This is a genomic window from Candidatus Zixiibacteriota bacterium (genome assembly GCA_019038695.1).
Classification (GTDB): domain Bacteria; phylum Zixibacteria; class MSB-5A5; order GN15; family FEB-12; genus B120-G9.
On record JAHOYZ010000006.1, the window covers coordinates 1 to 57,671 of the forward strand.

The window sequence follows — 57,671 nt, forward strand, 5'->3', positions numbered from 1 at the left end:
AAAGCAGCATGAATAATATGGATACACACTTTTACACACAACTCTTGACATTACCTCGAACTGAGCCGAACCAAAATTCACTTGACTCATAGAGGGGAAACAGTTATCATAACGTTGACAACGTAGTTGGCTTATAATGCGAGCCCATGTACCTCAGAGCGATACCGGACAACTTGACACAACACGAATCAGACGCCATTAGATTCAAGTCTGGCATCTAACGCAAGTTCGCATGATGAAGGACGATTGTCAGAGTTCTATCCTTACTCCAATTGGTAAGGATAATCCTCTGAATTCGGTTCAGAATGACGCAAGTATGGACTATTAGACTATTCACACAGAACGCGAAGGAGTAACATGATGAAAACGCTATTGGTTGTAATCCTCATTGCGGTTGCCGTCAGTGCCTGGGCACAGGATCCTCCGGCAAGACCTGACGTGGGAACTAACGGAACCAACTGGTCTCCCCCGGTCCCAGCCCCGACATCCGGCATCTCCACGACTGATTTGAATACATTGACACCAAATGATCTGGTGGATGCACTGATCGGTTCCGGACCTGACGCACCCACAATTTCCAACATAACCTACAACGGAGCCAACGTAGCTGCCGGCACGTTTACAGGCGGCACAGGGATTATTGGATTCGAGAATGGCATCATTCTGAGCAGTGGCAATGTCGCATCTGTAGCGGGGCCAAACCTCGTTGATGATGTAACAACTGACAACGGGCTTTCGGGAGATGCGGATCTTGACAATCTGATTCCAGGCTATCAGACATACGATGCAACGATACTTGAGTTCGATTTTGAGTGTGAGAACCTTCAGGTGATTTCGTTCAGTTATGTCTTTGCATCCGACGAGTATAACGAATACGTTAATTCTGATTACAATGATGTGTTCGGTTTTTTCCTCAACGGAGTCAATATCGCTCTACTTCCCGGCGGTTCGACGCCAGTTGCGATCAACAATGTGAACTGTGGCGATCCATATGCCCCACCTGGTGGAACCAACTGCAACTACTACATCAATAACGATTTGGACGATGGTGGGGGTACGATTGACACCGAAATGGATGGAATGACAGTAGTGCTGGTGGCAACAGCTGCTGTTAATCCCGGTGTGAATCACATCAAACTGGCAATCGCTGATGCCGGCGACCATGTTCTTGACTCGGACATACTTTTGAAGGGTGAGAGCTTCTTATGTGTCACTCCTAGTGATGCGATTCCAACCCTAACAGAGTGGGGAATAATTATCTTCAGCGTCTTGCTGCTCGGGTGGATGGCCCTTGTGGTTATCCGCCGGGGACGAGCCGCAAACGTCCGGACCTGATCAATACAGCTGTCTGTCGGCAGCCATAGCAGGATCGAAAAACATGAAGAGGAACATCGCTACCCCACCCGGAGCCAATGGCGTCGGGTGGGGAATACCACCCTACACCTGCTACCTCAGAACCGAGGATGTCAAGCAGAACTCTCAGTCTTTGCAATGTCGATAAATGCGGTTGCGTTTGTAGTCGATTGTAATCTTGTGTTGGAACAAGAACCCCGCGCCCAAAATCCCCTCAAACTCGATTCCGCGCAGGCCCTTTTTCAGATTCGTATAATCCGAAACGACTACCGGGACATCCAGACTGACGATCTTGTCTGACAATGACACCCGCTTCAATATCCCCCGCCGCTCCTTATCCGGGTTCATCCCCAGCATGCGAGCGAGGTCGGGCGACACAAATACCTGTGACGCGCAATAGTCCAGAATCATCGGCACCTTTATCGAGTCATTGAGAGTTACATCCACGAGTATCAGGTGGCGTTTGTTGCGAAAAGAAACCATATCCAGAGAGTCTTTACGTAACGAAACAGGTTCAGACATTTGGAGATCAAGTTCACGATGAGGATAGTCAACCGTCACATAGAAGCGCTGCAAGAGATCATAGCCGATCAACCCATCCGGTCTGCCCCATTTGTCATCGGGGATGAAAGCCGCCATGTCGATAGCGGTGGCATCAAGATTGTATAGCCGTTCACCGGCCATCTCCAATGAACGAAACGACACTGACCACGCTTCGCTTGAGCCCATCGCCCCCGCCACTGGTCGTTGCGGTTGCCCACTACCGACTTTGAGGCCGTTCTTTTTTGCAAACTCACGATCAATGTAGATGCGGTCTGCTCCGGTATCGACGCCGAACTTACCTTTGAACCGACCATCGATTGTGACATCAATCTCCACCAGTCCGCGCATAGGATCAAATGGCACCACGCCCGCCTCGGCGAAGGTACACAGAATAAAAAACAAAACTGTCAGACCAATCGTTTTCATAGATCAATTATCGGCAGAAACCGACGAGTTGGATTGAACAATTATTGAGCCGATTAAGACAACAGTATTCCTCGACGGCGCACAAATGCAATTGCCGCCCCGATCATGAGGATAATCGTCCCCCCCCATACCAAATTGATAATCGGTTCGCGCGAGACATCCAGAATCAACTCTCCCGTAGTTTCAACGTCAGTCAGTCCGGGGATGTTAACTGAGATCGCCCCCTCGTCGGCCATGATTTGATCGAGAAGCACTTCGTGCTGTTCTTCGGTGGGCAACGTGGCCACAACAAATTCTCGTTCGCTTCCAGCCTCAGTCATCTTCATAACCACTGCGGGGTGAATCGTATCCGCCTTATTGTCGCGCGCCACTTCAATTGACGCCGTTACTTGCATGGCCCCTTCCTCTCCGTGACCACCAACATCGAACGTCAGGAACGTAAGCATCATGCCATCCAGAGTGACGGGATGGTCACGCTGTAGATACAATCCCTGGTTCTCATCACCGGTTGTCACTTGCTGAGGAGCGTAATAGAGATCGTAGCCGAGCGTTCTATGAATATAGGGCCGTTTCATAATACCGTTGAGGCGCTTGGTATAGTAGAGCTGAGGTCGAGCCTCGTATTCGTTCGAGCCATCCTGAAGGGTCAGGAGCAGTTCATTGCGTGGAAAAGTGATATCGTTCGCCATACCATTATAGGTCACACTCACATCGAACGCCTCACCCGGCTCTCCCTTGATCAGGACAAGCCGTTCACTGGTAACGAACGCCGATGAACCCAGAATACCAAAGATCATTATGCCGAAACCAAGATGCACTGTCGCACCACCAGCCTTCCGCCAATTGCGGGCGAGTTTTGGGATAAGCACCACGACACTGGAGGCTACCGAAGCGGCTCCGGTGGCAAAGAGAAGAACAAAAAGTGGTTTGTGAATGTCCATTGCCAGACAAACACAAATTGCGATGACAAAGCTCAGCAGTGACGGGAGCAAAGAACGCAACAGCCCCGGCACCAACGCCGAAAGCAACAGAACCGCCAACACCATAGTACCGACCACAGCAGATACGACTTCCATCTCCCCCGCCCAAAGGTGCGCTCCGGTCGACAGTATGGCAGCAGCAACGATTGTAAATATTACTTTTGGTCGCCATGATGGAAGCACCAACGGATTGTGCCGGATAAAAGGTGTCAAAGTCAGCATTAGTGCCAATACAATACCCAGTGGGAGCGCAAAATCATTATAAGTCGCTATGTCGGCTGCTCTCGGAACAACCCCGACAGCCTGGGTCAGGAGCGGCAACGACGACCAGAAAAGAACCATCAGGGCAAAGAACAGCATCAGCAGCATTCCAGCCATCAGATGAAACTGCCGGCCAAAGAAATTGTAGTCCAGAGGCACATGCTTCATCGATCCAAAACGAATCACCAGCAAGAACATAGTCAGTATCGAGAAACATAAGATGAAAGCCACCAGGTAGGCATTGGTACCGAGATCGACAAAACTGTGCACGGAAAAATCAGATAGCACCCCGCTACGAGTAAGGAATGTCCCATACAAAACCGTCAGAAAAAGCAATGCGGTCAGGGTCAGGTTGGTCCTTCGCAAGGCACCGGTTCGTCGCTCAAGAATCAGACCGTGAATCAATGCCAGCGAAACAAACCACGGTATGAGCGATGAATTTTCCACCGGATCCCACGCCCAATACCCCCCCCATCCAAGCGTCTCATAAGCCCAGTATGCTCCCAATATATTACCAGCGGCCAGCATTAGACCGGAGAACGCCACCCAGGGGAAAACGTGCTTGACCCAGTCAGAATAATCGTGTCGAATGAGCGCTGCCAGAGCAATTGCAAAAGGAATCGCTGCGGTGGCGTAACCGATGAACATGATCGGCGGATGGATTACCATCCATGGGTCTTGAAGTAACGGGTTCAGCCCTGCTCCCTCAAGAGGTACGCCATCCATCAGTGCAAATGGCGATAGACGCACCATAATCACAAGCAAAAATAGATTGATTCCGGAATAGATCACCATAGCCCAGTTTGCGAATCGACCCCCATGACGCATGACGATGTAGCCAAACAGAGCCATCAACAACACCCATAACAAATACGTACCTTCTTGCCCTCCCCAGAAAGCGGAGATCAGATAGAAAAACTCCAGCGTGGAGTCGGTATATTCATAGACGTATTTGACCACAAAGCGATGACTGAGAATCAGATAGTACAACCAGACCGAGGCCAGCACCGTGAACAACGTAAAAGCGTGGTAGAAAAGACGAGTGATATTACGAATGGAATTCCGTCCGCGAGCCAGCATGACGAATCCAACGCCCGCCATGATATTGGCTATCAGTGCCAGAACTATAAGTGTCTGTCCAGGAGTATCGAGCGACATATTTATATTCCTGACGATTCTGTAGTATCCATGTGCCTATCTATATCCTGATATTCGTCGCCAACATCACCCTGATACTTGGAAGGGCATTTCACCAGCATCTGCTCTGCCACAAAAGAACTACTTTGCGGCTTCCCCTTCAGAACGACCGAAGTCGCCTGATCGAAATTCCCGGGGACAACTCCATAATAATGGACCTCCAACCGGTCAGCACCAATTGGGTCGTCAGCCTCGGCGTCATAGATCGCGAACTCAAGCCGAGACTGTTCAGAATTATGGTTCACAGTGGCAAAATCAATCTTGCCCATCACTTGCACAGTGCGGCTGGCCGTGCGAGCCTCCTCAAGAGATACATACTGAATCGTGGTCTTCAGAAAAGCGGAAGTTCCCCATGCAAGGAAAACTACTACCACTAATATACCCGCTATATACTTCCCGTTCACTTAATCCTCTTCTCAATCTTCTTCATACGACCATCAAGCTTCAACAAATACAGGAACAGACCGCACCATACAATCAGAGTTACCGTAAGAGCAACGTAGTTGCCATCCATCATCTAATCCTCTTCTAACAGCCGTCGTTTCGCAAGACTATAGCGCATAACCAGGTGGTATATCCACAAAAAGAGAGCCGTAAAGGCTGCCAGTGATGTGAAAAACACAATCCTGACTGCCGGTCCCATCGTAAAAGACAAGTCCGCATCTACTATCGAATCCTCAGGATGAAGTGAAGGAACCACACGCGGCAGAACAAAAACCAGGAACGGCACTGTCAGGAAAGCAAAAATCGCGTACACGGCAGACAGCGCCGCGCGTCTTTCTTCCAAAGGAACCGCACCACGCAGTGCGAAATAGGCTCCGTATATCAGTAACAACAGAAAAATAGATGTCTCCCGGGGGTCCCAATTCCAAAACGATCCCCAGGCCAGTCTGGCAAACACAGAGCCGGTAATTGTCGCCAATAGACAAAACACAAAACCCAGCCGTGCAGCTTCGACCGCCTTGTCATCGTCATACAAGCTACGCGTCCGGAGATACCGGATCGAATACACCATCGACATGGCAAAAGCGAGCACACATATCCAGGCCATTGGAACATGATAATAGAATATACGCGATGCGTCGCCAATACTGCCCTGAGGAGCAGGCAACACGAAACTGCTGATAATAACTCCCGTCATCATCACAAACACTATCAGTTTCCACCACCAGCTACTTGGCATTATGCAACCTATACTCAGGCATTTCGGACATCTTTACCGATACTAAGGAAACATCATTTGCACATTTGGTCAACTATTGTCACTCGCTAATCTTTCCACACAAATCGAAACAACATCACCGACCCGGCCACCATCACAACTGCAAAGGCAAACAGGAATTGCAACTCCGGTAATAACTCCATAAGCGTCGCGCCTTCAAACAACTTTTGGGTAACCCGGACCAGAATCAATAGGAGCGGTACTAACACCGGAAACGACAAAACCGCAAACAAGGTTCCCTTGACTGCTGCCCTTGAAATAATTGCAGCCACCAACGTCGTCGCGGCGCAAAGCCCGACCACACCCAGCAACAACACCACCAGGAAACCCACCCAATGGGACAGAGAAGCATCAGTGAAGATAAAGAACAAGGGAGTTATCACGACCGTCATCAGTAACAAGAGAAGAAAGTTAAACAATAGTTTGCCGATCAGGACCGGTTCGGGCGGAGCGGTGAGACGTAGTGCCAGAGCGGTACCTGCCTCTTCTTCGCGCACAAAACTTAGCGCCAGACCAGACATAGCCGAGAAAAACATTACGATCCAAAACAATGCCCCGAGCAGATGAGGTGGCAGGCTACTCTGTCCCAATGAAAAAGAGACCACTGCCAGGGTGGTGACGCCAAACATCAGGATCGAATTAACTGCGTAACGGCTACGCAGTTCGAGCCGAATGTCTTTGGCCAGAATCGCCAGTGACTTAGCCACCCAGCCGGCATTCGCTTTGTCCAAGCGCGTACTCCTCCCGCTCATTGGTCGCCACGACCAGGGCACATCGTGCCTTTATCTCCTCAATGAAACTCAGGATGATCTTCTTCCCATCTTCATCAAGATTGGCCGTTGGTTCATCCAGAAACAGAAAAGTCGGCTCTCCCAGAAACGCGGCCGCATATTTCAATCGCTGCGCCATCCCGGATGAATATTCCGCCAGAAGATCATGACCACGCCCGGCCAACCCCATCCGGTCAAGGATGGCATTGATCTGTTTCCCGGTCGGTGAAAGACCCCTCATAGCAGCGAAAAACTTGATATTCTCCTCACCGGTCAACTCCCCGTACAGCTGTAAGTAAGGCGCCACTAGAGCGGAGGAAAACTGAATCTCTGACTCGGTCATAGGCCGATCATCATCGAAGAAAACGACTTTACCTTTGGTTGGGCGATGCTGCCCCAGGAGACACATCAGAAGAGTGGACTTACCCGCACCGTTGGGACCTGTTACGGCCAGAGAATCACCCGCAGTCAACTCGAAATTGATATTGGAGACGACCTTGCGCGGTCCAAATCGTTTTGATAAGTCACTAACGGATAGCCGATACATATTGTTAATCTGATAGATTAGCCGAGCAAATCAAAGCAAAAACGTTGGCGAAAAAAGCTGCCCAGTCAAATCTGGGTTGGTGAAGACCTGTCACAAGAAAGCTCCCCGATAATCAGGGAGCTTCATATGAGATATGTATCAAATCTACGTCAAACCGATGCTCATTTACCTTCCGAGGCCGCACCTTTCTTGATTCGGAACACCCGTTTTACCGGAATCGTGTACCTACTCTCTGAATCATCATCAATAGCAAACGTCAACGACAGTTCAAACTGACTGGGGACCTTGTCTTCGTGTACGATTATTCTTCCCTCAGCAGTCTCACCGGCCTTGACCACCGATGGCAATTCGACATCGAAGTAGTCCACAGCCCAATCAATAGGTGTAATTTGATAGTCCTGGTCGCCTCGATTTTCAATCAGAAACTTCGCCTTCCGGCGCGGCTTAATAGTGAACTGAGAGACATCTACTCGTTGCGGCTGAATAAAAAGTGGTAGATCCAATTCCGGATCGGTAATCAAGTGAGAAATTATCTTCAGGTAAATCTTCTCTTCGGAGATGTTTGTCTCGAGATACGGCCGTTTGGTGAGATATCCCCGGTAGCTCTTCGTAGACAGAAATATGTCAAGGCGCGTACTATCACCCGGCGCCAGCACAGAATCCTGTAACGGTGCCTTAGTACAGCCACATCCGGGAACGACTTTCAGAATCCTGAGTGTATCGTCACCGACTGATTTGATCCAAAACGTATGACTGACTGTGGCTTTCTGGCAGACCTTGCCCCAGTTAAAAACAGGGTTTGGAATTTCAATCATCGGTCCGGCCTGAGCAACACCACCCAGTCCAATCAGACACATAGTGAATATTGCAACAATCAACAGTCTCATTTGGCATTCTCCTCGTTGGCTACAATAAGTGCTCCTACTGAACCAAATCGGCAGTAGGTCCAGACAACTTTGGCCTGTATTCGTAGCATTATACTCTCATAAAGGGGAAGTTGATTCATTTGTTTAGACAGTACGTAAGTCGTGTTCCGGTTACGATATAGACCCAAACAACCGTTCCCAACGCACTTTCTGGAAGAAATGCACGACATTGAACACGAAAAGCCGTGGAACTGACAGCGGATCGGTCACTGATACTTCAGGTGACGGATGCACAGAGTCATTCCACGACCAATGCACAATCATCGCCTCACCCAGAATCAACTCACGGGGAACGGGACCCCACCAGCGGGAATCGTGGGAATTATCACGGTTGTCGCCCATCATGAAATACCGCTCAGCCGGCACAACGTACGGACCGAAATTGTCACGGCTGTCCGTCCCACCGGGTCGGCGCGGTTGGATCACCTGACTGCCACCAGCTGTAGTGTCGATATATTTGGAAAACTCGGGATTTGACCATTCTTCGCCATTGATGTAGACAATCTTATCCCGGACCAAAATCGTGTCGCCAGGAACGCCGACACATCGTTTGATATACTTGGTAACACCATCACGCGGATAGATAAAAATGATCACATCACCCTTTTGCGGTTCACTAATAGCGGGTAACTTCCATCCCACGAGCGGTATCTCGGCCCCAAATACGAACTTATTGGCCAGGAGGAAATCGCCCACCAGTAAGGTATCTTCCATCGACTGCGACGGAATCTTGTATGCCTCGACGACGGAGGTTTTGATGATAAACGCCAGCAGAACCGCGATTACGATCTGCTTGAAATTCTCCCACAACCCATAAGATTCCTGTGCCATATTCTCAATCACCAGCTTGAATGTTCTCTTGCCAAATTATCCATTATATTTAATGGCTACACTAACCTCTTATACTACCAAAACCAACAAAATGTTTAGAGAAATCGATTCTCTCTGTCACCCCCGCGAAGGCGGGGGGCCAGTCTTTCCTGGATTCCTGCCTTCGCGGGAATGACAAGGGTAAGTTCTTAAATCAGGCTGTCAATCAGGTCCTCCCAACCTGGATTCTCCTTCTCAATCAGTTTTAGCTTCCACCGCCTGTTCCACTTCTTGAGTTGCTTCTCTCTGGTGATGGCCTCATGGACATCTTGGTGTATCTCGTAATAGACCAGTCTGTGAACACCATGCTTACGCGTAAACCCATCGGCCACGTTATTCTTGTGTTCGTAAACTCTCCGTATCAGGTCGGAGCTGACGCCGATATACAGCGTTCCATTCCGCTTGCTGGCCATGATATACACAAAGTACTGTTTCATAGCATGTTTGACGTAGCCCTCGTGCTACTGTGACCAACCCATCCGCAGTCCCTCACTATTGCCCGACTCTCCTATTCTGTCACCCCGGCACTCTCTTCTGTCTCCCCCACACTCTCTTCTGTCTCCCCTGCCCTCTCTTTCTGTCACCCCCGCGAAGGCGGGGGTCCAGTCTTTCCCTGGATTCCCGCCTACGCGGGAATGACAAGGGTGGACTTTCCGGCGTAGGATAATGAGGGTTGCCAGTGTTGGAGGAACCCGACACTATTCTTCCGCTGCTTCATTGCCGATCCCCGGCGTGCTCGACGCATCTGGCTTCATGAACTCCTCAGACCAATTCTTGGACTCGCGCTCGAAAAACTGTCTAACCTCCTCGTCATTGCCTTCCGAGAGTGGAACAAGTTTACCGAACAAAGAGACTAGCATCGCGAGGTCCGCTTGCTCATAGGACTTGATTCTGCATTCCTTCGCTCGAGCCGTGTCCCTCAAACGGTAGGCGGTCGCCCCCTCCATGTATTTCGCGTAAACAGCAAATCGGTTGACAGTCGCGTACTCGGCGATCTCTGTTTCCCCAGATTCTATGCGTGCCAGAAGGGTCTTGAAGAACTCGTAGGATAGACTAAAGTATTCCATCGCCTTTTCCACACTATCTTCGCTGAGCCACCATTGAGCCGCAGCACTTAATAGAAATGGTGCTTGATCCGACCTCGTATACCACGGATCAAGACTTGGTAACATCTCGATAATACGAGCGGCTAGCACCGGATCCTTGGCCTGAACTGCTATCGCCATGTCAGGAAGAACATTATTGATGACCTTTCTTGCGAAGCTCGCAATCTGATCTGGTAGTGTATCCGAGAATGACAGTCTGTACGGCTCATCGCCAAATATTGGCCCACTGCATATATAATACTTTACTGTATCCGGTGGAAACCACGACAGCTCCATACCAAACGCTGTCACATCGCCTATGAAGTTTGCCGACACCATGTAGTCTGACTGTTGCTTCCGCACAGAACCCCAAAGTATGGCCTTTGCTTTGTATTTCTCTCTGAGAGCATCAGATTGCTCCTCGGATTCCACGACCCAAGACACTGATCGTACTTGCACCATGTCAGCAATGCTGACAAGATCCATTTTATCTTCAAGCTCCAGAAGCCTTGCCGCTATCTCATCACCCAAAGCTTCGTTCAATCGTATATCGCCGAGATTATCCCCCATCTCGATGCCAGAAAAACGAGGGAATAAAATGCCTACTTGATCGTCCTCGAAACGCTGAGTGTACGGAATCACACTAACCACTAGTATGCAGTGTGCAATCACACCGGCCGCAGCAAATTCTGCGAAGCGGTAGTAGGATGTGCTGGTTCGGGAGATGATTCTGTACTTCAAGACAATGAACAGTACAATAAAGACAAATACAATGTCCCAAATCAACAAGTCAGACAATGATTCCGGCGCCCATGCGTTTTCGACGAAGTCGAGAACAATATGAAACTGCACATCCCCCTCTTTAAATTATGCGAAAATAATCCACCAGAGTGCAGCGTCGGGGGCGCGTGAAGGTCGAAGCTTTGGTTAGCCCTTCGCCGGTTGTGCCGGCAATCGAAACCGTGCAGAATCCTTCCCCACCATAACCAAGACCAGCCATGTTGGGTCCATTTTTAACGAATATATTAGCCCTGCATAATTGAGCCATATTGGAAAGATTGACTATAGAAGTAGAGTGCATGACAAAAGTGTGTTTGAACTGGTGCTCGACAATGACCGCCTTTTCCATCGCTTCCTCGACGGTTTTGCACCGCACAAACGGAATGACCGGCATCAGTTGCTCCGCCATCACCAACGGATGATCCCAAGGCGCTTCAAAGAACACCAGCCGAGTCCCCGGAGGCGGAGTGATGTCGACTTGCTTGAGTATCTCAACAGGAGACTTGCCGACAAAATTCCGATTGATCGCAACATGACGATACCCGGCCCCATCAGGATCAGATTCGACGAGTATTTTGGTCAGTTTGTCGATAGCAACGCCCTCCAGTTCGTAGGCGCCGTTGGCAATCATCTCGCGTTTGAGTCGGTGGGCAACTTTGTCGACCACGAAGATTTCTTTTTCGTCCGAACATAGTACGTTGTTGTCAAACGATGCACCGTCCACGATATGTTTCCCCGCCAGGGGGATGTTCGCGGTCTCGTCAACGACACATGGCGGATTACCCGGTCCGGCACAAATCGCCCGCTTGCCGCAGGCCAGAGCCGTCTTGACCACCGCACCACCACCTGTAACGAGCAGGAGATCAATGTTTTTATGCTTCATCAATGCCTGCGCTGATTCGATAGTCGGGTTCGAGATACAGGTCACAAGGTCAGGCGGTCCGCCCGCTTCAACAATCGCATCATGCACCAGCTTGGCCATTTCGGCAGAGACATTCTTCGCCGCCGGATGAGGATTAAACACCACCGCGTTGCCACCGGAGACAATCGAGATTGAGTTATTCAGGATTGTGGAGGGAGGGTTGGTGGAAGGTGTAATACTCCCCACCACACCCCAGGGGGCAGGTTCGACCAGAGTCAGGCCGTTGTCGCCGGTGAACGCTTCGGGTCGCAAATCTTCCGGTCCGGGTGTTTTGCGGGCACAGAGTAGAATCTTATTCATTTTGTCGGGCATATTGCCCAGGCCGGTCTCAGTGACCGCCATACGACCCAGCCGCTCGGCGTTGGCTATGGCATGTTTGCGAATGTTCGCAACGATACGATAGCGCACCTCCATCGACACATCAAGGTACCGCCGTTGAGCCATCCGGGCCGCTTCGACAGCGTCATCAAGACTCGAAAAACAGCACGTCCCTTCCCCCGCCATGGGCACCGCAGGAGTGGTTGTATCTGAAATCGAGGGGGTAGGTTCTGAAAACACGGCCGATTGGGTCGTACTATTACCGTTGTTGATTTCAGCCAGAACCAGCCGAACGATTTCATCCACCGAGGGGTTTTGTTTTGTATCAGTCATGTCAAAAACAAAGGGAGCCGGTTAAGGCTCCCTTCGCGTCATTTACGACAGATTATTCGTTTGGTATCCCGGTCGGGAAAATGTCATGTACATTCGAATGCGGACGCGGGATCACATGGACCGATACCAACTCGCCCACCTTCTGCGCAGCAGCAGCACCGGCGTCGGTGGCTGCCTTGCAGGCTGCCACATCACCGCGAACCATAACTGTTACCATGCCGCCGCCGATTTTTTCATATGCCACCAGAGTCACCTTGGCCGCTTTGACCATCGCATCCGCTGCTTCAATCAATGCCACCAGACCTTTGGTTTCAATTAATCCCAGAGCTTCCATCGTTGCTCCCAGGCTATGTGCCAGTTTGAGTTACAATTTTCGTGCATTTTACGAGCAACCACTGAATTTGTCAACCAAAAATGTTGCGTCTCTTGAGGATCAACAATATGGGCAGACCCAGTGCGTAACAGGCGATCAATTGTCCCACCCCGATCATCTGAACGCAGAACCAATAATCAACCCCGATTATGCCGGCCAGATAAGCAGACACACCGAACGCATTGAGCACTACCGGCGGCAATGGGGCCAGCAGAACACTTGCGTTTTCGCCCTTGAGCCAGAGCCAGGTGAGAGTGACAGAGCTGAACACCGCTGCCACTAATAGCAAACTACCACAGATGAAGAAAAAGAACTCATCGGTGTTCTTCATAATTGGTATTGATATAACTGCAACAATCAAACTCACTGTGGACCAGGTCCAAAAACGTTCCTTTATGACAGCGTTTAACTTCGGTTTCCTCAGCGAAACCAGCACTACGGGCAACAAGCCCACAACAGACAGGGCAACCCCGGCTATGATACGGCTTGAGGAATCAAAGGATGTCAGAAGATAAACCGCGCCGACCCACATCAGAGCAATAGCAATCGGTACCGCCCCGGCCACAAGAGCGTTCTTCCCCAGTCGTCGCGAATACCAGGTTAGGATACCTGCAGCCAAAGTTATCAGCGGACCGATCACAATGTCGAGCCAGCCCATCCCACCCAGAATGTTCGCCAGAAGACAGCCGATAAAAAGTCCCGGTACAGCCGCACCGGCCAGGAACGGCAGGACGGTGAGTGCCTCAGCTATTCGGACTTGATAGACACCAAAGGAAATAGGCTGAAAGACCAGACTGAGGACCGCATAGATAGCGGCAACTAATCCGGCCAGGGCTGTCTGACGAATAGTAAAGTGACGCACGGAGATAAGAAAAACAGGCGCTATGAGCCGGTCAATATAAAGATTGGTTCGAAATGCTCACTCACTGACAGCATGATCCCGGCAGACGAGGGCGTCTGCCGCGCACGAGACTACGTGTTTAGAATCCCTGGATAACGCGAATGATGTCGTTATAGGTAACCATCACGATCAAACTCAGTACGAGAACAATTCCTACTTGCTGGGCTATAATGCGTACCTTCATCGACAATGGCGATCCATTGAATTTTTCTATGGCAAGAAAGATGAGTTGACCGCCATCGAGCACCGGAATAGGCAGCACATTTATTATCGCCAGATTAACCGACAACAGGGCCATGAACAGAAACAGGTTGGAAGCCCCTTTTTTAGCTTCACGACCCGACTGCTGGGCGATAAACAGCGGTCCACCTATGGCTTTAGGCGAAACCTGCCCCGAGACCAGTTTGGACAGAAACTGAACGGTCTGACCGACCAGCACATGCGCCGTTACGGTCCCCTTTGTTATCGACTCCCACAGACCATACTCTTCATAGCCGATGATTTTCTGATTAAACCCGATGAGACCAATCGTATCCATGCTTCCCTCGGCGTTGGGTACCGGAACCGCCATAGTAACAATAGAGGACGTGATCGTATCCTGACCGTGGACCCAGGTCAAATCAAGCGGTTTCTCTACAATAGCATTAATACGACGTGCCAGTGAATCAAATCTAATGACGGGTTCACCGTTGATAGCAATGATAACATCATCAGCCTTAAGACCAGCCTTCTCTGCCGGGCTATCCTCAACAACTTCACCCACCAATACCCTGGTTTGATCGGCAAGGGGACGACCACCAAAGTAGAAAATTCCGATCAACAGCAAAATGGCCAGAACATAGTTCATGAACGGTCCGGCGAAAATAACCGCCGCTCGTTGTCCAACCGACTTGGACATGAACTCGTCCGGCGCTCCGGTGGCTTCCTCGGTGGGTTGTTCGCCGGCCATCTTGACATAACCGCCGAGCGGAATGATGCCAATACAATACGTTGTGCCGCGCCAAAGTTTCGAGAAGATATTCGGCGGGAAACCAAGCGAAAAACGCTCCACCTTGATCCCGACCCTCTTGGCCACCAGAAAATGGCCAAGTTCGTGAATGAACACCAGGATACCAAGAACAAATACAAACGACACTATGTTCGTCAACATGTCGAACTCTCCACAATTTGATGGGCTAACTCCCGGGCCCAACGGTCGGCTTCAAGAATGTCCTCTAACTCAGGACGTGATACCAGGTCGATTGTTTCAACCGCCCTGTCTATGATATCGGTAATCTCAGTAAATTTGATAGAATTGCTCAGGAATGACTCCACCGCCACTTCATTGGCAGCGTTAAAGACAGCAGGGGCTGTCCCTCCCTTTTTCGCAACCTCGAAGGCCAGGCGCAAGGCTCCGAATTTCTGCAAGTCCGGCGGTTCAAAAGTTAACCCTGAGAGTTGCTCAATCTCCAGTCGTCCAAACTCCGACGGCATCCGGTCGGGCCAAAACATCGCATAGGTGATAGGTAAGCGCATATCCGGGCTTGATAGCTGAGCTATGATCGATGAATCTATATACTCGACCATCGAGTGCACAATCGACTCAGGATGAATTACCACCGAGACTTTCTCTACCGGCATGTCAAATAACGCCACCGCCTCAATCACTTCCAGCCCCTTGTTGGCCAGCGTGGCAGAGTCTATCGAGATTTTCGGTCCCATCTTCCAGGTAGGATGATCCAGCGCCCGGGCAGGTGTGATCGCGTCAAACTTGTCCGCCGCCAAATGTCGGAATGGACCGCCCGAAGCGGTAATTATCAGACGTCGAACCTCATCTTTCTTTCCTGCGGTCAATGATTGCCATAAGGCCGAGTGTTCAGAATCAATCGGGAGAATCTTCCCTCCGCTCTTCTTGATAATCTCCGGGAAAAGTGGTCCACCTGCTACCAGTGATTCTTTATTCGCCAAAGCCAGTGGCTTACCCTTTTTGAGTGCCTCAAGGGAAGCGAGTAATCCGGCTGCCCCTACCACCGCATTGACCACCAGGTCAATTTCGTCCAGACCGGCCAACTTGACAAGCTCCTCTTTCCCCGCCAGAAGTTCAACTTTCAGATCACCGAGCCGTGAACGGAGTTCATTGATTTTCGACGAATCCACCAAACAGGCATATCTCGGTCGAAACCGACGGCACTGATCGGCCAGTAGTTCGGTGTTGCTGTATGCTGCCAGCACTACAACGTCGAACTTACCAGGGTGGGCAGTGACCACATCCAGAGTAGACCGACCGATAGAGCCAGTCGAACCGAGTATACTTATCTTCCGCGCATTCATATTCTACATCTCATAACAGACACAATCTATATCTGTTCCAAACAAGGAATCAACAAGCAAAAGGGCGGGATTTGCAAAATCCCGCCCGGAATCAACATATTGAGAGGTCGGTTACTTCTCGAGAGGTTTTCCCTCTGCATCAGAGAGAAAGACCTTTTCCATGGTTACCTCATTCACCGGTGAGGATACTTCACGACCTCCTACGGCGGCTTTTACCTCTACTTCGCCAATCTTGTGGAGGACATCGTAGCCCTTCAGCAATTGTCCAAAGACAGTGTACTTATTGGGCTCTTTGTCGAGCATCGGAGCCGGCTTGAGACAGATAAAGAACTGGCAGGAAGCCGAATGCGGACTGCGCGATCGTGCCATGGAAAGAGATCCTTCCATGTGTAGATTGTCAGAGAACTCAGAGTTCAGGAAATAACCGGCGTTACCGGTACCGTTCTTCTTGGGACAACCGCCCTGGATCATGAAGTCAGTAACGACACGATGGAATATCAGGCTGTCGTAAAATCCATCATTAGTCCGGGCCACAAAAGAATCGGCGTGGTTCGGAGCCACATCATGCCACAACTCCAACGTCATATCACCATAGTTGGTACTAATCGTTACAATCTGGTTGTCCTTACTGCGCACTGGATGACGAAATGCGGCCAGGCTGTCTCCGGCTGGTTCCTCTGGTGCCATTACAATTTCCTCTAATACTACCTTGTTGGTGCTTTCCTTGTCTCCTGCTTCCACATCACTACTGCTGCAGCTCACCGCACCCAGAATCAGTAGGCAGGTCAAGAACGTTACTAAGGTCAGAAGTCTCATGTCTAATTCCTTCTTTTGGTACTAAGTTTGGCGCGAATATAGGCGGGGACGTATCGGCTGTCAAGATACATCATGACCTTCGACAATCCGCTATTTCACTATCAGTGGTTCGATGAAGTGAATTTCCTCGACTAACGTATCAGTCATACCGATTTCCCAATGGCCATAGAAAGTCGTAAATATGGAATCATACCCTATGACAATAGCCGGGCGAGGTTCCTCGTAGTAAAGACGACTGGGATCACCCCAAACAGCTCGCAAGTCCGCTAATGATGACCCTACTCCTATGGGCGGGGTGGTATTGGTCTGCCCTTGATACGACGTGTTTACAATGACTCCATAGACACTCGAAGTATCATATAACTGCCGGTCTTGATCGCGATCGTACAGCATCACTACCACACCCAGAGTACTCTCGTAGTTCACATACATAATACTGTGACCCTCATACGTATCGACCGATGCAGGCTGGCCATTGAAGGCGACTACCTGTTCGTAGGTGTCGTCAAAAAGAATATACTGTGTCTGCCCGTACGCTCCGGGAACGAGAGCGTCTGTCCGAATATCTGCATAAACGGACGGAATTCCGGTGATATTTAGACGGATCAGCGCCCGGTTATAATTGCCGGTGAATCCATAAGTGAACTCGGTCACACCTGTACTATCCGTTAATATGCTCCTTGGATCAAGGGATCCGTCCCCAGCCACCAGGGATAGCTGGATCTGCTGGTTTATCAAGTAGTGGCCGCTATCGTCTACAACCGCAAATTGCATTGGCAAGTGAGTTGTGCTGTCCTCCATTATCCCCTTGAAATACAATCCGTTAAGGGGCTCAATTGCACTGCGAGAGGATAGCGTAAGCCAGATCATTGCCGTGTCATTACCATAGACGCTGTAGGCGATCACCCGGTACCAGGCTCCCTGCACAGGAGAGATTATGACATTCCCCAAATCGGGATCGTCGACACGCCCTACTCCCTGGTCTATCACAAGTGAATCCGCCCTGATTGTCTTCCATGAGAGCGTACTTGTCTGATCCGCAACAACCCGGAGAGGAAAGAAAGCCACATCAATAATTTCAGCCGCGGCCGAAAACATGGTCACGGATACGGAAGCCGAATCTACCCCATAAGTATTATATGCCACCAATGAGTATGTCGTCGGGTACTCTAGATTGACCGCAATCGAACCACTATCGTTTTCACCTGGCAAGAGTATCGTATCAAGTGGCAACAACCACAACGAATCGGTTCGGAGTGTTCTCCATGACAGGGTCGTTTGGCTGCCAGGGTCAATGTCCTGTGGTTGAGCAATAAATGACGATATTTCCGGAATCTTTTTGTCAGGACCGTTGGGAGGATTATCACCACATGCCAGCCCCAACACGACAAGACATACTGCTAATACCGTAGCTATCAAAGAGATAATACGTCTCACTTAAACTTGCCTATTACTTGAATTCGCGTTGTTTCCGGTGCTGACACTCTATTCGTCCAACCTACCGGAAATAATACCGCAGGGCTGCACCCAAATTCAGGTACTGCGGTCGATCCTTGGAGCCCCACAGATTGTAGTTGTTCATCGAGGAGATCGTCACAAACGAACGCGATTGGGGAGCCTGGTATATCTTCAGGTCCGCACCGAAATTGAGGCTGACCGCTACCTTGAGCTGCGAATCATCATCATACCCCTCTTCAGCATACGACGTAAACCCGGCCTGAACTCCGGCCCCCACATACGGAGATGCGATCTTCCGGCTGAGATCAAACAACATGTAGTTAGCATTGAATTCAATATCATACTGCCGGTAGGTGAATCTGGCAACTTGCTCTCGGATCCAATCTTGCGCGTTATGCTCGGTAAATCGAAATCCAATCATAATCAGCATGTGCCGGTTGTACAACGTACCGTAATCAAACCCGACATACCAGGTGGGATCAAACACAGATTCGGCATCAACATTATCCAAAATCTCTCCCTGGCTGTTTTGAATCCCTACGTCAATAAGTCCAACCCAGTCATACTCGCCGTGGGGTTCGGCATATCCGCCATAGAAATTTAGCATATTGTACTTACGAGGTGACTTGGCAATTCCGCCTTCAGTCTGAGGCGCAACAGTAAGCAATAGTATTAACACCAACATTCCGGCCAGAATAAATCGGGACATATCAACTCCTCTATTATTATTTCTGAACTACTACCAGCAGGTCCATTCTTTGTACCCTCAGAGTCATTATCGGCACCAGATTTCTCAATATCTGTCGATTCTATATATAAATAGCTATTGCCGATCACAAAAGTACAATTATATTTGCCGGTGATTTGTCCACCGAGCAATACGATAAGGCGGACAAGACTGGTACGAATTGTACAGACACGGCTTGCAGAAAGGAACACTGGCTATGCCGTCGACAAAAATAATGATTATCGGTGCCGGACGAATGGGTCAAGGCTTGGCCGAAGCAATTGCGACTGAGGGTACCGATGTCACTCTCATGGACCTGACCACTCGCCTCGCCGAACGAGGTATCAAGGGTATCTCAGAAAGCATGAACCGCGAGATCGAAAAATGGGGTCTGACCGAATCGGATAAGAAAGCCATCCTGGCGCGCATCTTTCCGTCGTCGGATTTGTCGCTGGCCGATGAAGCAGAGATCGTTATTGAGGCTATACCCGAGAAGCTCAATTTGAAACGCGATCTGTTTCAGAAACTCGACACCATCTGCCCGGACGACTGCCTGATAATCACTAACACAGGCACTATCTCAGTTTCGGAGATCGCTGAGGCCACTCAACGCCCGGAAAAAATAATCGGGATGCACTTTCTCAACCCGGTTACAAAAGTTCCACTGGTAGAGATCGTCCGAGGACTCAAGACCGATGAAGAGACTTTTCAGAAGGCAGTCGAGTTCGCATCAATTCTTGGCAAGGGGTATATCTCAGTAAACGAGTATCCCGGTTATGTCACCACCCGGATCATTGTACCAATGTTAAACGAGGCGATGCATGTCCTTATGGAAGGAGTTGCCACGGCTGAAGACATTGATCGTGCCATGAAACTGGGCTTTGGTTTCAATGTCGGACCTCTTACGATGGCCGACCAGACCGGTCTGGATGTGGTCATGTCGTGGATGCAGAACCTGATTGATGAACTCTCTGACCACAAGTACAACCCCTGTCCGCTACTGCGCAAAATGGTCAGGGCAGGACATCTCGGTGTTAAGACCGGCAGTGGCTTCTTCAAATATGACAAAGACGGCAATAAGATTCGCCATAACCACGAGGTAATTTCGGCGCAGGTCAAGGCATAGATCATGAATATTCTAGTAATCAATTGCGGCTCGTCATCGGTGAAATATCAATTCATCGACACTGAGACAGAAGTTGCCCTGGCCAAGGGTACCGTAGCACGGATAGGCATGTCTGCCTCACTGTTGACCCACAAACCTCACGACCGCGAACAGACCGTGATCTCGGCCCAGATTCTTGACCATATCCAGGCGGTCGAACACGTGATCAACATCCTGCTATCGGAAAAGCACGGAGTGATCAAGGACCGCTCGGAGATCCACGCCATCGGTCATCGGGTGGTTCATGGCGGTGAAAAGTTCAGTGATTCAGTGCTGATCACTCCCGAATTGATGAGAGAATTGCGCGACCTGATCGAACTCGCTCCCCTGCACAACCCGCACAATATTCGTGGTATCAATGCCTGCCGGAAGACTCTGGAGGGTGTCCCGCAAGTAGCCGTGTTCGACACTTCTATGCACAGCAAGATGCCCGACTACGCCTATATATACGGCCTCCCATACGTCATGTACAAGCGTTACGGTATTCGCCGTTATGGCTTCCACGGTATGTCGCATCGCTATGTTTCCCTCCAGGCAGTCGACATGATAGGCCGCCCCATAGAAGAAATAAAGATGATCACCTGCCATCTGGGCAATGGAGCCTCAATCGCGGCTCTCGATGGTGGCGTTTCGATCGACACTTCAATGGGGTTCACTCCACTGGAAGGACTCTTGATGGGCACCCGTACCGGGGATATGGATCCGGCGATTATCCTGCACATCATGGCGCGGGAAGAACTGACTCTGCACGAAGCCAACACCTTGCTCAATAAGCATTCAGGATTGCTCGGGATTTCCGGCGTCTCAGCAGACATGCAGGAAATAACCTCAGCCGCCATAAGCGGGCACAGCAACGCTCAACTGGCTTTTGAGGCCTACTGCTATCGTATCCGAAAGTACATCGGTGCCTACACCGCGGCTCTGGGAGGTCTGGACGCGGTGGTCTTCACAGGGGGGATCGGCGAAAACTCCATGCGTGTGCGTCGTGCTGTCTGCACCGGATTCGACTACCTTGGCATGACAATTGACGCCAACAAGAACAATGCCGTCGATGGTAATGAGCATGATATTTCTTCCGATGATTCCCGGGTCAAGACACTGGTAATACCCACCAATGAAGAATTGGTTATCGCTCGCGACACGAAACGGATTATTGAGCAGTCAGCATAGGAACGACTGTTTTCTTGAGAGGTTAAACCTTGAACGACGACCTGTACTCGAAGCCACGATACTACCATCTTGCCTTTCAAGAGGCTTACAAATACGAGAAAAGGACAATCAAAGACTGCTTTTCCCGTCACGTATCATTTCCAGTCAAGCGAGTGATGGAGGTTGCCTGCGGTACGGGACGGATGTTGGTGGCTCTACCGCCATTAGGCTATCACGTCACTGGCTACGACCTGAGCACTGAAATGGTTGAGTACTCTATCGAGAGAACAAGGAAAGCAGAACTCGAAGAGTCTGTGATTGTCGTCCAGGGTGACATGGCCAGTATTACATTCGATGACAAATTCGATGCCGCTATCAACCTGATAAACAGCATTGGCTATCTGCATTCCGACGAGGACATACTGAGTCACCTGAGGAACACTGCCGATGCTCTCAATAGCGGAGGTGTGTATCTGGTTTGTCTTGGTTGTGGCGACGATGAACCAGGTTCCGGCAGCTGGCCTATTAAAGGCAATAATGTGAAAGGTACTGCAACCTGGGGCGTTACCAAATCGGATACGGAGAAGAAGCTGAGCTATCAGTACTTCCAGATGGAGGTTGTTGACAATAGCACTGAGGTGTCCTTCCGTGACGAACATATTCTGCGTTTGTGGTCCTACGACGATTTCAAACGGCTGGTTAAAGAATCCGGCAGATTTGTTCTTGAGGCGATCTATGACGAAGGCGGAAAACCCGTCCCACCGGAAACTAATATCACCAGTGAAACGGGCAATCTCTTCTACGTTCTAAAAGTACGGTAGCACCCCCCTACGCCCTACCGCGTCCGAATATCTCAGTTATCAAACTCGACGTGTGAGAAATCTTCCCAATCGATCTCAACTTCGTCGTCGTCAGTATCGATAAAAACACCTCGATTGTCACCATCCACATCGTTTGAGCCACGAAGGCGGAACGTCCGGCCATCCTTCATCGTTACTATCGACGAACGGTAGGATCGCTTCTCTATCTTGGCAATCAGGCCGAACTCGACGTCAAACTCAACGTCGCGATATTCGCCATCAAGAATCTCCCAGGTATACTCCTCGTCGTCATCCCAGCGAATATCGCCGGTGAAACTTTCACCGTCCTCGGTATGCACAGTACCACGAATCCTGTGACCGCCATCAAATTCATCGTAGCCAACCTGACGTGGAGCCTCGGAGAAATCAATGCGGTCGAATTCATCCCACTCCACCACGACCTGTCCGAAACCCGGGTCAGAGATTGTAATTCCGCGGTTGTCATCGTCCACATCGTTGGACCCCCGCAAAACCATTTCATCTCCGTTGGTCAAGGTAATCGTCGCCCCACTGGAAGAATAACGCTCAATCGAACTGATCTTGCCAAACTTTATTTTGCGGTCGCGTCGACGATCTTCACCGTCCAGAATATCTGTCGTGAAAAGCTCATCCACATCCCAGCAAACATAGCCGGTGTACTCATCGCCGCGACGGGTGGTCAGCTTACCATACAAGCGTTTGCCAAAATTCGATTCAAGGTTCGATCCTGCCGTACTAAAGTCAATCTTCTCAATATCGTCCCAGACCAGTTCGATCTCTCCCTCATGGTCGTCCTCGATTATGATCTCTCTGATGCTGGAGCCGATGTCGGTTGAGCCGTTATTGAGTTCAACTTCGTCCCCTGATTTCAGTATCAGCAATACGGCGTCATCGTCCACAACTTCCATAGTCCTGATGTGACCAAAGCGGATCCCCGACTGGGCGCTCGATGACCAATTCCACGAGTTGGACCCCTCGCCTATCTTGATTCCGAAAATCTCAATCGATGTCTCTCGATCACGACGGCTGCGTTTGGACCTTCTTGACTTGGATTTGGGCTGGTCCTTGTTGCCGTTGAGCACATCCACCCAGTTGGCCTCGTTCTTATCCCAGCGAATCAAACCCTCAAAAACATCCCCATCCGTAGTTGTAATCTTGCCGTAGATGCGACCGTTGCTTTCCGCGGCAATCACGCTGCCGACCAGCAACAGGGCAACAATCGTCAGAAGAAGAGTCATCCTAGACATGGTTATTTTCCTCCATAAGCCGTTATCGTTCTTCTCATCTATCATGGTGTACGATAACCTGGCCGGAAGGGTTCACCGGGGAGGCATTTTTTGTCGACTATTCATCGCAGTAAAATGCGATTTGAACCGGGTATCTCTCTATCGTACCAAGGCCATCTTGCCTACGGCTGTGAAATTCTCGCCTACAAGGCGGTAGAAATAGATGCCTGAAGGAGCCTCATGACCACCATCAATCTGAGCATCCCATGAAACTGAATGGCAGCCGGCCGAGTGGACATCATTGACCAGAACATCAACCAGGCGACCCAGGATGTTGTAGACCTCAAGCCGTACCAGTCCCCTTCGTGGCAGTTCGTAGTCGATGACAGTACCAGCATTAAACGGATTGGGGTAGTTCTGACCAAGGCTGACTTCCTGCGGGAGTTGATCAGGCACTGTCCCGTAGACAGGCGTTGAGCTACTGATCTCAATCTCGCCGTTGATCGTTATCGGCGTTAGCTCGGAGCCTAAGAAAGTCATTATGTAGGGGTATACACTACCGTTATCATACTTATCCAAACCAGTTGTAATGCCGTCGCCGACAGCTGTGAAGTGTACTTCGCCGAGAATATAATTACCCGATGCTAAATACTCCTCGGAATCGGTGCTACTGAAGCTAAGAGAGAATAGCTGCTCTCCCTCGTTGATACTGTATGTCTGGTCCATGAAGGCAGGCAAGCTGGAGCCAAACACGAAGGAATCAACAACCATCTCTGTCTGGGTATAGTGATATGGCAGAAACAGCTCAGATATCTGTGATATAACCGACAGTGTCATCAGAGCTACACCTTGCTCATCGGGCACCACATTGGTCGGCTCGATTCGTACGGTATCCACGAAATCCGGTTCAATCAACTTCTCAATCTGGATCGTGCCATTGATAGTTGTCGGTGTCAGTTCGGTACCGTAGACCGATATCGTGTATGGATACAAAAGGCTGTTGTTGACCGTGTTCAAACTGGTAGTCAGACCATTATCTACGGCCGTGAAGTACACCTCTCCAACCACATACTGGCCAGGTCCCACAAAGAATCCGGGGATCATGCTGGCGATTTCAATTGAGAGCATCGCCGTTTCAGTATCAATTTGATGTGAGTTGTCCATGAACACCGGTAGGCTCGAACTAAAAACAAAGGAATCCACAACAATGGCATTCGGGTTATAGCTATAGGGAACAAATAACTCGTACAAGTCAGATGTCACCGACAGGGACATCTGGGCTGAACCGTGTTCAAATGGCAACAGGTTTGCAGGTGCAATACGAACCGTATCCGCATAATCAGGTTCTATCAGCTCTTCGATCTGGATATCACCGCTGATTGTCACGGGTGTTCGCATTGTACCCGACACGGTTTCTATCCTTGGATACAGGCTATCATTGTTGAGAGTGTCCAGAGAGGTTGTTACACCATCCGTCACGGCCGTAAAATAGACATTGCCGAGTAAGTAGTCACCCAATCCCAAGGACATATCGGGGATCATACTGGTAAGGCGTATCGAGAATGCTGCCTGGGCAACATCATCCTGGTATATTTTATCCATATGCAACGGTAGGCCAGAGCCGAAAACAAAAGAATCAACTACGATCGCCGTCGGGTCGTAATGATAGGGTACGAACAATTCAGCAACATTCGATGTCGCCACTATAGTAATCGCGGTCGTTCCCTCAGCATAAGGAGCTACGTTGGTCGGCGATGTACCGACCGTATCTACGAAGTCTTCAATATACTCAAGCTCAAGGTCAAGACGAGTCGACCCATTAAACGCAGAACCATCAACGAAGTCGACATATGTATCCCATGTCCCCGGCACCAGTCCGGAGGGATCAATTGACAGCACGACAACATCGTCATTCGCGCCCTGATAGTGGTCCAGTACCAACCAATCATGTTGTGGGAATGCTTCCCAGTCAGCAACACCACCACCGTGGTTCTCAAGAACCACAAAAGTATCAAGCACACCAGGCTCGTGGCTGGACAGACTCATTGTCTGTGGCTCAACATGGATAAGCGGAATATCATTGCGAACGCTCAATAATACGTAGAGAGTGGCCGGCGAATTGTCCGCTCCATAGGACTCAATTGTAACAGCAGCCGCGTAGTTCCCGGCCGACATACCAATTGAATTGACCTGGACCTCCAGCGTAGATGGTGCTGTTCCCGATGATTCTGTCAATTCCACCCATGAAACACTCTCAGACGCATTCCAGTCAAGAATCCCCACACCAACATTAGTGATTTCAACCGAGCAGGTTACGGTCGTATCCATACCCTCCAGCGTGGTCACAGATACGCTCGCCGCCGACAGTTCAAGAACCGCCGATTCAACTTCCAGACGCACGGCAACCAGGGCGCTCGAGTCGTGGTTGATCGTATCAATAAACATTATGGTTCCGATATAGGTTCCGGATATCAGTGTGTCGGAAGCCATCGTCACTCCCACAGAGTCCGGAGTTTCACCCGCCGGCGGTGTGATGCTAATCCAGTTGTTATAAGAAAATGCCTTGAAGCCCAGCCGATTATAGCCGGCATGTTCAACCGATACGTACTGAACCGGTGGCACACCGCCGCCATGCTCCATCTCAAAATCAAGTGAAGTTGGCGACACTACCAGTTCGGGATCGTTGTATCGCGCAATGGATGCGAAAATGTCATAATTGCCGTTGCGACGATCAACCCAGGTGACATATCGATGCGTTCCGTCAAGAGCAATATCCGGTTTCATCTTGGTACTATCACCCGAAGTATCCGCGACAAAGTCGACCTCCCGTACGAGTCCATCGACGTCAATCATCTGCCCCATTATTCGCCATGTCGGCGATGTCGAATCGGACCAGACAATCCCCACATTACCCATTCGGTCGGCACCGATGGCGGGATATTTCTGAGCCCGAGTCGTGGTATCCGTATTAAGCCGCATGTTTCCGGTTGCAGATGTCATGTTGGTGTCAAACTTGGCCCCGTAGATGTCCGGATTGCTGGGATACGCACCGTTGCGATAGTCCAGCCAGACAACGGTGAAGTTTCCCTCGCCGTCGGTAGCTACATCGGGAAATGTCTGTCGCTTGGTGCCGCTATCGGAGTTGACTCTTACATTCACACCCAGCGCGTTGCCACCAGCGTCGAAGCGCTGCACAAAGATATCATCATTGCCCAATCGATCATCATACCACGTTACTACAAACCATCCTGCCGCCGCAGTCGAGACGCGCGGCGAATGCTGCTGTGCTGTGCCGCCATCATCATTGACCACAAAACTACTGCCAAGCAACGATCCATCCGATCCAATAAGCTGACCAAAGATATCCCAGTTACCACTTTGCCGATCGGCCCAGACCACTACTCCGGCACCCCAGGCCGAGAGCGAAATGTCGGGATTCTCCCGACTCCATGCCTGATAACCCGGCGTGACATTGGTATTACCACCTACCGGTGTGACACTGGTATCAAGCGGCACATAGAAAATGTCCGGATTACTGGGGTATCCATCCGTCCGGAAATCCTGCCACACTGCCCCATACTGGCTCGACAAATCGACTGCCAGGGACGGCTGCGCCTGCCACTCAGGAGGAAGATCATCATTGATCTTGATATTGTCATTGATCGGAAAGCCCGCCGTGTCGAACCGTTGAAGGTACACATCGTTGGCACCCTCTCGTTTGTCGGTCCAAACAATAGCAAAGCTGCCATCGGGTGCAACCGCAATGCGAGGATCATTTTGTTCCACAGCACCGCCATCGGTATTGACTATGAAGTCGGTTCGGTCGGCTTGAGATGTTTCACACAGAAACAATGAAAACGCCGCCAGTGAGATCGCGGCTACCGTTCTTACTCTTAACTTGACGCTATCAGTCACCTGATTTCTCCTATTTGTGCGTCGCTCGACACATCCTGTTGCTCACTGATTATGTCGGCAGGAGTGTGCAAAAACTAAACAGGGGGACGGAGCCCCTTTCATGAGCGCTGAAAGTGGTTCAGGATGAGACGGTTGTTGTAGGGCAGTACCCCCTTGGTGGTTCTGCCAACCCTAGTTACCGGAACCACTAAGAAGGGTTCCAGCCCACGCGACCCAAACAAAGAAAACGGCCACCCCTCTTGAAAGGGATGGCCGTTGCCAATTTATCAAAGCGTTTGTAGGTGTTCCTAAGGACATGCCGCCGGTTCTGGACCACCTGTGAACAGGTACGAAACGAGATAGGTCAGGTCAGCTATATTGATCTCGCCATCGCCGTTTATGTCAGCTTCTTCCATGCACAGAGGATCCGGCCCTCCAGTGAACAGATAGGACACAAGGTAAGTCAGATCAGCGATGTTGATTTCATCGGGCATTACGTAGTCGACATTGCCGCGCGTTGGCGGAACGCAACAGGTCGTACTCCCACTGCCGAAATCCTGCCAGAAGCCGTGACTGACGCCATAACTGGTAGAAATGCCTCCCCCTACCGCAGTCTGTCCTACCGTGCCGTTGAGCACATAGCTTGTCGAAGTGCCTTTGGCACCGCCAGACGAGATTACCTGCCAGTTTATTTCTTCACCAGTCATCGTGTCGGACAGCGCCACGCCGAATAGTAAGAGAAGCCCGAGGAGGATAGTGTGTTTATTGGCTATACGTTTCATTATCTATCCTCTCTATCTTCGTAACTTTCAAGGATTTCTTTGTTCTGCTCATAATGGATTTGCATGCTCTCATCCAAATCGAACGCAGTTGGGTGCAGATACAATCCTATTTCTTTATCCGGCTTGCTGATTTCGTTCAGCATCCGGTTGGATTTGGCAAAGGCATCTTTACGAATACCGGTAACCTGCCAGGAGACCTCGATAAACGACTTATCGGTCTTAATAACAAATTTGTTGCCGTTGATTTTCTCGGCGACAATTGCCTGTGCAAAGGTACCGATAACAGTTAATTGGTAACGATAGTTATCGTTCAAGGCCTCAAAATAATCGGGAAGAGTTACCGTTGCTTCACCACTCCCATCAGTTGTAACGTTACCATTATAGATATTCATCATCTCCGGTGATACAACATCACTGTGAATCAGATACTGGTTTTTCGGATCAAGCGGGTGATCGATTTTAAAACCACTGCTGGCGGCCGATGAAAATCCGGTCACTTCCACATCGCCGTCAAAATACCCGGCGTAACTTCCCGGACTCTTTACATGCCCCGGAGTAAAATAACCTCCATAATTATTAGCGGAAGCATAGGATGCGGACCCGAAAATACCATAGGCAGTAACTCCTCCGTATGCATTTGTTTTTATGCCATATGAATTGCCTGCCGTATTGCTGACGCCACCGGCAAAGAATCTCCCCGCATATCTATCGCCGGAACTTGCGTTGGCGTTGTCTACACTGGAAAATATACCATATATTGTCCCGGAGGTCGCAACGTTTTTCGAATATAAATCGAAGACATATCTGGTGCTGATTGTGTTGTATTCCCTTTCCAAGGATAACAAGTATGACGCTGACGGGAAGCCGTTATCACCCATTCTAATACCGTAGCTGGTGACTCTCATTGAGCTGTCGCCGAAAACGGCTGTACCGTCGAATGTTTTAGTACCGGTGATCGTTTGCGTGGAAGAAAGATTGACCGCCGTGCCGCTTATTTTGGCGATTCCAATATTGGCGGAGCTATTGATATCTTCATCTAGTATGGAGTTGTTAGCAATTTCAGCGGAGTAAACGGCGCTTATTGCTATTTCACTGGAACCGACAGCATCGGCGTCAATATCAGCTTGAGTGATACTGTTGTTAGCAATTTCGCTCGTACCAACGGCACCGGCGGCAATTTCTGCGCCACCAACACCATCGGTCGCAATGTCATTGGCAGTGATTGAATTGTCAATAATCTCCCCGCTACCGACGGCGTTGATGGCAATTTCACTTGGGCCAACCGCATTGGCAGCAATGTCTTTAGCAGCGATTGAATTATCTATAATCTCCACGCTACCAACGGCGTTGGTGGCGATTTCGGCAACGCCGACACCATCAGTTGCAATATCAGCTTGAGTGATACTGTTGTCATCAATTTCACTTGAGCCAACCGCATCGGCAGCAATATGAGTCGCGGTAATATCGTCAGTGCCAACATACAAGGATACATCACCGGATGTTCCGCCGCCCGACAGGCCCGAACCGGCAGTAACGGCGGTAATATCGCCACCAGAGTTGTCATCAACACCATCGGCAAACCCGGGCGGAACGTTGGTCAGATTGTTCCAATCAGTATCAACATCATCGGTGCCGTCGGCAAACCCGGGCGGTACGTTGGTCAGATTGTTCCAATCGGTATCAACATCATCAGTGCCATCGGCAAACCCGGGCGGTACGTTGGTCAAATTGTTCCAATCAGTATCAACATCATCGGTGCCGTCGGCAAACCCAGCTGGAACGTTGGTCAAATCGTTCCAATCGGAGTTAACATCATCGGTTCCGTCGGCAAACCCGGGCGGTACGTTGGTCAAATTGTTCCAATCGGTGTCAACATCGTCACCGTCAGCAATATCAGCCGGAATCCCGGTTAGATTACTCCATTCCAAATAATATGATGCTGCCTGGCTGTTGAGATTTCCAGAATTATCCGCATAATCGGCCGAGTCGGATCGTAAAGCCTTATAGGCATAAGGAACGGTTATCAAATGAACGCGCGGACTGATTTCCGGGTCAGCGCCAACAGTGATGCCAAGGTAGCGGATGGTATCAGTTTTGAAAAGATCATCCGGCAGGTGTGCCGCTGAACCAAGCTGATGAGTAAACAGTCCTCCTGCTACCGGAACAGCTTGAATACCGCTCCACCAAAGCGAATCATCGCTTGAATCACTCCCATAGATTTTGAATTTAATAAAATAAGTGTCGTCCGCTACTGGTGTTCCGGTGTCATTAGTCAGGTAACCCTGATAGTTGATCATCTGCGGCACATCGGCCACGGTGAGTGATGCTTTGACCAGAAAGCCGAGCATCAGGATGATTGTTATTAGGAATCTGTTCATGTTGTTCCTCCGTTAATTTTATCCTGGATATCGTATTATTGTTATCATAACCGCTCTGCTTGCCAGTCTTTGATCCTGCGACCAACAAAAACCATACCAAATATGAATGTTCTAATCTGAGGAATGCGGTAGGCTCGGATTATCGCCTATGCATGCATACTCGACTTTCGCTTCTACGCCATTTCGAAAGTCACCTCGTCGCGTTCCAATGCTATATAATAAGCAGAAATTGGCATTTTGGCAAGGCACGAGTTGTCATTTGGGGGATATCCGAGAGCAATGCCTCTGTCCACGTAGAAGGTGGACTATGGTGCTTACAAATGCGTTGCCGGCAGACAAGAGAGGTGGACTTGCCCGATTGATCGTAGATCGCCACCGCGCAATTTACTCAGTATATCCTTCATTTGTTTTCGCTCACATTGTTATTGTGATTCGCTTGTTGAGTCGTTCTTGTCCTTCCAGTTCCACCATTACTTTGTGTCGAGAATCGCGACACGACCTCTCCACGGTAGCCTGATGACCAGAATGGCCATCAGCAAGTAAGTCACTACAGATACAACTGAGGCTTCCATCCCAAAACTACCTCCAGTGACAAATTCGTTTCCTGTAAGCTCAACTTCGAACAAACCGGCTTCCGCCTCCTTACCACTCATAGTGATTCCCATTATCCCTTTCAAACAGAAGTTCCACGCCACATGAAACCCGACTGGTAACCACAGAGACTGGCTCCTGATATACAGAGCAACAAAAAGGAAACTGACTGCGACACCCGCCACGATTATCCATAAGGCGTCCCCGATTGTGATGCTGCCCAGCTTACCGATAACGTGCGCCGCTCCAAAATAGACTCCACCGATGATTGCCGCAACAATCCAGCCATATCGTATTGCGATTTCTCGAACCGCCATACCCCGGAAAACAACTTCTTCTGCGATTCCAGTAAACATCGCCATACACGCGTAGCCTATGAAGACCGCTATCGCTTCTTTGGATTGCAGCGGGTTGGGCGACCAGCCAAGCTCCGCACAACCCAATAGCTTAAGAACCAGGATAACGGCAAACGGTAGAAGCAACCCCAGGCTCAAACCATAGAGGAGATACTTGAAGTCGAATCGCAGACGCATCCACTCAAAGCTTCTTCGCCACAAGAATTTAGTGACTAGGAATACAAGTGGAATTCCTATGACGACAGCAGCCAGAGCAATGACCAGATCGGTCTGATAGCTCGTGAACTCCCCACTCATGATTGCCCCAAAACTTACGCCACTCGTCCTGGCTACGACGATAGCCCCCACATACTGGTACATATTCATCAGTATATATAGCCCGAAACTCCACAAAACGACAAGGAGGGCATTCCTGGGTACGATATTACTTGTATTCACTATGTTCCTCATACTTCCTATATCATTCTCAGCAACATAATCTTGGGGATTCAAACACGATTAGACAACAACAAAAGGCCCGCCACGTGTGGCGGGCCAATATGGAAAATCTATGCCGTTTGTCTATAAGTCAATTCATCCACGCCCACACAGTCGGCGTTGACGAGTACATTTACAATACGGAGGCTATGTAGAAGGCCCCGGGCGGCATTCGCAAGAAGATACCCGCATCCCAGGTCCGTGTTACTATACCTTTTTCTTCTTGTGGCGGTTGGCGCGTCTGCGCTTTTTCCGCTTGTGCGTCTTGATCTTCAAACGTTTGCGTTTCTTACCGCTGGGCATCAAACCTCCGTAGCATTGGGATGTTAGGGCCTCATATGGCCAATTTCGTAATCATGTTCTTAAATTCATTGGACGGCTTGAAGACCGGAACCTTACGGTCGGGAACCGGCACAACTTCGCCAGTACGTGGGTTGCGAGCCTTACGTGCTTTCCGCAGCTTGACTTTGAATGTCCCGAATCCACGAATCTCGATGTTGTGGCCACTCTCCAGCGACTTCTTCACAGTGTCGAGAAACGAGTCGACAACCACGGCCACGTCGGTTCTGGTGAGTCCAGTTTTTTCGGCAACTCTTTCGACCAAATCAGCCTTTGTCACGACATCCTCCCTCTCAGGTTATATCCGTTCTCTCTTTCATTCACAATCGTCATCAGCCTTCCATGCCATTAACCCGTCGAAACGAGAATTCCCATCCGGGCGAGTTAAGCCCTTGGGGGCTGTTAAGATACATCAAAATAAAGAAAAGGAAAGGAAAAAGTGAAAGTCAACTGTTTTTTGGCATCTTCCACAATCTCTTAGTGATACAAGTACATCAACTGTGGGCCATAAGATTCGCTTCGTAGTGACGAACCCACGCGCCCCAGAATGCCGTTTAGCAAGTCAAACAGCCCGCTGGAGCTCTTTGGTCGGGGCCGGACAATCCTCGGTTCCCCTTCAAGATCAGCCAAATCCGCCGCCAGATCGACCGCTTCCTTCAACCCGCCAAGCGTGTCAACCAGCCCTAAGTTCAAGGCCTGCATGCCAGTAAAGATCGACCCGTCAGCCAGAGGATATATCTCATCAACTTCCTTGCCTCTTCCAGTGGCCACGATGGCTACGAACTGCTCGTAGGTATCCATCACTACTGAGCGCAACATCAATCCTTCCTTCTTGGTCATATCTCGCGAGTAGCTGCCTACGCTCTTGAGTTCACCCGACTGGACAGTTTCGGTGCCGATTCCGATTTTCTCCAGAAGTCCTTCGGCTGTATGAAACTCGAAAACAACCCCAATTGAACCCGTCAGAGTTCCGGGATTGGCAATTATCCGGTCGGCAGCACACGAAATATAATATCCTCCCGAAGCCGCCACCGAGGCCATTGCGGCCACAACCGGTTTCTCTTCTCTTGCTCTTAGAACTGCATCATAAATTTCCTGGGAGATTGCCACTCCCCCGCCACCGGAATTAATATGAATCACAATCGCTTTGATTGACTTGTTCTCCGTCCATTTGTCAAGTTGGCGAATTACGGGGCGGCCGCTCTCCTCATCTATCATACCCCACATTTCTACAACACCAACACTCCCCCCAAAGCCACCGAATTCCATACCGCCGCCATCAGCCATTATGCCGACAAACATCATACCAAAAAAGGCCAGGGCCAGCATGAAGAACACCCCGATCACCACCGCAATAATTACATCTCGTTTTCGTGCCACTGGTAGACCTTTAGTTTCGATATATTTTCAGCTTATCGCCAACCCGGAGCTTGTTCGGATTTCGAAGGTTGTTGGCCTGAACAATGCGCTTTATAGAAGTGCTATACTTGCGGGCGATCCGATCCAGAGTCTCACCCCGCCGAACCTTATGAACGATATACTTTGATCCACTGCTACTTCCCCCCGATACAATCAGTTCCTGTCCGGGGTAAATACGGCTTGAGCGACCGAGACCGTTTAGGCGCCGAATCTGCGAAGTTGTGAGGCCATACTTGCGAGCAATATCCCACAGTGTGTCGCCGCGGCGGACTTTGTGAGTTCCAGCCGACGTTTTGCTGCTGGCAGATATCTTATTGGAGGATCCGCTAGAGGTACTTATCGCCCCAGATGAACTCGTTGATCTGGAGGCAAGATACTTCGCCTCCGAAGGAATTTTCAGCTTCTGTCCCACATAAATACGAGATCCGCGTTCGATGTAGTTAATTTGTCGCAGAGCATTGACAGTTGTGCCAAAAGCTCTAGCGATATCCCACATGGTATCGCCGGACCGTACGGCATAGATAGAACCTTTTGCCTCGTAGTTCCGATTTTTCTTCGATGAGCGAGCTTCCCGATCCAGTGGCACCGGCACGATAAGCTTCTTACCGGCATAGATCGTCGAACGCCGACTCAGGTTATTGGCCTCCATGATCGCATACTGCGAGACACCATAACGAGACGCAATAGTGCTTATGCTTTCCCCGCGCCTGATCTCGTGTCGTACCCAGCTGGTTTCCTTGGGTGACGGCAAAGACTCGTAAGCCGCCAGCAACTTGCCTTTGGCCCCACGAGGGACTTTCAGTATGTACTTCTTCTGATCCGGAGGTGTGTACTTCCGAAGCAACTCGGGATTGAGGTCCTGGAGTTCCTTAGTCGAGCAGCCAACCGTTTTAGCCACCACCGACAGCTCCAGACACTTGTCAATCTCAACCTCGTCCCAGACAATTTCATCCTCAAACTCTATATTTTCAAAGCCATACTTGGCCGGTTCCTTGCCAATAATGGTAGCTGCCATAATAAGCGGCACATAGTCCATCGTCTGGCGGCGAAGCCGCATCTTCCAGAAATCGATTGTCTTCTGCTTTTTAATCGTCCCCCGCACTCTTCCGGGACCACCATTATAGGCCGCCATGGCCAGTTCCCAGCAACCGAACTGCTCGTATAAGTCCTTGAGGAACTGGCAGGCCGCGTGGGTGGACTTCACCGGGTCACGGCGCTCATCCCACCACCAACTTCGATTCAACTTATACTCGCGGCCAGTCGATGAAATGAACTGCCACAATCCAGAGGCTCGCGCCCACGAATAGGCCCGAGGGTTATAGCCAGACTCAACCATTGACAGATAAACCAAGTCATGCGGGAGGCCATACTCATCAATGATCTCCAGCATCATCCTCTTGTACCGATGGGAACGTACCAGAAATTTGGTAAAGGCATCGCGGGCTACGGTCTGATAATAAATGATCGATTTCTTCACCCGGTCGTTCATGACAATCGGAAGATCGTAAGTAATTTTTTTCTCCTGCCGTCCCGACACATACATCGAGTCGGCGCCGATCCTCTCAGCCATGTCACCAAATCGTTCCATTACTGCCGAGGAGGATACATCGCGATCAAGATGTCCGAGCGATCTCAGCGTCACCCGATAATCGGCAATTATGTCGTCCAGGGCGATGGTGTACTTGGCCGCTTCCGGTGTCTCAAGCGAATCAGACTCAATATCCAGCGCTGCCAGGATTCGTAGCGCTTCCTCGAAGTAGTACTGACCTTCCTCCCAGCTTCCCTCGCGATTGGCTATCACACCCATAGCATGATATTCCTCAGCCAGATCAAGTTGACGCCAGATTTCGTCATCAACCGCTGATGCCGAATCATCAATGTCGACCTTCCCGCTATAATACGTCCAGGATGCTTGCGGCTTGGATGCGGATTTGCCCTCCGATTGATTATCGACTGTCGCCGCAGATAAATCTGCTCCCTCTGGTTTGGTCTCATCGGTCTTTACAGCCGCCGTCGCTTCCGAGGTAGCTGTTCCATGCGACCCGGTTTTGGCCGGGATAACCTCTGACTGTTCTTCGCTGGTTCCCTCGGTGGACGCAGTGTCTTCACCTTTAGACACTTCCTCAGTACGATTGCCATATGTCTGGGGCGAGGCGAGTCCACTCTTGCCCCCACAACCTGAAACGATGCCAATTATGAGAAGGATGACCAGGGTGCTAAGGCCTACCCGGGAAGCGTACGTGCACATTGAACTTAAAACCATATTTATCCCAAGCTACGAGTTTTCTTTATACTATCGACTCCAAACAACAGTAGCTTGATGCGTCTGAGGGCCGCATCCATGCTCTGAAAGAGTATACTGTCCGAAGCAGTAGAAAGTGTCAAGTTTTATTGGAAAAAGTGTACGCATCCTAACTGCACTCGACATGTTAGCCCGAACCGCTCCGGTCGATTCCGATTCCCCGGCCATTCAGCCCTGGCCCTCTGCATTGACATTATAGCCTTAGCAGCAAACTCGCACGAGCACCCGGGGAGGTCCATCCTTCATACCCGAGCCAAAAACGCATAGACACATCGGCACTCAGAATCAAAGAGTTGGTTAAGCGATACATCATACCAAGTCCAGGGAAAAGGGCACCGTCCCCCCCACCTCCGCCATCGGAATTGCCACCGATAAAACCGACCGTACCGAGTTTCAGAAGAACTATGGTGCTTGACCCCTTTCTCAAATGGAAATTCAGAGCAATATCAAGTGACAAACCTGTCCAAGAGTAGAACCCTGATGGCACAAGATAGGTTCCCCCGAACTCTATGCCGATACCATTTGGGTTGGCTCGAACGAGGTGGAACGAAGGACCCTTAAGCCCATTCTCTGCTGATTCCTCCCCTTCACCACTGACCAGACTGTACGCTGCTCCCAGCGCCCAACCGTCAAGTAGATGCTGAGAGGCTCCTGCATTGCCGGTATCTCCTATGCTAGCTTCTTCCCCGGCGCAGGGGTCAGCCAAGGGAACCAACAACATTCCACCAGCAAACAGCAGACAGGCAGCTTTGAACATAGTTTTCATGCGAGCACCTCCATTTCCCCGTCCTCCCACAAGCAAATGCAACAGGCACGATTGATCCATTTCAGAAGCTTCTCTGAATTTGAGTAGAGCTTATCGCGTTGGCAATAACAATCTCGTCACCCAGATCGTCATTCGCCTGCTCAAGTTCGAATCACATAGCCAGGGTGCCGGCTCGGTCTCTCCCCTACGGGCACGGGGGCGGCGGACAACTCCCCAGAAACAGATAGCACACCAGATAGGTCACATCAGCAATATTGATGGGTCCTTTGCCGGACTGACCGTCGACATTACCTTCCTCGGTGCATGGTGGAGGTGGTCCACCGGTGAACATATAAGCCACAAGGTATGTCAGGTCAGCAATGTTGATAATTCCGGAGTGATCTACATCACCCCTGACTACACAACAACTGCAGTCTCCCGGTTCAAGGGCACCTATTAGTACGCCGCAACTATTATTGGCCGGAGCACAGACCGATCCTTCCGATGGCCGGTAGTCATGCGCAGTGGTGTCACAAAAAAGAGGATTGACCGAAATATTGTTAAAATCATCACCGGCAAACACAGTATCAATACCGTAGAAATCCTCACCGCCGTTACCAAATGAATTGTTACAGTTGATCTGGTACTCACCGGGCGCATAAAACGTCATGCCGTGTTGCTCGTTAAAGGCACTAAGCACGTTGGTAATCCAGCAGGTATCCTGGTACATCCCGACTGCGTCCTCCCCTTCCTTGGGATATGACCAGTCAATGGCCAAACCGCGGTCATTAGCTGCGAAAGTGCAGTTGTGTACATCAATGCCGTAAATACCCATGGCCTGCATGAGCAACGCTCCGAAACCGTCGTTGTGATGCACCAGTGTTCCCTCGAGGACAATGGGCTGTGTGTTGTGTACGTGTAAGCCCATTTGGTCGTTGTGGGCTATTTCGCAGTTTGTAATGGTCGCTTCCAGGCCGTAGATATGGACGGCAGTCCAGCCGGTATTGTGGGTCACGATGCAGTCAGATATGATGACCTTGCCGTCTCCCCACCAGTAGGCATTGATGGCCATACAACTGTCCCTTGTGATGATGCAATCCCGCACAGATACCGATGCCCCCACAGCGTTGACGGCGCCCTCGCCATAGGGGTCATCAGACCAGGCACCCGTAATAGTAAAACCCTGGATTATGGAGGTCGTGTCTTCCCCGGACTGGAGGATGAAGGCCAGCCTTGGGCTGCCTGCGCTCCCTTCGCAGTCAATGGTCGTAGACTCCGGCCCGTTCTCAGACATCACCGTCAGCGGTTTGCCGTGGAAATCAATATCATAGTTACCGGGGCCGGTAAACACTCCATCAGCTACCAGGACCGTATCATAGTTTTGCGCCCAGTCAATCGCAGCCTGAATCGTTGGCTGACCGCTCGGAACGTGAATCACCATCGGCGTACGAGTACTGAATGACTCCGTGGTCGACCAGGCGGAATACTCATAACCATTGAAAACGCGACACCGCCACCAGTACTCGGTATCCACTGCCAGGCCCACGAAACGGCGGGACGTCGTTTGGTTCTCCTGCTCTTCAGTGCCATACGTGGAGTCCGCAATAACGCTCAGCCCTGGGTCGGCGTATATCTCAAAATCATACGTCAGATTGTCCCAGGGGTGGTCGGCGTTGGTCGTCACCAGATGAACGTCGAGAATGCTCACCAGGTCCGGCGAAGTTGGCCAGACAGGTGCAGGCGTAGTCGGCAGGGTGTTCATCCTGAACACCGACTCGTACCATCCTCCCCAGCTACTGCCGTTGTATACCCGCAGACGGTAGTAATATGTCATGCTATCCACAAGAGCGGAGCCGGTGTAAGCGGCGCTTGTATCCGATGAGTATACCTGACCCGTAGCCCATGTCTCCGCCAGCAACCAGTCATTGTCCATGCCGACTTCGATTTCGTATCCGGTGGGCGAACCAACCGGATCATAGAAAAACCAATGGAACACCGGTGAGTGATTGATAACGTGAGCCACATCTTCTGAATCCAAATTGACAAACAGCGCCCGCGGCGGATTCTGATCGAAATGGGCAGCGCCCATATCATTACGAGTGCCGTCGGGGTCGTTGTACATTGCGGCAGGATTGCCGGCATCTATGCACGGAGATGTAGGCTGTAGATAGAAACAACCGTTAGCCGGATCGATAAACAACGGATCGACTGAAATGTCGGTGGGATCAGGAGTAAAGTTGTAGTAGTTGGTACCATTGCCCCACGAGTTATTGTAATCTTCGATCAACGTGTAATAGCCCTGGAAACCGTGCCCACCACCATTGGTGATGATGTTGTTCCTAATAATCGCCGGGGCAACCGAGCCTTCCACTCCATCGTGGCAATTGTATAGAGTGTTGTTAATAAACTGGATCGTATCCCCGGTGTAAATATGAACCGCGGGATTGGCACTCGGGCTGTCATAGAAAATATTATGACTGACCATAGTGCTGCAGGTCCCCCGGGCGTTCACGGCCGCGTTCCAGGGTGTGTTGCTGCTATGGAACCGAAAGTGGTTCTCTGTGACTGTTGGCGAGGCATCACGGATCCTGACGCCCGAAGCCCCACCTCCGGCGTACATAATACTGAAGCCTGACAATACCGCTGTTCGTGGCTCATCATTGTGAAACCAGACCACCGGCAGATGGGCAGAGTCCGGACGCAGCCATGTCACCAGCGGACCTGCCTCGGAGGTTACTACGATTGACTTGCCGCCGTAGTCAAGATTGACCCAATATGTTCCGGGAGATACGAGTACTGTATCACCAGTTACAGCACCGTTGATTCCAGCCTGAATTGTGGCTGAGTCGCCCGGCACATGGATTATGGCGGCTTGGACAGTGGAGAGACAAAGGGTACAGAACAATGCAGCGAATAGTGCTCTATTCATGACTATTTCCTTTTCTCTGATTGGTACACTCACGGTCGTACAGAGGCAATATATGACTGAATGTCTTCTTTGTCAACGCAGATCAGAGCATGGTTCTTGGGAACAACGAAAGAACTTCCACCAGAATCTTCACGAGTTTGTCCCTGCTCTCGAAAAACTCACACTCTCCCTGATGACGGAACCAGGTCATTTGGCGCTTGGCGTAGCGGCGTGTGTTTTGTTTGATTAACGCAATTGCTTCTTCAAGTGAATACTTGCCGTAGATGTGATCAAGCAGTTCACGGTAGCCAATGACGTTCGACTTCCTGATTGCCTCTCCCCGACCATTGTCTATAAGCGAAGTCAACTCATCCAGCCAACCTTCGGCCATCATCTCATCTACACGCCCATTGATGCGTTCGTACAGCTTCTCTCGTAGCGGTGCCAGGCAATAGTGTTGAAACTTGTAGTCGCTCTTGTGGTATGCACCGGTGACAGCCAACTCAGAACGTGTTTTGCCTGTTCGTTCGAAAATCTCAAGGGCACGGATCACACGCACTTTGTTGTTAGGATGCAACCGGGCTGCTTCAAGCGGGTCGATCTGTTCCAATCGCTCATACATGGCCTGCGCTCCGATTCGATCAATCTCCTGTTCAAGACGTTTGCGAATTGACAGGTTATCGCCCTCAATTTCTACCACACCTTCGGATAAAGCTCTCAAGTAAAGACCGGTTCCTCCAACAACAACCGGAATATTCCCACGGCTGAGAATTGCGCCAATAGATCTGTTGGCGTCATCAATGAAACGATAGGCAGAATATCGCTCTCCGGGATCAACGATATCGACCAAGTGAATTTCTACGGCCTTGCATTCTTCGGGAGTAGGTTTGGCAGTACCAATATCAAGATGCTTGATAATCTGGCGTGAATCGGCCGAGACGACTTCGATTGGCAACGTACCAGCCAACGTCACGGCTACGCCGGTTTTGCCGGAAGCGGTGGGACCGCAGATAATCGGTATCGGCGGAAGATTACCCACGACCGAACTGCCGATTGATATCTTCCTTGCTTATCCTCACCAGCGTGGGCCGTCCGTGCGGGCAGGAGTATGGCTCCCGGCATTGCATCAGAGCCCTCAGCAAATGCTCGGCCTCTTTGTCATTGAGTCGATCACCCGACATCACTGCCGACCGACAGGCAATAGATTGTGCCATCGCCTTCAACAGATCCTGTCCTGCTTTGCGGAGCGAAGCCAGGTCATCAATAATCGCCAGCAGTACCTTCTCAGGAGACTTAGACGACAGCACTGTCGGCACGGCCTCAATGTTCACCATTCTCCCTCCGAACGGTGAGACCACAAAACCCGACCGGTCGAGCATTTCCTGGGATTCTTCAAACACGGCCAGTTGTTCGGCGGTCAAATCAACCTGAACCGGGAATAAGAGGTTCTGCCCATCGACCGCACGCTTCTCAATTTTCTCAAGCATCTCTTCATAGAGCACGCGCTCGTGGGCGGTGTGCTGATCAACAATAAAGAGGTCGTCACCGGTCTGGATCAACAGATACAGGTCAGCAAACCGTCCCACATAACGGAAAGACGATTGCGGTCCAATAGGTGGATTCTCGATTCTCTTATCCTGAGAAGTGCCTGCCTGAGGCTCAGCCTTCTCAAACACCTCGCCCGTCTCGCGATTGACCCCCATCGGGGGGCTTCCCATCGGGGGGCTTCCCATCGGGGAATCATCTGACGAATTCGATGCGGCCTCAAGCGGACGATACAACTCAGAAAGTGTACCGGGATCAACTGGTTGGCACTCATACACACCCGGAATCACAGCCTGGTTTGAGTCCGATGCAGTGGTCGTTCCACCATTGCGAACAGCCCTCGGTGAGGGTCGCGGCTGCGATTGACTGAAAGCCGGAATAATTCCATCCCGGCGCAAACCCTCGGCCACGAGCAGGCGAACAATATGATGTATTTCTCTCTCGTGCGCCAGACGCACCTCGGTTTTTCCAGGGTGGACATTGACATCAACTTCGGTCGGGTCGACAGTAATCAACAGCGCCCCAACCGGGAACAATCCTTTTGACAGCAATTCCCCGTAACCCGCAACAAACGCATGGGACAGTGTCGGTGATTGAACATACCGGCCATTGACAAAGATAAACTGGCCATTGCGATTATGCTGCGCCGCGTCGGGTAAACCAACACACCCCAGAACAGATGCAGACTCATCCTTTCCCTCGACAGGGACGAAATCTCGTTTCTTACCCAGCACATCCGTAACGCGCTCGACGAGCGATTGCTTGGGCGGTACTGCAAAGAGCTTACGGCCATTGCTGGAATATGAAAACCCAATGTCCGCCCGTCCGATGGCCAGGGCGGTGGCCGCCCGGGAGAGATATCGCGCTTCAGTAGCTTCGGATTTGAGAAACTTGCGCCGGGCGGGAGTGTTGAAAAACAGATTCTCGACCTCAACCGTTGTGCCCGGAGCAGCCGGGATCGGCTGCACCGACTGCAACACCCCTCCCTCAAAAATAATCTCCACACCTGAAGCGGCATCATGCGGTCGGGACACCATCCGCATCCGCGACACTGACGCAATCGAAGGCAGAGCCTCACCGCGAAAGCCATAAGTATCAAGATTATTGAGATCGTTAAAAACAGCTATCTTGGAAGTCGCATGGCGCGAGAAGGCAATCTCAATCTGCTCCTCGGCAATCCCGCAACCATTGTCAACGATCCGGATGAGCTTTATTCCTGCACCTTCGACGAGAATGTCGATTCGATCCGAACCGGCGTCGATAGCGTTCTCTACCAGTTCCTTCAACACAGCGGCGGGTCTCTCGACGACTTCTCCAGCCGCGATTTTGTTGACTACCCGATCGGGCAGTGGCCTTATCCATGCCTTGTGTCGATTGTTATCTTGTGGAAGCTTCACTCCATGTCCTCACGAAGCTGGCGTAGAAAATCAAACGCCTCGACCGGTGTCATATGGTCAATATCTGCAGTTCTTATTTTCTCTTCAGTTTTCGACGGCTGTGGCTCGAACAACGATGGCTGCACCTTTTCCTTGTAAATGCCCTGACCGAGTTCGGAGCGAGTGAACTTGCCAGATTCAAGCAACCGCAGGATTTGACGCGCTCTGACAATCGGCTGGCGCGGCAGTCCGGCCAACTTGGCAACTTCAATACCATACGAGTCATCGCAACCACCGGGAACGATTTTGTGCAGGAACACAACCCGGTCTTCCCATTTCTTAACGGCTACCTGGAAATTGACGATCTGCGGATAAATCTCCGCCATGCCGGTCAATTCATGATAGTGCGTGGCGAACACTGTGCGTGATTTGGAGTGTTCGTTGATGTACTCCACTACCGCCCACGCTACTGACAGGCCGTCGAAAGTTGATGTTCCCCGTCCAACTTCATCGAGCAGAACGACCGAACGGTCAGTAGCATTATGTAAGATATTCGCCGTTTCTACCATCTCCACCAAAAACGTCGATTGCCCCCGAGCGAGATTGTCCACCGCACCCACCCTGGTAAACACGCGATCGGCCAATCCGATCTCAGCCCGTGCAGCAGGTACGAAAGAACCAATTTGGGCCAGAATGACAATAAGTCCTGTCTGACGCAGATAGGTTGATTTGCCCGACATATTGGGACCGGTCAGTATCTGAATGCGATCCTTCTCTGACGAAAGGGTAATATCGTTGGCTACAAATGATCCGGTCGGAAGCACTGTTTCGATAACCGCATGACGACCCTCTTCGATATCCAACCGCGAATCCTCGAAAATCTCTGGGCGGCAATAGTGATTCTCCACTGCCACTTCCGCCAGACCAGAGACCAGATCGATTTCGGCCACCAAATCACCACTGGCAATAATGTCGGCGATACGAACCGCCAGAGATTCGACCAATTGACAATACAGCTCTTCCTCAAGCTTGAATATCTTCTCCTCGGCGGTCAGGATAAGCGCTTCCTTTTCCTTGAGTTCCGGGGTGATATAGCGCTCGGCATTCACAAGCGTCTGTTTGCGGATATAGTCTTCCGGCACACCGTCACTATTGATCTTCGTGACTTCGATATAGTACCCAAACACCTTATTGAAACCGACTTTGAGCGTGTTGATTCCCGTTCGCTCGCGCTCGGTTTTGGCCAACGAAGCGATATACTGGCGGGCATCACGGATAGAGTCGTTTAGTTTATCCAGTTCAGTTGAGAATCCACGTTGGATTATGTCCCCTTTGGTGGTTACCAAAGGCGGCTCGTCAGTCAGTGCCTCGCTGACTCTGGCGATAATATCATCGCAGTCAGGCAAACTGCCACCGATACCGGATAAGTGAGGACCATTGGCCTCTGCCAGTATCTGCCTGAGTTGTCTACATACGGAGAGGCCGTCCCTGATCCCCAACGCCTGGCGCGGGTTCAATTTGCCGATTCCAAGCCGTCCGGCGAGTTTTTCCAGGTCGGGCGAACCCGTTGTTTGCTGTCGGATGGCATATGCCAGTTCTCTGTTTCTTACTAGTTCGGCAACACCTGAAAGTCGGCGTTCAATTCTAGCTCTGCTGCGAAATGGTCTCAGCAACGCATTGCGGAGACGACGCCCCCCCGCCCCAGTTTGGCAACGATTGACAGCCGAGAACAATGTATGCTGTTCGGTGTTGAGAGCAATGTTGGCCACCAACTCCAGATTGCGCACCGTGCCGTAGTCGAGAGCCATGTACTCATCCTGATCAAACCTTGTCAGCCGGTTGATATGGCGCAGATTCTCAAGATGGTTTTCCTTGAGATACCGCAGCACAGCTCCGGCGGCGGTGATAGCGGCATGGCTGTCGCCCACTCCGAATCCATCCAGCGTACTCGTGCCGAATTGATCGTTGAGTTCCCGCTTGGCTGTGCGATAATCGAAATTCCAATCTTCGAAGCCGGTTAATTGTGTTTCACCATTGGTCAAGCCCAGGCGAGTTACGAGGTCCGGGTTGTCCGAACAAGATGACGGATACAGAATTTCTTTGGGACCCAAAACCTTGAGCCGCTCGAGCATTTCATCGGACGAACCCTCATCGACAATGAAGGAACCAGTGGATAAATCAAGCGCCGCCAGCCCCAGCGTCTTAGGTTTCAAACGTTCATATAACGCCACCAACCATACCGACTGCTGATCGCTTTCGCCAGTATCAATAGCAGCCGTACCGGGAGTGAGAATCTCGACAATCCCGCGCTTGACCAGTCCTTTGGCAGTCTTGGGATCCTCGGTTTGCTCAACGATCACGACCTTCTCCCCGGCTGACACCAATCGAGCAAGATACTTGTCCGCACTGTGGTGGGGTACTCCGGCCAGAGGGATACGTTCCTGTGCTCCGTGGGCACGAGAGGTGAGAGTTATGCCGAGGATCGGTGCTGCCCTCACCGCATCGTCACCAAACATCTCATAGAAGTCACCCATGCGAAAAAATAGTATCTTGTCGGGATGCTGAGCTTTGATATCATGGAACTGCCTCATCAGCGGCGTTATCCGGGAGTCTTTGCCGGCAGAACCAGTCATCGAGCGACGACCTGAAAAACCTCGTGATGGGTTGCTTCCAACCTCTTCTTGAATGCTGCGGCCTCATCGTAACCGGAGAACCGGCCAACATAAACGACGCGGTACTTCACGTCGGAGATCGTCATGGATTTGATCTCCACTTTCTGATCATACTGCTTGAAGAGATTGGCCTGTTTCGTGGCATTGGAACGCTCAGAAAAAACACCAACCTTAACCGAATAAAACGTACCGGTGAGTCGGTCCGCTTCCCGGTTGCGCTCCTCCCCCGATGATAGCTTGGCCAGACCGTCCACCAGAGCATCCAACCCAACCGCCGAAGGATACGCTTCTCGAAGCAGATTGTATGTGAATACGGCGTCATCAATCCGCCTCTGATTGATAGCGTTTATAGTCAGCTGATAGAGGGCTTGAGAAACGCCGGGACCAGAACGCAGTCGAGATAATCCACGCAACAACTTGTCAGCCCCGATACGTTTGCCGAAGGCCGACATAACTCGCGCCTTGTCAATCTTTCCCCACTGCTGCAGATCGCGTTTAGTGTAGCGTAGCAAGTATCGGTCCACCTGTCGCAAAGCCGACTCAAGATGACCTTGATCTTGATCCACATACACAGAGTAACGATCCATCCGCTCTCCGAAGCGACCGGTTTCCCACGAAGATGAGTATTCGACAATCAATCGCTCCAGTCTCTTGTTATTGCCTGCGACCAGATAGTACTGGGCCAGCCTGTAATGTATCTCTTCCCAATACCTGGCATCGACCGCCGATTTCAAAGCAGCCTCCATCAGATCGGCCGACTTCGCGGCATCTGTCTCCAGTAGGGATTGAAAAAAAAGCGTGTTGCCGTCACGCAGAGTCGCAGTTGAGATGGCCGATAAAGCTTCGTTAGCCTCCTTGAGCCGTCCCTTTTTGATCAACGAATAGGTATCATCGGCAGCCGCTGTCGCACAACCGATCAGCAGACTGACAGCCGCAAGTAACAGACGAATAGTCATGGTCTTTTCAGTAGTTGCTATTGTTCTGCAGGTTGTCGAATTGAAGCTGAAGAAGCAGCTTCTCCACTATCTGGAATAACCGTATCTTCTCCGCGCCGGGCAATCGTCCGGAATAACTCATCCAATCGACGGTTATCATTGCGACCGAGGTAAACACGGATAAGCTCGACAACCGATTTCAAATGGCCCGGGTGGTCCTCAACAATCTGTTCCAGCATGCTGCGAGCAGTATCCACATCTCCCTTCTTCTCGGAGAACTCAGCCAGCGTCAAGCGAGCCTCAAGATTTCGGGGATCATGACTGAGAATACTGTCACACACATCGGACAACTCACCGTAGCGCCCAAGATCGAACAAGGTTTTCTTCAGCCGTTCAATCACTTTGTGACCCTGATCAGGGACCACACCAATGAGCTTTTTCCAGAAATTCACCGCATCTTCAAAACGCTCCTCGTCGCGGTAGGAATCCCCGACCGCCAGGAATGCCTGTACATAGGTCGGATCCAGCCCGATAGCTTCCTTAAACAGAATCCGCGCCTTATGGTGTTCGAGTTTCTGATAGAGGTCATAGCCCATTCGATATTTGTACACCGCCAGCCTTTTCCGGCTCTTCTCCCCCTCAATCTTGAGCAGAGCAGCTGCGGTATCATACGCCTCGTCCCACTTATTTGCCGCTTCCTGGATTTTCAATAGTTCCTCATGTACCCAGCGATCATCGGGCGCCAGAGCGAGCAGTTCTTTGAGCGCTGCCTCAGCCGTATCAAGATCCCGCAATGCAAAGTAGTCTTCCGCCAGTTGCCGTAAAATCGCTTTCTTGTCGTCGGAAGGCAGGTGCGTTCGCAGGGTCAGGTCCTTGTGTACTTGCAGTGCTCGATCTGGTTTACCATTCTCGCGAAGAATCTGACCCAGTCGCAGATAAGCATCAATATTGGATGTTTCCTCGGCCACAACCTGTCGCAGCTTGGTGAAAGCCTGAACCTGTTCATCATTGAGAAGATCCTTGAGCGCTTCGACATAAAGCACAGAAACCGATTTGGTCGGCTTACTCAGGAAGCGTTTGTATACCAGGTAGAAGGCCAGCGAGGTGCCCAACAGAACGAAAAATACAACACCGTATTCAACCATGCCCGCTACCGATCCTTCCGGAGAGTGTTCGACTTTCGCGGCGAAGATTGATCCTGCAATAGCATCTCGGCGGACTCCTCAATCGGTCTATTACGCAGCACCGTAACCTCGGTCTCAAGCGCCCGAATCTGTCTTCTGCAACCGCGCTGAGTAACTGCCATCCTGATATAGGCCGAGATGAAGACCAGCAACGACAACACTACACCGCAGGCAAATGACCAGAAAACAACTTCGATCACAGCCACTTCAGAAAATGTCTTCCAGACGAGATTAATATCGACTCGCTGGTCCAACTGTACATTGTAGATGGCGAACGTGACAATGGCCAAAACAATGATTGTCACGAAAATCGCCCGCAAGGCCCACATGCGAACCTCCCAACAGGTTGCCTGTTTCTTCTATAACAACTAATGATACCGGAAGAGTCTCAATCAGTCAACTCCAAAGGCTACTCCCCGAATGTCAGGATCCGTTCCGTGTAATCTATTCCACCAGTTTATACGAGTCGATCACAGCCTTAACTTCCGCCCAGACCAATGGGAAAGACTGACCCTCACAGATCACATGAAACAACACCAGATGCTCTTTCCCGACAGGCAAAATCACCACTCCGCCCTGATGGGCGCCGTAGACACGCTTGCCACTTCCGGTGGAAGCCGATTGGGTTACCATCTTGATGTACTTTGCCTTGCCTTGCCAGAGCACTCCCTTGTTCTCACCCACCCGAAGTGACTTTCGTTTACGCGTGACAACATCCTCGCGCTCCCCGTCACCGATGGACTGGTTGTTGAGAATCTCAAACTCTTTGAAAATGTCTTTCTTCACCTTCGAAGAGTATGTATCGCTCAAAAGCGAATCAAGAAATTCGAAGGGGGTAACGTGGGTCTCAGCGACATACACAGTCAGGCGAGGCACCAAGGTATAGTCAGGCGCATCAACATACTCCGACGGAATTTGATAGTTTTTCTGTATAAGGACCAGACGATAAGGATCATCCAGCTTACGCAACCGCGAAGTCCAGGCCTTCGGCAGGGTTATTTGAAAACCATATTTCGCATCGGTGTAAACAGAGTCTTCAATCTTGCCCGACTTGGGCTTCTTTTTACGTGCATCTGCGTTCGGAGCACAGACGGCCAGAGCAATCAATAGAATCATCAATCGTCTCAATATCAACATGTTACCTCGCACCTCCTCTTCGGTATTCATCCACCGTTAAAGTTTACTCTTATACATCGGCAGTCAAGGATTAAATGAAAAAACAAGCGTATATACGTTGACAAAAGACCGTCACCGACTCGGATACGTAAGAGATCACATCATCTCTCGGCCAAATATTAATCGACATGAAAACCTATCCGGCGTCTCTTCAGTCGCTTAAGATACTCCCCCATCGAGACAAACGGGAAATCACTCAGAAGACGATCAAGTTTGCGAATGAAAACCGATGTTGATCCGTACATACGGAAGCGTTGTATAGCTGATAAATCGTCAATTCTGGGCGGATCGGGATCGATTTCCCAGGGATGCATGTAGACCATTACGGGCCGGTTGTCGGCATTAAGACGTCGGATCATCCAGCGTGTATACCAATATGGCGAGTGACGCAGAAAACCGCCACCGCCGATAGGGATATTCTGTCCCAGCAACTGGTAAGTTGAAGCCGGAATTTCGTACAAACTACGACCACTTTTCAGGTTCATCTTGAACGTATGCCGAGGGCCATCAGGGATACCATAGATGTCATGCTTAATAGGAAAAACGGAGCTATCGTACTCGAAGCCTAACTCGGCCAGAATTTCAAACGCCCAAGACGTGCTGGGATCAACCGACCAACTGGGTGCCCGATAACCACTCGGCGAGCGACCGAGGGCACTAACGATAGCCCCTATCGCCATTTTGGTATCCTTGCGAAACGTATCCGGTTCCAGGGTGTTGACCCGGACGTGTGCATAGCTGTGGCAGGCAATCTCGTGTCCTTCTCGTTGGATTTCACGGAGCAAATCAGGATAGCGATCAGCCACCCAACCAAGTGCAAACCAGGTGGCAGTGACTTCTCGAAACCGGAACAGCTCCAACAGTCGACGTGAATTCCTGACTACCGTTGACTGCAGTTGGCCCCAATTATCGCGCGAATAACGATTAGATAAAACTTCTACGGCGAACCACTCTTCAAGGTCTACTGTAAGAATGTTATTTGTGAACTCCATTCGAGCTCATCTCAAAGATCAGGGAAAACGTTTAGGAGTATCGTTGTTTTTCGAGGTCAACCGTGAGGCGGTTTGCCTGGAACTCCGGGATCGCGATTGTCTCTTTCTACGTCGATCTCCTCGTCGATGTTTCGCACTGTCGACCGGACTATCGTAGTCATAGTACTTATAGTCGTAGTAATAAGGCAGACTGTTGTTCATGTTGTTGAGTACGACCCCTGTGATACGATTGCCATCGGCTCCAAGAATGTCCACAGCTCGCTCCACAACTTCTTTTTGCGTCGCTCCAGCCTTGACAACCAGTAATATAGCATCCATCTTCGGAGCCAGGAGCATCGGGTCCGATACGGGCAGAATCGGAGCGCAGTCTACGAAAATCAGATCATAGTAGAACTTTAAGTCATCAATGATGCGACTGATTACCTCAACATTGAACAACTCCGATGGACGCTCACTACGCAAACCAGCATTAATGATGTGCAATTGCTCCAGATCGGTCTGTCTTACCACCTTAGCTGCGCTAAGGTCACCAGACAACACTTCGGCCAATCCCCTTTCACGATCCATACCGAATAACTTGTGGATCGAAGGACGTCGAAGATCGGTATCAATAATCAACGTCTTGAGCCCCTTCTGTCTGGCTGCGGTCAGGGCCAGGAACGAACATATAGTTGATTTCCCCTCAGCCAGCATGGCGGAAGTAATCATTATAGCCTTATTCTCAGACTCCGTTGAAAAACTCTGGATGCGCTGCAACAAACGGCGAAACTCCGTTGCTACGGGTAACTCAGGAGAGTAGAAGTCAAGAATTGAAACCGGCCGTCGTGCCATCAAAGTCAACCTTTCTTGACTATGCGGTCGAGCGCCGCGTTCATCGCAGACAGTTCCTTCTTGGCTTCTTCATAACAAGTAGCTGCTATTCCAAGCGAGGGGTTCAGCTCTGTTGTCTTGCGGTAACTCATCACACCCTTTTCCCAAAGCACACGGGAGTACTCCAGGTAACAACGAGAGAGGTCGGAATATAGATCCACGTACATAGGATTACCCTCGATCTTCCCCTCCAGGTATCGAATCTGATCGCGGAGCCTTTCCTCAGAAATCATCTGCGGATCCAGGGTTTGCTTCATATGGAAACCAGCAAATTCTCGTCTGTGTTTTTCCTGTTTTTGTCGTCTGATACGGGAGAACAGCTCGAACGCTTTATCCAAGTCTGAGTTGGCAATGGCTCTCGTTGCTTCCTCGAACAGGGAAGAATCATAGTCCGGGTAAATCAGTACAGCTTTCTTGAAACATTCCATCGCTTTGCTCACCGTCGCTGCGCGCGAAGAAGCGTCCGATTGCTGTGGTGCCTGCGCGAGTAGAACCATACCGAGATTAAAGTACGCATCGGCGTAGTACAAATTTAGTCCCAGAGCTTGTTCAAATTCACCTACTGCCTGATCGCTGGCTCCGTGCGCATGGAGAGCAAGACCAAGGTTGTTGCGGTAATCGGCAAAGCCTGGTTGTTGCTTTGCCGCTTCGTACAGCATCTTGGCGGCTTCCTCCGGTTGACCAAGGGCCAGTTCGGTCAAACCAAGGTAATTAAAAGCAAGGTGGCTCTGAGCATTCCGGACAGTCGCATTCTGGAACAACTCCCGAGCCTCAAGAAAATACTGTTTGTAATAAAAGGCGATGCCTAGCTGGGTCAGTGAGTCGGAACTGCCATCCTCCAGCGCGTGTCGAAAAGCCTCCATCAGATATTCGATCTCGTTCTTCTTCTTTTCGTGAACGCTCTTCAGTAGCGAGACAACGTCATCCGCATCATAATCCTCAAGCTGCGGATGTGTATCCGTCTCGACCAGTACGCCATTGATCCATACTTCAGACGAAATCGCAGCAGCGCTGATGTCATTGCGGGTCTTGATCAGGAACTCCCGATCACTCTCTACGAGCTTGCTCTTGAGCTGATAGGTTTCCATAGTTTACTGTCGGATCCTCTTTAGTTTGTCGATTCGAGGGACGGTAGCCAACACTGGGAGATTCAAAATTTCTTCAATGTCGCTGATCTTCTTGAACGAATTATCAAATATCTCTGCCAGAAACGCCGCAGCACCACCCAGCATTAGCCCTAACATCAGCCCCATCCCCAGAATTTTATTCTGATCAGGCCAGAAATGAGTCAACGGAATCTTGGCTGGTTCAATAATCCGGTACTTGACTCGGTCCTTGGCACGCTCAGACAAAATCGTGACGGTCGCTTCCTCGGAGCGAAAGGCATCTCGATACTTGCGGGCATCAGCTACCCTGCGTTCGAGTTCGGATATTTCGGACTGAAGACGCGGTAATTGATTTATCCGCGCGTCCACGCGAGCCACAGACCGTTCCATCTGACGTTTCCGTGATCGGAGCACATCGAGATGTTCTTCTACAATGAAATATTCCCTTAGCAACTCGCGTTGGTTTTCAGGATATGAGACAAATTGTGCATCTACGGCCTCACCAATAGCAAACACAAGTAAACGAAGATTATCATTGAGACGAATATTGACATTGATCACGTTCTGTTCGTTCCAGGCGTATTTTTCCATAAGACTGGCATAACGTATGACCTGAGCATCGATTTCGGAACGCAATTCCACGATCGTATCGGTGTACTTCACTCTTACTTGTTCCAACCCCAGAGCTCGCAACTCGTCTAGCAGCCGCTGCCGGTCACTTTCATAGTCCTCTAACTCCAGTTGTGCTTTATCAATGTCGGAGAGGACATCGCGACGATTCGAATCCGACGAAATGTTTTCCGGCAATTGCAATTGAGTCATACGCATCTGGGCAGCAGTGAGGGAATCAATCATCTGTTGATAGTAGAACTCGGTCTTTTCCAACTGCAGATCAGCGAATGACTGGTTGTCGAGAATCCTCTCCATCTCGTATCGTGTTTTCTCCCGTTCAAGAATCGCCGCTAAAGTGGTGACCATGTCGCGCGCTTCCACAGGATCGGGACAGACAGCCGTAAGGCGAATCTGGTCAGCCCCGGCAAAAGAAACCGACACCTGCTTCCGCAACTGGTCAACAAGAAGATTGAATTTCATTTGCTCCAAGGAAAAGGACGGATTTTCCTCTCGCAAACGAGCGGCCCGACGAATAATCTCCGGGTCCTGATCCATCCCTTGTTCACGAATGAGCTGATGAAGATAAGTCTGTGAGGTTATTTCGATCTGAAGCGCACGCAGTCGTCGCCGACTTTCTTCACCACTTTCACGACCCGCTCGCTCACGACCAAGTATACTGACTAACTCTCGAGAAACATTATGCGGACGATCAATCCAAATGATAGTAGAAGATTGATACTTGGGAGCCAGGAAATAGGTAACCCCATACGCTATGGCCGTCACGATGATCAAAGGAACAATCACCAGCCATTTGCGCTTGACTATAACCGAGATAATATCCCGTACGTTGACAGATTTTTCGCGCTTGGTGTGCATAAGTCGGATCTATTCCCTCGTACTATCTCCGTTGCTGTCCAAAAGATTCCAAATGAGCACCGTCGAAGTCACAACACCGATCAGACCGGTGATGTTGGCAATACTCAAAATGCTGGAACGACGAGCCGCGACCACCACCACATCCTCTTTCTGCATCGTGTAACGAGTTAGTGTTCCAAGCCGGGTATATTTATCGAGATCAAGTTGAATGGTCTGACCGAAGTAGCCATCTTTGGTTATCACTTTCGTCTTGCGCAGATCAGCCATAGCGGTTGGACCACCTGCCAGAGCTATAGCCTCAAGCACATCAACATTCTCCTCAAAGGTAATCGGACCCGGCAGCCCCACCGCACCCACAACGTAGATGAGGTTCTTCTTCTCTCGGGCTGTACCAAGTTCAGGCGACGGAAACCCGATGGGCATGCGTGGGATTTCAATCGTATCCTCACGACGAATCTTCGGCAATTCGTTCATTGTACCGTTGGCTATAGCCGCACTCACATTCACGATTTCAACCTGACCCGCGTTGTCTCCACCTCGGATGATTGTTACGCGACTGAGGTCACCAATTTCGGTCACTCCACCAGCTTCATTGATGATACTCCAGAGGTCCGGTATTTCTTCAAACGTCCACTTGCCCCCATCGTTCACCTGCCCCGTAACAAAAACGTATTGGTGGTTGAATGCCGTAACCCTGACCACCGCCTGTGAGATATTCTTGTTTAACCTGGACATTCGGCGAACAATGTCAACTTCGAGCTGCGCTGTAGTCCTGCCAGCAGCGTCGATTTCGCCCACCACGTCCAGAGATATCTTCCCATCTTGATTAACGCGTACATCGGAATTGAGAGCGGGGTCCTGCCAGAAACTGATACTCAAGATATCCCCCGTTCCCACCTTGTATTCACTGGCCTGAGCGCAGACTGCCATCATGACAACCAAACTCACAACGATCAACAAACAACATTTATTCATTTCGCAACACTTCCCTGTTAGCGTAAGTGTAGTCCCTAAAATGGCTTATCCTATAATCGGCATAACCACTTATGTTATTTAGCTTCAAATATAGATTTCGGTGTTGCGCGTGTAAAGCCTAAAACTCAATCATCCACAAACTTAGTCAGAATTTCTAAACGGCTTCATCGAAAAGAACAGACTTATTGCGGCCACTGGACTTGGCTTCCAGAAGGGCCATGTCGGCAAAGTGAATGAGCTGCTTAGGAACGTCGGCGTGATCCGGGTAGACCGCTCCGCCCAGCGAAACTGTACACCCCAAACGCTCATCGGTACCAGGGATGACAAAACTCGTTCCCGCTACGTCACCCTTTAGCCGCTCCATGAATTTCAGACAGGTTGTAGCATCAGTTTCGGGCATGATAATACAAAACTCATCCCCACCATAACGTGCGATAATGTCAATAGCACGAATTGATCTCCGGAGGATACCCCCCATCTGCTTGAGGACAGCATCTCCAGCCAGATGACCATAAGTATCGTTGGTGGCCTTCAGACCATCGAGATCGAAGATTATAAAAGCCAGTTTCCGGTCATAGCGCTTTGCTCGCTGGATCTCCTCGTCCAGACGACGCCTGAAATACCTCTGGTTGGCCAGACCTGTCAGTCCGTCGGTGTATGACATTTCCTCAATACGTTCAAACGATTCGGCATTGTCCATTAAATCAGCGGCGCTCGTCCGAGCTACCTGCAGTTTGTCTTTCAAAGATACTTGTGGTGATCCTCCACTCCAGGCCAGCACACCAGGACAATCCGGAGTGAGTGAAAATGAAGCTATGCTTTCTAATCCTGCCTCTCGCAAAGACGAAGCCCAAACTCCCATCGGTGTTTGTTCGTCCGCCAATTGCCCAACCGGCATCGTCGCCTTGTCAACGACTTTCAGAAGATTATCCAGGCAATCCTGGTCGGGAGCCAGAAGGGCCCGAGAAAGACCTCCCTGGACCAATAGCGGGTGAGAATTTTTCTTACCATTCCTTCGATATAGAAAAGCAATCCGATTGATATTCAAGTCTTCGCGAATTGAGTGGATTAGCTTCGGGATTATCGTCTCCGCATTGCGATGTAGCACAAGTTTAAGTAAACTGCTTGGAGCAGCTACCGGCGGATTGACGGCAGAGATGGCATCGGGTGGGTTTACTTCGTCAAGCCGCTTCTGCATCCGTTCGATGCGCGATTCATGCCATTTAACATGATACGCAGCCGACAACGACTGCGCCATACTGGCCACCAGTACATTAAATGACCGTGAATCGGTATGAATGGTGCTGCGCACAAAGTAGACACCGTACAGATTATCACGCCAGAACACAGGGAAGAAAAGATCAACTTTGCTCTTGCTGATCGTCCGAAAATACCGGTCGGGCAACACCCCCTGGAGGGCAGCTATTGGCCGCGGCAAGAAATCAGCTTCCAGCACTTTGGACAATTTGGTACCGGCAACAACCCTATACGCTCGCCGGTCGGGATGTCCTAAGCCATGTTGATAGTTGAGCTCAAGCCAGCCCCGACGCTTACGTAAAAACAGAACCCGATCACATCCGCACGATTCCTCCAGTAGAGTGGACACCTTGCGGGCCACCTCGCCGATAGTTCCGCCAGCACTATTGGACAGCAGAAATCGGGAGAAATCGGACAGATTCATCCCCTTCATCACAGCCATCTGTCGCCTCTCGTTTCGAATCCTCGAAACGAGCATCAGCGACAGGATTCCGGTCAAAATGACCAGCGCAACTATAAGAACTGCTTGGTAATCCATGTGAACACTCTATTAGAAATATAGCCCCGGATACGCAACTGTCAACCAGAAACAACGCTTCAGCGACGCCCCCGGGCAAACCGGAATCGAGAACGTCGGCGGACCAAACCTCGTCGCCTTAAAACTCCGAAAACATCCCACCAACCAACCCGGTCGAACCCGCCCATACCTCGCAAATCCCGACCAATCTCCCCTATAGTGGCAAACGGGTCGTCTTTAACCAGACGCAGGATCGCCGTTTCAAGATTGCCGCCACCTAACATTCCACCGAGATCATTGTTTATTGTAAATTGATTGCTAGTAGATTTGGAGGTCAAATCATCACTGATCGAAACCGCTGTCAACCGTCCGCTTTTTTTTTTGGATGAAACCACTTCGGAGCCGTTGCCAAAATCGACACGGGCTTCGTCTATTGAAGTATAGGACCGTAGAACCTTATCAAACTCCAGCAGTTCATATATCTCGTATACATTCGGAATCATACTGGCCAGCTTGATATCGCCATCGTTGTCGCGAATGTCCTTGATATGGGAGATAAATATCCCCCATCCGGCAGAAGAGATATAATCTACGCCAGCCAGATCAATCAGAATCGCATATCGTTGGCGCTTCAGAAGCGAATCAATAACGGCTTCCAATTCACCAGCTGTCGCGGTATCAATAACACCATCCACCCGCACTTCGGAGACTCCCTGGCGGTCACCTTCGGAAAGCGATATTGAGATGTTATTCATATGCTATATTCCGTGTCAAGACTTCTGATCTTCTGTTGCGTTCAATGAACCGTTTGGTAAGACCATAGGCAACAAAAAAGGTGAGGACAGTCAGGACACCTGAGTAACAGTCAGAGAAACGACGAGATTCTTGACCATTCGGGGTGATTGTTGTATTATCATAAACTGAAAGTGGTAAACCGTGTTTTTGAAACCTTTATATTGGAAATCTCGGATAATAAGAAAAGGAATAATATGCGATTCTGTTGAATTATTATAAAATCCTGAAAATATTGAAGGAGAACAGTTTTGAATTATCACAGTTTCATTATCCATTCAGTAAGAACGTTTATTACGTTTATTTTACTGACTAGCTGCTTGTTTGCACAGACTGATGAAATAAACTGGGTAACAGTTGGTAAACCAATGCCTGATATTGCACTCCCCTCTTTCCAGGGCGAAGAAGTGAAGATTTCCCAATTCAAGGGAAAGAATGTAATGTTGATTTTCCCCAGGGGCTATGCGATGGAAGGAATGTGGTGCCCCAATTGCATATATCGACATGCTCAACTAGTAGAGTATGAGAAGAACAACAAGATTCGTGATCGCTACAACCTGGAAATTATATATGTACTTCCATATAGCAAAGAATTGATTCAGGATTTTCTAAATTCTTTCCCAGCGACTTTAGCACTAATCAATGATTGGAAGAATCCTCCCGGTTATGAAGAAATGGACGAGGACGGAAAAGCATTTATCGATCATATCAGAGAAATTGCACCAGAAGATTTAACAATGGACGAAGGAGAAGAGACGCCAACACCATTTCCAATCCTCATCGACGAGGACAGTGAATATTCCAAGGCTTTAGGAATATTCCGGACAGAGTGGTCAGGAAGTAAAGTGGATCAGAATATTCCCTCTGTTTATATAGTAGATAAGGATGGTATTCTTCAGTTTAAGAATATAGCTCAACATACTTTCGATAGACCTAGTCTTGATTATCTAGTTAAGATGTTATCGTATATATGCGGAGAGGAATAGCATTTGTAGGTCAGAACCCCTTGCGGTCCTGACAATTGCGTTTATTGTCAGGTTGGTAGGCAACTGTGACCTACAACAGGATGGCGGAACCGCTAAGAAGGGTTTCGCCCTA

General features: G+C 50.2%; 48 protein-coding genes. 5 read left to right on the forward strand and 43 right to left on the reverse strand.

The features are described from left to right. The first annotated feature begins 357 nt into the window (after nucleotides 1–357). On the forward strand, nucleotides 358–1,335 hold the full coding sequence (locus KOO62_01650) for an IPTL-CTERM sorting domain-containing protein (GenBank protein MBU8932687.1): 978 nt from the start codon (nucleotides 358–360) through the stop codon (nucleotides 1,333–1,335). Between the two features lie 144 nt (nucleotides 1,336–1,479). On the opposite strand, the gene KOO62_01655 is transcribed toward KOO62_01650, so the two are convergent. From KOO62_01655 to KOO62_01745, 19 genes are all read right to left on the reverse strand, one after another. Then, a complete protein-coding gene (locus KOO62_01655) occupies nucleotides 1,480–2,322 on the reverse strand; it encodes a retropepsin-like domain-containing protein (protein ID MBU8932688.1) in 843 nt (280 codons plus the stop codon). 53 nt (nucleotides 2,323–2,375) lie between these two features. Next, nucleotides 2,376–4,721 carry a cytochrome c biogenesis protein CcsA gene (gene ccsA / locus KOO62_01660; GenBank protein ID MBU8932689.1) on the reverse strand — a complete coding sequence of 782 codons (2,346 nt, stop codon included), beginning with the start codon at nucleotides 4,719–4,721 and terminating at the stop codon, nucleotides 2,376–2,378. A gap of 2 nt (nucleotides 4,722–4,723) precedes the next feature. Further along, a complete protein-coding gene (locus KOO62_01665; protein ID MBU8932690.1) occupies nucleotides 4,724–5,164 on the reverse strand; it encodes a cytochrome c maturation protein CcmE in 441 nt (146 codons plus the stop codon). After that, nucleotides 5,161–5,277 carry a CcmD family protein gene (locus KOO62_01670; GenBank protein MBU8932691.1) on the reverse strand — a complete coding sequence of 39 codons (117 nt, stop codon included), beginning with the start codon at nucleotides 5,275–5,277 and terminating at the stop codon, nucleotides 5,161–5,163. The genes KOO62_01665 and KOO62_01670 overlap by 4 nt, the downstream gene beginning before the upstream one ends. Continuing rightward, on the reverse strand, nucleotides 5,278–5,943 hold the full coding sequence (locus tag KOO62_01675) for a cytochrome c biogenesis protein (protein ID MBU8932692.1): 666 nt from the start codon (nucleotides 5,941–5,943) through the stop codon (nucleotides 5,278–5,280). 86 nt (nucleotides 5,944–6,029) lie between these two features. Continuing rightward, nucleotides 6,030–6,713, reverse strand: a complete 684-nt coding sequence (locus KOO62_01680) for a heme exporter protein CcmB (protein MBU8932693.1) — start codon at nucleotides 6,711–6,713, stop codon at nucleotides 6,030–6,032. After that, the gene (locus tag KOO62_01685; GenBank protein ID MBU8932694.1) at nucleotides 6,682–7,299 is read right to left on the reverse strand and encodes an ABC transporter ATP-binding protein; all 618 of its coding nucleotides are present in this window, start codon (nucleotides 7,297–7,299) and stop codon (nucleotides 6,682–6,684) included. Before KOO62_01685 ends, KOO62_01680 begins: the two co-directional genes overlap by 32 nt. Before the next feature lie 161 nt (nucleotides 7,300–7,460). Continuing rightward, nucleotides 7,461–8,186, reverse strand: a complete 726-nt coding sequence (locus tag KOO62_01690) for a DUF1573 domain-containing protein (GenBank protein ID MBU8932695.1) — start codon at nucleotides 8,184–8,186, stop codon at nucleotides 7,461–7,463. A 150-nt stretch (nucleotides 8,187–8,336) separates the two neighbouring features. Beyond that, nucleotides 8,337–9,056: a signal peptidase I gene (gene lepB / locus KOO62_01695; protein ID MBU8932696.1), complete on the reverse strand. Its 720-nt coding sequence runs from the start codon at nucleotides 9,054–9,056 to the stop codon at nucleotides 8,337–8,339. A 188-nt stretch (nucleotides 9,057–9,244) separates the two neighbouring features. After that, nucleotides 9,245–9,532 carry a GIY-YIG nuclease family protein gene (locus KOO62_01700; protein ID MBU8932697.1) on the reverse strand — a complete coding sequence of 96 codons (288 nt, stop codon included), beginning with the start codon at nucleotides 9,530–9,532 and terminating at the stop codon, nucleotides 9,245–9,247. Between the two features lie 261 nt (nucleotides 9,533–9,793). Next, nucleotides 9,794–11,032, reverse strand: a complete 1,239-nt coding sequence (locus KOO62_01705; protein ID MBU8932698.1) for a hypothetical protein — start codon at nucleotides 11,030–11,032, stop codon at nucleotides 9,794–9,796. A gap of 10 nt (nucleotides 11,033–11,042) precedes the next feature. Then, nucleotides 11,043–12,533, reverse strand: a complete 1,491-nt coding sequence (locus tag KOO62_01710; GenBank protein MBU8932699.1) for an aldehyde dehydrogenase EutE — start codon at nucleotides 12,531–12,533, stop codon at nucleotides 11,043–11,045. A gap of 52 nt (nucleotides 12,534–12,585) precedes the next feature. Next, nucleotides 12,586–12,867: an ethanolamine utilization microcompartment protein EutM gene (gene eutM / locus KOO62_01715; GenBank protein ID MBU8932700.1), complete on the reverse strand. Its 282-nt coding sequence runs from the start codon at nucleotides 12,865–12,867 to the stop codon at nucleotides 12,586–12,588. A gap of 70 nt (nucleotides 12,868–12,937) precedes the next feature. Next, nucleotides 12,938–13,768, reverse strand: coding sequence for a QueT transporter family protein (locus tag KOO62_01720; protein ID MBU8932701.1), 831 nt, complete (start codon nucleotides 13,766–13,768; stop codon nucleotides 12,938–12,940). Between the two features lie 118 nt (nucleotides 13,769–13,886). Further along, nucleotides 13,887–14,957 (reverse strand): RIP metalloprotease RseP, encoded by a 1,071-nt coding sequence (gene rseP, locus KOO62_01725; GenBank protein ID MBU8932702.1) that lies wholly within the window; start codon nucleotides 14,955–14,957, stop codon nucleotides 13,887–13,889. Further along, a complete protein-coding gene (locus KOO62_01730; protein MBU8932703.1) occupies nucleotides 14,951–16,117 on the reverse strand; it encodes a 1-deoxy-D-xylulose-5-phosphate reductoisomerase in 1,167 nt (388 codons plus the stop codon). The genes rseP and KOO62_01730 overlap by 7 nt, the downstream gene beginning before the upstream one ends. A 111-nt stretch (nucleotides 16,118–16,228) precedes the next feature. Next, nucleotides 16,229–16,933, reverse strand: coding sequence for a peptidylprolyl isomerase (locus KOO62_01735; protein ID MBU8932704.1), 705 nt, complete (start codon nucleotides 16,931–16,933; stop codon nucleotides 16,229–16,231). A 90-nt stretch (nucleotides 16,934–17,023) separates the two neighbouring features. Beyond that, nucleotides 17,024–18,370, reverse strand: coding sequence for a hypothetical protein (locus KOO62_01740; protein MBU8932705.1), 1,347 nt, complete (start codon nucleotides 18,368–18,370; stop codon nucleotides 17,024–17,026). 61 nt (nucleotides 18,371–18,431) lie between these two features. After that, complete coding sequence (locus tag KOO62_01745) at nucleotides 18,432–19,100, reverse strand: hypothetical protein (GenBank protein MBU8932706.1); 669 nt, start codon at nucleotides 19,098–19,100, stop codon at nucleotides 18,432–18,434. A gap of 235 nt (nucleotides 19,101–19,335) precedes the next feature. On the opposite strand from KOO62_01745, the gene KOO62_01750 reads away from it, so the two are divergent. The 3 genes from KOO62_01750 to KOO62_01760 are packed head-to-tail and all read left to right on the forward strand — an operon-like array spanning nucleotide 19,336 to nucleotide 22,253. Beyond that, a complete protein-coding gene (locus tag KOO62_01750) occupies nucleotides 19,336–20,244 on the forward strand; it encodes a 3-hydroxybutyryl-CoA dehydrogenase (GenBank protein ID MBU8932707.1) in 909 nt (302 codons plus the stop codon). 3 nt (nucleotides 20,245–20,247) lie between these two features. Further along, on the forward strand, nucleotides 20,248–21,453 hold the full coding sequence (locus KOO62_01755; GenBank protein MBU8932708.1) for an acetate kinase: 1,206 nt from the start codon (nucleotides 20,248–20,250) through the stop codon (nucleotides 21,451–21,453). A 29-nt stretch (nucleotides 21,454–21,482) separates the two neighbouring features. After that, entirely contained in the window at nucleotides 21,483–22,253 is a 771-nt protein-coding gene (locus tag KOO62_01760) for a class I SAM-dependent methyltransferase (GenBank protein MBU8932709.1), read from the forward strand. Between the two features lie 32 nt (nucleotides 22,254–22,285). Here the strand turns inward: KOO62_01760 and KOO62_01765 are convergent, their stop codons facing one another. The 24 genes from KOO62_01765 to KOO62_01880 all read right to left on the reverse strand — a co-directional run bounded on the left by KOO62_01765 (nucleotide 22,286) and on the right by KOO62_01880 (nucleotide 56,536). Further along, on the reverse strand, nucleotides 22,286–23,518 hold the full coding sequence (locus KOO62_01765) for a hypothetical protein (GenBank protein ID MBU8932710.1): 1,233 nt from the start codon (nucleotides 23,516–23,518) through the stop codon (nucleotides 22,286–22,288). Nucleotides 23,519–23,656: 138 nt separating this feature from the next. After that, the gene (locus KOO62_01770; GenBank protein MBU8932711.1) at nucleotides 23,657–27,412 is read right to left on the reverse strand and encodes a T9SS type A sorting domain-containing protein; all 3,756 of its coding nucleotides are present in this window, start codon (nucleotides 27,410–27,412) and stop codon (nucleotides 23,657–23,659) included. A gap of 287 nt (nucleotides 27,413–27,699) precedes the next feature. After that, entirely contained in the window at nucleotides 27,700–28,173 is a 474-nt protein-coding gene (locus KOO62_01775; protein MBU8932712.1) for a dockerin type I repeat-containing protein, read from the reverse strand. After that, nucleotides 28,173–30,551, reverse strand: coding sequence for a hypothetical protein (locus KOO62_01780; protein ID MBU8932713.1), 2,379 nt, complete (start codon nucleotides 30,549–30,551; stop codon nucleotides 28,173–28,175). The genes KOO62_01775 and KOO62_01780 overlap by 1 nt, the downstream gene beginning before the upstream one ends. Nucleotides 30,552–31,021: 470 nt before the next feature. Further along, complete coding sequence (locus tag KOO62_01785; protein MBU8932714.1) at nucleotides 31,022–31,864, reverse strand: CPBP family intramembrane metalloprotease; 843 nt, start codon at nucleotides 31,862–31,864, stop codon at nucleotides 31,022–31,024. A 445-nt stretch (nucleotides 31,865–32,309) separates the two neighbouring features. Further along, the gene (locus tag KOO62_01790) at nucleotides 32,310–32,594 is read right to left on the reverse strand and encodes an integration host factor subunit beta (GenBank protein ID MBU8932715.1); all 285 of its coding nucleotides are present in this window, start codon (nucleotides 32,592–32,594) and stop codon (nucleotides 32,310–32,312) included. Between the two features lie 197 nt (nucleotides 32,595–32,791). After that, a complete protein-coding gene (gene sppA / locus KOO62_01795) occupies nucleotides 32,792–33,694 on the reverse strand; it encodes a signal peptide peptidase SppA (GenBank protein ID MBU8932716.1) in 903 nt (300 codons plus the stop codon). A 10-nt stretch (nucleotides 33,695–33,704) separates the two neighbouring features. Continuing rightward, complete coding sequence (locus tag KOO62_01800; protein ID MBU8932717.1) at nucleotides 33,705–35,981, reverse strand: LysM peptidoglycan-binding domain-containing protein; 2,277 nt, start codon at nucleotides 35,979–35,981, stop codon at nucleotides 33,705–33,707. Nucleotides 35,982–36,228: 247 nt separating this feature from the next. Beyond that, nucleotides 36,229–36,801 carry a hypothetical protein gene (locus tag KOO62_01805; protein MBU8932718.1) on the reverse strand — a complete coding sequence of 191 codons (573 nt, stop codon included), beginning with the start codon at nucleotides 36,799–36,801 and terminating at the stop codon, nucleotides 36,229–36,231. Between the two features lie 184 nt (nucleotides 36,802–36,985). Beyond that, the gene (locus KOO62_01810; protein ID MBU8932719.1) at nucleotides 36,986–39,709 is read right to left on the reverse strand and encodes a right-handed parallel beta-helix repeat-containing protein; all 2,724 of its coding nucleotides are present in this window, start codon (nucleotides 39,707–39,709) and stop codon (nucleotides 36,986–36,988) included. Nucleotides 39,710–39,791: 82 nt separating this feature from the next. Next, nucleotides 39,792–40,727, reverse strand: a complete 936-nt coding sequence (gene miaA / locus KOO62_01815) for a tRNA (adenosine(37)-N6)-dimethylallyltransferase MiaA (protein ID MBU8932720.1) — start codon at nucleotides 40,725–40,727, stop codon at nucleotides 39,792–39,794. Next, the gene (gene mutL / locus KOO62_01820; protein ID MBU8932721.1) at nucleotides 40,720–42,630 is read right to left on the reverse strand and encodes a DNA mismatch repair endonuclease MutL; all 1,911 of its coding nucleotides are present in this window, start codon (nucleotides 42,628–42,630) and stop codon (nucleotides 40,720–40,722) included. The genes miaA and mutL overlap by 8 nt, the downstream gene beginning before the upstream one ends. After that, nucleotides 42,627–45,242, reverse strand: coding sequence for a DNA mismatch repair protein MutS (gene mutS, locus KOO62_01825; GenBank protein MBU8932722.1), 2,616 nt, complete (start codon nucleotides 45,240–45,242; stop codon nucleotides 42,627–42,629). Before mutS ends, mutL begins: the two co-directional genes overlap by 4 nt. Beyond that, a complete protein-coding gene (locus KOO62_01830) occupies nucleotides 45,239–46,237 on the reverse strand; it encodes an SPOR domain-containing protein (protein ID MBU8932723.1) in 999 nt (332 codons plus the stop codon). The genes mutS and KOO62_01830 overlap by 4 nt, the downstream gene beginning before the upstream one ends. A 17-nt stretch (nucleotides 46,238–46,254) precedes the next feature. Continuing rightward, nucleotides 46,255–47,361, reverse strand: coding sequence for a tetratricopeptide repeat protein (locus tag KOO62_01835; GenBank protein ID MBU8932724.1), 1,107 nt, complete (start codon nucleotides 47,359–47,361; stop codon nucleotides 46,255–46,257). 5 nt (nucleotides 47,362–47,366) lie between these two features. Then, nucleotides 47,367–47,729: a LapA family protein gene (locus KOO62_01840; protein MBU8932725.1), complete on the reverse strand. Its 363-nt coding sequence runs from the start codon at nucleotides 47,727–47,729 to the stop codon at nucleotides 47,367–47,369. A gap of 115 nt (nucleotides 47,730–47,844) precedes the next feature. Next, nucleotides 47,845–48,567 carry a hypothetical protein gene (locus KOO62_01845; protein ID MBU8932726.1) on the reverse strand — a complete coding sequence of 241 codons (723 nt, stop codon included), beginning with the start codon at nucleotides 48,565–48,567 and terminating at the stop codon, nucleotides 47,845–47,847. Nucleotides 48,568–48,695: 128 nt separating this feature from the next. Next, a complete protein-coding gene (locus tag KOO62_01850; GenBank protein MBU8932727.1) occupies nucleotides 48,696–49,568 on the reverse strand; it encodes a DUF3473 domain-containing protein in 873 nt (290 codons plus the stop codon). 18 nt (nucleotides 49,569–49,586) lie between these two features. Beyond that, the gene (locus KOO62_01855) at nucleotides 49,587–50,399 is read right to left on the reverse strand and encodes a CpsD/CapB family tyrosine-protein kinase (protein MBU8932728.1); all 813 of its coding nucleotides are present in this window, start codon (nucleotides 50,397–50,399) and stop codon (nucleotides 49,587–49,589) included. Nucleotides 50,400–50,404: 5 nt separating this feature from the next. Further along, nucleotides 50,405–51,526 (reverse strand): hypothetical protein, encoded by a 1,122-nt coding sequence (locus KOO62_01860; protein ID MBU8932729.1) that lies wholly within the window; start codon nucleotides 51,524–51,526, stop codon nucleotides 50,405–50,407. A 3-nt stretch (nucleotides 51,527–51,529) separates the two neighbouring features. After that, on the reverse strand, nucleotides 51,530–53,032 hold the full coding sequence (locus KOO62_01865) for a hypothetical protein (protein ID MBU8932730.1): 1,503 nt from the start codon (nucleotides 53,030–53,032) through the stop codon (nucleotides 51,530–51,532). Nucleotides 53,033–53,041: 9 nt separating this feature from the next. Beyond that, complete coding sequence (locus KOO62_01870) at nucleotides 53,042–54,007, reverse strand: polysaccharide export protein (GenBank protein MBU8932731.1); 966 nt, start codon at nucleotides 54,005–54,007, stop codon at nucleotides 53,042–53,044. A gap of 154 nt (nucleotides 54,008–54,161) precedes the next feature. Continuing rightward, the gene (locus KOO62_01875) at nucleotides 54,162–55,802 is read right to left on the reverse strand and encodes a GGDEF domain-containing protein (protein ID MBU8932732.1); all 1,641 of its coding nucleotides are present in this window, start codon (nucleotides 55,800–55,802) and stop codon (nucleotides 54,162–54,164) included. A 59-nt stretch (nucleotides 55,803–55,861) separates the two neighbouring features. After that, a complete protein-coding gene (locus KOO62_01880) occupies nucleotides 55,862–56,536 on the reverse strand; it encodes an STAS domain-containing protein (GenBank protein MBU8932733.1) in 675 nt (224 codons plus the stop codon). Between the two features lie 405 nt (nucleotides 56,537–56,941). On the opposite strand from KOO62_01880, the gene KOO62_01885 reads away from it, so the two are divergent. Further along, nucleotides 56,942–57,559: a peroxiredoxin family protein gene (locus KOO62_01885; GenBank protein MBU8932734.1), complete on the forward strand. Its 618-nt coding sequence runs from the start codon at nucleotides 56,942–56,944 to the stop codon at nucleotides 57,557–57,559. Nucleotides 57,560–57,671 lie beyond the last annotated feature (112 nt).

Coding starts and splice junctions, on each gene's coding strand:
- KOO62_01650 (MBU8932687.1), top strand. CDS start 358: ATGATGAAAACGCTATTGGTTGTAATCCTCATTGCGGTTGCCGTCAGT.
- KOO62_01655 (MBU8932688.1), bottom strand. CDS start 2,322: ATGAAAACGATTGGTCTGACAGTTTTGTTTTTTATTCTGTGTACCTTC.
- ccsA (MBU8932689.1), bottom strand. CDS start 4,721: ATGTCGCTCGATACTCCTGGACAGACACTTATAGTTCTGGCACTGATA.
- KOO62_01670 (MBU8932691.1), bottom strand. CDS start 5,277: ATGATGGATGGCAACTACGTTGCTCTTACGGTAACTCTGATTGTATGG.
- KOO62_01675 (MBU8932692.1), bottom strand. CDS start 5,943: ATGCCAAGTAGCTGGTGGTGGAAACTGATAGTGTTTGTGATGATGACG.
- KOO62_01685 (MBU8932694.1), bottom strand. CDS start 7,299: ATGTATCGGCTATCCGTTAGTGACTTATCAAAACGATTTGGACCGCGC.
- KOO62_01690 (MBU8932695.1), bottom strand. CDS start 8,186: ATGAGACTGTTGATTGTTGCAATATTCACTATGTGTCTGATTGGACTG.
- lepB (MBU8932696.1), bottom strand. CDS start 9,056: ATGGCACAGGAATCTTATGGGTTGTGGGAGAATTTCAAGCAGATCGTA.
- KOO62_01700 (MBU8932697.1), bottom strand. CDS start 9,532: ATGAAACAGTACTTTGTGTATATCATGGCCAGCAAGCGGAATGGAACG.
- KOO62_01710 (MBU8932699.1), bottom strand. CDS start 12,533: ATGACTGATACAAAACAAAACCCCTCGGTGGATGAAATCGTTCGGCTG.
- eutM (MBU8932700.1), bottom strand. CDS start 12,867: ATGGAAGCTCTGGGATTAATTGAAACCAAAGGTCTGGTGGCATTGATT.
- rseP (MBU8932702.1), bottom strand. CDS start 14,957: ATGTTGACGAACATAGTGTCGTTTGTATTTGTTCTTGGTATCCTGGTG.
- KOO62_01730 (MBU8932703.1), bottom strand. CDS start 16,117: ATGAATGCGCGGAAGATAAGTATACTCGGTTCGACTGGCTCTATCGGT.
- KOO62_01735 (MBU8932704.1), bottom strand. CDS start 16,933: ATGAGACTTCTGACCTTAGTAACGTTCTTGACCTGCCTACTGATTCTG.
- KOO62_01745 (MBU8932706.1), bottom strand. CDS start 19,100: ATGTCCCGATTTATTCTGGCCGGAATGTTGGTGTTAATACTATTGCTT.
- KOO62_01750 (MBU8932707.1), top strand. CDS start 19,336: ATGCCGTCGACAAAAATAATGATTATCGGTGCCGGACGAATGGGTCAA.
- KOO62_01755 (MBU8932708.1), top strand. CDS start 20,248: ATGAATATTCTAGTAATCAATTGCGGCTCGTCATCGGTGAAATATCAA.
- KOO62_01765 (MBU8932710.1), bottom strand. CDS start 23,518: ATGTCTAGGATGACTCTTCTTCTGACGATTGTTGCCCTGTTGCTGGTC.
- KOO62_01775 (MBU8932712.1), bottom strand. CDS start 28,173: ATGAAACGTATAGCCAATAAACACACTATCCTCCTCGGGCTTCTCTTA.
- KOO62_01780 (MBU8932713.1), bottom strand. CDS start 30,551: ATGAACAGATTCCTAATAACAATCATCCTGATGCTCGGCTTTCTGGTC.
- KOO62_01785 (MBU8932714.1), bottom strand. CDS start 31,864: ATGAATATGTACCAGTATGTGGGGGCTATCGTCGTAGCCAGGACGAGT.
- KOO62_01800 (MBU8932717.1), bottom strand. CDS start 35,981: ATGTGCACGTACGCTTCCCGGGTAGGCCTTAGCACCCTGGTCATCCTT.
- KOO62_01805 (MBU8932718.1), bottom strand. CDS start 36,801: ATGAAAACTATGTTCAAAGCTGCCTGTCTGCTGTTTGCTGGTGGAATG.
- KOO62_01810 (MBU8932719.1), bottom strand. CDS start 39,709: ATGAATAGAGCACTATTCGCTGCATTGTTCTGTACCCTTTGTCTCTCC.
- mutS (MBU8932722.1), bottom strand. CDS start 45,242: ATGACTGGTTCTGCCGGCAAAGACTCCCGGATAACGCCGCTGATGAGG.
- KOO62_01830 (MBU8932723.1), bottom strand. CDS start 46,237: ATGACTATTCGTCTGTTACTTGCGGCTGTCAGTCTGCTGATCGGTTGT.
- KOO62_01835 (MBU8932724.1), bottom strand. CDS start 47,361: ATGGTTGAATACGGTGTTGTATTTTTCGTTCTGTTGGGCACCTCGCTG.
- KOO62_01840 (MBU8932725.1), bottom strand. CDS start 47,729: ATGTGGGCCTTGCGGGCGATTTTCGTGACAATCATTGTTTTGGCCATT.
- KOO62_01845 (MBU8932726.1), bottom strand. CDS start 48,567: ATGAATACCGAAGAGGAGGTGCGAGGTAACATGTTGATATTGAGACGA.
- KOO62_01850 (MBU8932727.1), bottom strand. CDS start 49,568: ATGGAGTTCACAAATAACATTCTTACAGTAGACCTTGAAGAGTGGTTC.
- KOO62_01855 (MBU8932728.1), bottom strand. CDS start 50,399: ATGGCACGACGGCCGGTTTCAATTCTTGACTTCTACTCTCCTGAGTTA.
- KOO62_01860 (MBU8932729.1), bottom strand. CDS start 51,526: ATGGAAACCTATCAGCTCAAGAGCAAGCTCGTAGAGAGTGATCGGGAG.
- KOO62_01865 (MBU8932730.1), bottom strand. CDS start 53,032: ATGCACACCAAGCGCGAAAAATCTGTCAACGTACGGGATATTATCTCG.
- KOO62_01870 (MBU8932731.1), bottom strand. CDS start 54,007: ATGAATAAATGTTGTTTGTTGATCGTTGTGAGTTTGGTTGTCATGATG.
- KOO62_01875 (MBU8932732.1), bottom strand. CDS start 55,802: ATGGATTACCAAGCAGTTCTTATAGTTGCGCTGGTCATTTTGACCGGA.
- KOO62_01880 (MBU8932733.1), bottom strand. CDS start 56,536: ATGAATAACATCTCAATATCGCTTTCCGAAGGTGACCGCCAGGGAGTC.
- KOO62_01885 (MBU8932734.1), top strand. CDS start 56,942: ATGCCTGATATTGCACTCCCCTCTTTCCAGGGCGAAGAAGTGAAGATT.